Source organism: Chryseobacterium gossypii (assembly GCF_041361455.1).
Taxonomy (GTDB): Bacteria; Bacteroidota; Bacteroidia; order Flavobacteriales; family Weeksellaceae; genus Chryseobacterium; species Chryseobacterium gossypii.
Genome location: NZ_JBGCUR010000016.1, coordinates 1 through 57,671, shown reverse-complemented (window position 1 = coordinate 57,671; position 57,671 = coordinate 1). Strand labels below are relative to the sequence as shown.

Below are 57,671 nucleotides of genomic sequence, written 5' to 3'. Positions count from 1 at the left end.
TATGATGAATGCGATATTCAGGATGATGGCGATGAACAAAAGCTGTTTAATTTTCTTCCACATAACGTTCTAAAGGAAATGCAAAAATAAGTAAATACTATGATTTATTGTAATTCTTTCATATAAGTCAGCTGATAACCGGGTAACAGCTCCGGATGAAAAATTTTGATGTAGTCCTTCAGAACCAGGTCCGCTCTCACGATCCCGCTTTCAAAGAAATCATTTGCCTTTTGTTTTTCCCTGCCGCCTACGCCGTAGATCTTACCATTGTTGAAAACATCTAATTTGCTGTAAACCGGATTCATTCCCAGCATTTCTTTTTTAGAAACATGATTTCCTGCATTCACCCAGTATCGGGCTCCGGCTGATTTTGAAAAAACTTCTTCAAAATTCATCGTCACAGCTTTTTCATCATTGTTCTCCTTTAAAATATAGTTAGCGTTGGCATCTGCAATGAAGTTGGCAACAGAGGTCTTTCCCCCCGGAAGATACCATACGTCACCATACATTTCATTTGCCAGAACCATTGGCTTTTCCTTCGTCCCGGAGGCCAGCCGTTTCAGTTCATTATATTTTTTTTCGATTTCACTGTATTTTGCGTCAGCCTCCTTCCCTTTTCCCAAAAGCTTTCCGAAAAGCCTGATATAAGCGGCCTTTTCCAAAGGTTTCTGCTCCATATATTCGTCCAAAAATATTACCTGGATTCCATTTGTTTTTAAAAGCTGATAGGTATTATCAAAGCTGGCTATATGGTTGGTAAAGATAGCGTCAGGCTTCAGCGCAATTATCCTTTCCACATCGTATTTCTGCTCATTCCCTACATTCCGGATCTTCCCTTCTTTGATTAAGCTCTGAATTTTTTCGGAATAGATATACTCAGGACTTGAAACACCAACGATCATATTCTCAGCTCCCAACTCTGAAATATAGCCCGCCATACTGGCATTTAACAGAATAACCTTTTTGAAGGGGATCTTATCTGACTTGAAATCATAGGTGAAATTCCCCGATTTCAGATGCAAAACATGATCCTGCTCCCGATACTGCAACCTGCCGGAAACGGAGATCCAGTCCGGCGATGATATTTTTTGTTCTCTTTTACAGGAGGTTAGCGTACAAAGTATAAATAGCAGTAAAATTCTTAGTTTCATCTTTCAAAGAAAGCAAAAAAGTACTATATTTGCAAACCTAAACAGGACGCATAGCTCAATTGGATAGAGCGTCAGATTACGGCTCTGAAGGTTGGGGGTTCGACTCCTCCTGCGTTCACAACTAAGGAAACCTAATCCCAAAGGTTTCCTTAAGTTTTTAAGTCCTAAATTTTGATAGTTGTTTTGAAATCATCAAGTAACAGCAACTATGGAAAATAAAAACTTATCATACGGTGGGCGAAGCTCCTCCATCCACAGAAATATTAGCTCCTGTGATGTATCGAGCTTCAGAAGAAGCAAGAAAAGCAACAATGTTCGCTACTTCATCAGGTTCTGCCATCCTTCCCATCGGCACGCCGACAGTCTTAATGATATTTTGAAAGGATTCTTCAAAACTTGACCCTGACTGCCGGGCAACATTTTCAATAAATTCATTCATGAGCGGTGTTTTTACCGCGCCTGGAGAAACAGTATTCACTCTGACGCCTTTTGGTCCGACTTCATTCGCCAGCGCTTTGCTGTACGCATTCAATGCGGCCTTGGCCGATGAGTAAGACATCGTCATATCCCAGATTGGCTGCTTCGCAGCTCCTGTAGATATATTGATGATCACACCCTCTTTCTGCTGAAGCATAACAGGTAATAATGCTTTGTTGATTCTAACCACCGACATAAAATTAAGTTCCCAGTCTTTGAACCAATCTTCATCTTCTAATGTGCTAAAACCTCCTCCAGGACTTAAATTGGCACCCGCGTTATTAACGATAATGTCTATTTTCCCGTACTTTTCTACTATCTCTTTTGCAACTGTTCCCGCACTGTCTGCCCGAGTAAGGTCAGCACCTATAAAATGATGGTGGTTAGAGTTGTCTTTTGATTCACTGCGGGCTGTAATTATTACTATTGCTCCGTTTGCACTAAGCGTATCGGCAATAGACTTACCTATTCCTTTCGTACCGCCTGTTACCAAGGCCACTTTTCCTTTTAAAGAATCATACATAATGAATTTTATTTAAAATTAAGTCCCAAATCTATTTCCATTACTTTATATTTGCAAGTAGTTACACGAATGTATACTAATAACCTGAATGTATCTTTTATTGTCAACCAGATAGTTATGGATAAAGAAAAAACAGAAAAAATTGAAAATAAATGCGAACTTCAGAAAATACTGGATATTATTGGGGGAAAATGGTCCATGTCGATCATTTACGCGCTGATTGATGGAAAGAAACGCTTTAAGGAATTGGAAAGGATGATACCCGGAATCAGTACAAGAATGCTTGTCAAAGAATTAAAGAATATGGAAGAAAATGATATTGTAATTCGCAAAGCCTTTGCAACAGTACCGCCGACCGTTGAATATTCATTAACAGTAAAAGGCCGGAAATTAGAACCTATCATTATTGAGTTACAGAAGTGGGGGCTGGAATACGGAATCGCTGAAAATTGATAAAGCATAAAATACCTGCTTTATTGGGGAAGCATGCAACTTTAGAAGGAAGTATCGCAAAAATTCAGATAATATCCTAAAGTGCAGATTATCTATAGTGCCGGTCTGTCTACCTTATTGAACCATACAGACAAGTAAATTGGACCGTAGAAGAAAGCTGTTTAGTTAATAAAATAGAGATCTTTGTCCTATCACATAAAACAATCAAATGTCAGAAATTACTAAAATTCAATTGGGTCAAAACGGACCTATGGTTTCAAAGCTTGGTCTGGGATGTATGCGAATGTCATCAGTATGGGGCGGTCCGACACCGGATGAAACGGAAAGTATTGCTACCATTCACCAGTCTTTGGATAACGGAATCAACTTCCTGAATACCGGAGATTTTTATGGTGCAGGCCACAACGAAATGCTCATTGGGAGAGCCATTAAGGGAAGACGGGATGATGCCTTCATCAGTGTCAAATTTGGTGCTATTTTCCACAACGGTCAATGGATTGGTCTGGATCTTCGGCCTGCATCCATCAAAAACTTTGTCAATTACTCTCTAACCCGTTTGGGAATTGATACGATTGACCTTTACCAGCCGTGCAGAATAGATGGCAGTGTTCCGATTGAGGACATCATCGGAACAATCGCCGGACTTGTTGAGGAAGGCAAAGTTCGCCATATTGGCGCGTCAGAAATAACTGCTGATCAGCTTCGAGCGGCTAACAGTATTTACCCGATCAGTGCGCTGGAGATCGGTTATTCTTTGGCAGACCGTCAGATAGAAAGTGATCTGTTGCCCGCAGCTAAGGAATTGGGAATTGCTGTAGTAGCTTTTGCCAACACGGCTGAAGGTCTTTTAACGGGTGACCTGCATGCACCTCTCCCAGCCGGGGATTACCGAAATCACTTCTCGCGTTTTCAGGGTGACAATCTCATTCAAAATCTTGAAAAAGTCGACGTCCTGAAGAAGATGGCCCACAGCAAAGGGGTCACCCCTACACAGCTGGCGATAGCCTGGGTAAAACAACAGGGCGAAAATTTCATGCCATTGGTCAGCATGAGCCGAAGATCAAGGCTGCCTGAAAACATAGCTGCCATGGATATTGTTATTACAACGGAGGAAATGAACGTTTTAAACAGTACATTTGCACCAGGGGCCATCAAAGGCGGCACCTACCTACAAAGATAAATGGAAAGTCCAGCAGAAATTCTTCCCGGCGTTATATTTTATTCTTACCTTTCCTCACAACGGAAAGAAAAGGCATGCGTCTGGAATCACCATACTTTGGTCATGCAGGTCTCGGGTCAGATGATCCTTGAGACTTCGGAGCAGAATCTTGTCATTAGTGCCGGAGAAGTATTGCTGATCCACAAAAATCAGCTGGGAACGCTCACCAAAACACCTGAACCCGGTGGTCATTATGAAACGGTCGTCATATCGCTTCAGGAGGATCTGATGCGCAAGATCGCCCTTGAAGAAAAAATCGAAGCTGATGGTAAATACACAGGACTCCGGAATTTATTTCTTCCGAATAATGATTTCCTGAAAGGATACTTTCAATCCATCATACCCTACGCCCAAAGCTCTGGTGATAAAATGACCGATGAAATGGGACTTTTAAAAGTGAAGGAGGGAATCAAATTAATGCTGCTTGCTGTTCCGGCGCTCCGTAATTTTTTGTTCGATTTCTCTGAGCCTTATAAGATTGACCTGGAAAGATTTATGCTTAGCAATTATCATTTCAATGTTCCGGTCGAAAAGTTTGCACAGCTCACAGGGAGAAGTCTTTCCGGATTTAAAAGGGATTTTCAGAGGACCTTCGGTATGCCGCCACGGAAGTGGTTGCAGGATAAAAGATTGAATGAGGCGCGTCACTTAATTGAAAGTAAGAACAAAAGACCCTCGTCTATCTATCTCGATCTTGGGTTTGAGAGCCTGTCCCATTTCTCCAACGCCTTTAAGAAGAAATTTGGAAAAGCACCGACTGTAAGTTGATAAAAAGCCGATTAATAATAGAAAATGAAGGCCTGAGGAATTAAAATTTCCCAGGCCGTTTTAATGATGCTCTATATAAGTTTGGAACAAAACCATAACCTTGCACATCACCATACAATGCATATGATATAACATTAATCACTTGAAGCATTCAATTTATCAAAATACATTTTTTTAATTTCTTTTCTAGATGCTTCTGCGCCTATTTCCATACGCCGGTCATAAATGCCCTGTGAACTTTTACCTGCGAAATAACGTAGTTGGTCTTTGTTATCTGTGGCTGCCTCATAAATCACATCTGCAATTTCCTCGGGGGTAGAAACAGGTTTAACCATACTTAACATTTTCTTTTCAACAGCTTCATAATACGGAAGCGATTTTACATCTGAATTATGACTAAATAAGTTCGTATTTGTAGCACTCGGTGAAACCGTTTTAACGCCAACTCCAAACATGGATAATTCAATAGATAAACATTCGCTCCACCCTTCTACCGCCCATTTTGTGCCGTTATAAACGCTCGTGAAAGGGAAACCGGTATGTCCACCAATAGAAGTTACATTGATAAATAAGCCACTTTTCTTTTCCCGGAAATGAGGAATAAATGCCTGGGTAACACGCACCGTTCCCAAAAAATTGGTGTCCACCTGTTTCACTATGTTTTCATCAGTAAAGGCTTCCAATGAACTCATTAAACCATAGCCCGCATTGTTCAGCACAACGTCTATTTCGGATAACGAAATAGTTTTGGCTACGGTTGCTTTTATTTGTTCAACATGGGTAACATCCAAAGGCAAAACGGTTACATTCTCAAGTTTAGTCAATTCAGTTTCTTTTTCAGGATTTCGCATTGTAGCGATTACGTTCCAGCCTTTTGATTGAAAGAGTTTTGCGGCTGCTTTTCCAATTCCTGAAGAAGCACCTGTAATGAAGATAGTTTTCATTCGTTTAAATTTTTCTTTGTTATAATACAAAACTAACAACAACAAAGTATATATTTGATACCTGTATCCAAAAGGATACCTGGTTTTATAATGAAAGAAGAAAATCGATTTCAAGACAAAATAAAGGCCATACAAGACACTATGTTTGTCATTGGCGGGAAATGGAAAATACCGATTATCCTTTCTATTTACAGTGGAAACAAGCGGTTTAATGACATTTCAAATTCTATCCCTAAAATCACCAATCGTGTTTTGTCCAAAGAGTTGAAACACCTGGAAGAAAATTTATTGATTACAAGAAATGTAATTGACGACTATCCTGTTAGGATAGAATATTATGTTACTGCTTATGGTTTGGGTTTGGAAGAAATTTCCAAACCATTAGAAAGCTGGGGCAAAAAGCACAGGAAAAAAATTAGTGGGAAATAAACCCTCCCAATTTTAGGAATAATGGTATTTGCTTTATTTATTGTATTTATTTGCTTAAAATAAAAACCACATTCCGTAATTTGCATACGACAACCGTGGTTTTGCATACAGCCTCCTTTTAATTTTTGCTGAATTTTGTATCAATAAAATCAACAATATGAAATTGAATCAGATAAAATTAGGAGGTCAGGGACTAGTTGTTCCGAATATAGGTTTGGGATGTATGGGAATGACTGGTTTTGGTGATGCAGATATGTATGGCAAAGCCAATGAGAAAGAGGCAATCGCAACGATCCACCGTTCCCTGGAGCTGGGTGCAAATTTTCTGGATACGGCAGACCTTTACGGTCCTTTCAAAAATGAACAACTAATTGCGAAAGCTATTGGAAGTCATCGTGACCAGTATATTATTGCAACAAAATTCGGTTGGGAAATTGACGATAATGAGCAGGTAACCTGGAAAATCAACGGGACAAAAGAGTATGTAAAAAAATCTGTCGAACGCTCTCTGAAAAATCTAAAAACAGATTATATCGACCTTTATTATATGCACCGTCTTGATAAAAATACACCTATTGAAGAAACTGTGGGAGCGATGAGCGATTTGGTGAAAGAAGGAAAAATCGGTTATATCGGATTGTCAGAAGTATCTTCTGAAATAGTGAAAAGGGCCCATGCTGTTCATCCTGTTTCTGCAGTTCAAAGTGAATATTCTCTCTTTGAAAGAACCGTTGAAGAAAAAGGCGTTCTTAAAACTTTGGACGAGCTGGGAATTGGCTTTGTAGCATATTCTCCTTTGGGAAGAGGATTTTTATCCGGTCAGATCCGCACGATTGATGATTTGCCTGAAAATGATTTCAGAAGAGGAATCCCACGCTTTCAGGAGCAGCATTTTCATAAAAACATCGAACTGGTAGAAGCCATTGAAAGCCTGGCTAAAGAAAAAAACATCACTTCATCTCAACTGGCCCTGGCCTGGATCATTAGCAAAGGCATTATACCTATTCCGGGAACGAAACGTAGAAAGTATCTTGAACAGAATATTGAAGCTGCAGGCATTCAGCTAAGCGAAACCGAACTTCAAAAACTGGAAAGCATTGCCCCTTTGGGAACGGATACAGGTGCAACTTATGATGAATTTGGAATGGGACTTCTGGATTATTAATTCGTAACTTTAATAATTATTTAAAGCTATGAATACCATAAAATCTATTTCGGCATTTCACAAACTACTTTCTCTTCCTGAACCGAAGCATCCGATGGTAAGCGTGATCAATCTTTATAAAAGTGTTTTCATAGAAGATGACATCTGGAAAGGCTTTATAAGCAGATATTACTGTGTTGCCTTGAAACGGAATGCGAAAGGAAAAATAAAATATGGGCAGCAGCATTATGACTATGATAAAGGCGTATTGAGCTTTACAGCCCCGAATCAGGTTCAATATCTGGATCTGAAGACAATGGACTGTGAAAATACAGGATATCTCCTGATCTTTCATGAAGATTTTTTACTGAAACATCCTCTGGCAAAAACCATTTCGTCTTATGGATTTTTCTCATATGCTGTGAATGAAGCCTTGCATTTATCCGAAGAGGAAGAGAATGATTTGCTGGAAATCATGTTTAAAATTGATAAGGAGTGTCAGCATATCGATCGTCATACACAGGGAATTATCTTGTCACAGATTGAATTGTTATTGAATTATTCTAAGCGCTTTTATGAGAGACAGTTTATCACCCGAAAAAGTGGAAGTCATCAGCTTTTGACAAAATTTGAATCTTACCTGAATGATTATTTTAATCAGGATTATTTAGACAAGGGATTATTAACTGTCCATCAAATTGCTGAAGCCATGAATCTTTCGCCGAACTATTTGAGTGATCTTTTGAGAATTCATACCGGACAAAATACCCAGCAGCATATTCATGAAAAGCTGATCAATAAAGCAAAAGAGAAGCTTTCAACAACTGGCCTTTCAGTGAGTGAGATTGCTTACGAACTTGGATTTGAACATTCCCAGTCTTTCAGTACACTGTTCAAAAAGAAAACGAGTATGTCTCCGTTAGAATTCAGGCAGTCACTTAATTGATTTTTTCTTCAAATACTTTTTATTTTCCACAGATTTCTCAAATTTTCAACACGTTGAAAAAATCTGCGAGATAAAAAGGGCTGCACGCTAATCATAATGTTCATATCTGTAAGTTATAAAAATCGGGGTCCGAAAGGACTTCGCTTTTTTTATGATTAATTATCCTGGCTATGCCAAACATGAGTAATAGCTGGAATAATTCCTGTTACTGACCTATGAACAAAAAATTAAAACTTTTTTACAGACAGACTTTAAATCCAAAGAAAATATTAGGCATTCCCAAAAGGCGGTTCGCTCCAATGCTGTCCCCGGTCAACAATGGGGCGCAGTTTTGTAATACTGAAAGTGGCAGTCGCTACTAATTCATCGGCTTTTTCATCACCAAACTTTGCTCTAAGGTTTTCCCTGATATTTTCTAACTTTTCACCTTCCGTAAGTATTTCAATGGCTTCTGCATAAATCCTTACGCCTTTATAATCTCTTGCCCGCGCAGCGGGTTCATAAACCAGAAAAACTACTGCTTTATTTTCTAAGATATTGTTTAGTGAAACAGAGGGATTATCGCTTAATTCTAATTCAATATTTCCTTCGCAGTTTAATCGTGGCGTTCCCATCAAAGCGATGGACGGCTCACCCTTCTTATTTGCCGTACACAAGAGTTTGTCATGATGACTTTTAAAAAACGCTCTCAATTCGTCCGTACATAAAGTATTCTGTTGCTTTTCCTTACTCATTTTTAAAAAAATTAAGATTCAAATTGTACCTTAATACAAAGATAAAAAGAATATCCAAATAAGATACATATTGTTTCTAATATTTTTATCTTTGCAAAAAAACATGAGCCAGACCAAAAATAGCAGAAGACGTGGAGATGAACTATTGGAAAGTTTGTATGATGCAACGATGAGGTTAGCAGCAACGGTAAAGATTACTAACCTGACCTTTCAGCAAATAGCCGATGAAGCCAATACCAGCCGGACAGTTTTGTACAGAAGATGGGCGACAACTTTTGACCTGCTTCAAGAAATATACGCGTACAAGGCGAAAAAGCTGTTTGATGGATTATTTTTTAAGGAATTAAAAGACAATGGAAGTCTGCGAAAAGACTTTATACAACTACTAACCGTTTACCAAAAAGCTTATTCGGAGATTGGCGCCGAAATAATAAACAACTACTATTTTTTAAGATCGCAGGATAAAGACGATGCTAACGAACTTCCTGTACATCAACAAGCGATTGTAAAATACCTGAACGCTACGAAAGAAATTTTGACAAATGCGGAGAAAAGAGGAGAAAAAATCAAAAAAACAAGTCAAATAACTTTAATGTTGCCCTACGATCTTATACGCACAGAAAATCTAATCAGACCTAATGCCATTACAAAAAAAAGACTTGCAATGATGGTAGATGAAATCCTATTACCTGTATTTTTAAAATAATTTTCAGTAAAATACCTCAAAGAATAAAAACAGGTAAAACGTTACTTTAATACCCGCTAAAAACCGCTTTTTGTCAAATGGCAAATGGTTTTGTTTTTTATTGAGTCAACTTTGTACGATCAAATTTAAATCAAAAAAGATGAAATCAAGACAATTAGGAAATAGCGGATTAGAAGTTTCTGCATTAGGATTTGGTTGCATGGGATTAAGTTTTCCAAACGCCCCCGCGAAAGAAGAAAGCATAAAGTTAATCCGTTCGGCTGTTGAAAACGGTATTACGTTTTTTGATACTGCACAAGGGTATGGAGAAAACGAACTTTTGGTCGGCGAAGCACTTGAACCGCTACGTAAAGAAGTTGTAATTGCTACAAAATTCGGTTTTAAAGACGGCGATGGCAGATTGGGATTAGACAGTAGTCCCGGGAATATAAAAGCCACTGCAGAAGCTTCTTTAAAAAGATTGAGAACAGACGTAATTGATGTTTTTTATCAGCACAGATATGACCCGAATATTCCTATAGAAGACGTTGCAGGTACAGTAAAAGACTTGATACAAGAGGGGAAGGTAAAGCATTTTGGTTTGTGTGAGGTAAGCACCGACATCATTTTAAAGGCACACGCTGTTTTACCTGTAACGGCATTGCAAAGTGAATATTCAATGTTCTATCGTGAACCTGAAAGTGAAATTATTCCAATCTTGGAAGAATTGGGAATTGGCTTTGTTTCTTTCAGTCCGTTAGGAAAAGGATTTTTAACAGGAACAATAAACGCAGATGTAGAGTTGGATAAAACTGATGCAAGAAATATGTCGCCACGTTTTAGCAGGGAAAACAGGGAAGCCAACCAAGCACTGGTTGATTTGGTTCTTTCCGTTGCGACAGACAAAAACGCCACCCCCGCACAAATAGCATTAGGCTGGCTGTTAGCTCAAAAGCCTTTCATTGTCCCTATTCCGGGAACATCGAAATTGCATCGCTTACAAGAAAATATTGGGAGCGTAAACATTCCATTAAGTGATGATGAACTCCACAAAATCAATTCTGCATTAGCAAACATTAAAATTACAGGCGAACGTTATCCTGCACAAGTTCAACAAAAATTAGGTAAATAAATAATCTTATTTGTACAAATAACCGTATGGAAAGGAAACAATTCCTGAGATCGTCTATAATCAGGTGTATTTTTTCCTGCATTTTCCCGGTAACCATGATATTTTTTTTATTTCTCACAATAGCTTGAAAAAAAATGGTAACACCCTGATAATGATTAATACAGGACTTACTGGTTCAAATACCACTTGGGAAGGCACCATCATTAATAACACAGCAAATACCGTAACGGCAAGTAATGGTTTGAATATTTCCGGAAATGATGTAAAGCTTGGCGGAACACTTTCCCAAGCCACTACAATAACAAATAATGGAAATAATTTGAATATTGCAGGTTCAATTTTTGGAACCACGTTTACCTCAAGTGGTAATGTTGGAATAGGAACTACGGCACCCGTTAGTCGTTTTCATTTGTCAAGCCCTGATTTTGGTGTTTATAATGGCTTAAGAATAGAAGATACTGAAGGAGCGAATGCTTCGATTTTTACGATTACTCCAGGCTATTTGCATAATGTACCATGTGGAACATGTGTAACTTTTGATTATGCAGGTGAAGGCTATATTGGTTTTACAGATCATATCGTACCTTCAATTGATGGAATCTTTTCAGTTGGAGCTTCTACCAATCGTTGGAGTGCTGTGTATGCTGTAAACGGGACCATTCAAACCTCTGATCTCCGGCTTAAAAAAGACATTGAAAACACCCGTTACGGCCTTGCCTCCGTTATGAAGATGAGACCCGTAGAGTATAACTGGAAAGACGGCAAAGGAAAACACATGGTGGGATTTATTGCCCAGGAAATGGAGAAAATAGTTCCTGAAGCTGTTGAGACGCCAACATCAAAAGATGAATATTATGGAATGAATTATAATCAAATTATCCCGGTGCTTACCAAAGCTATTCAGGAGCAACAAGCTTTAATTGAAAAACAACAGGCTGAAAATGAAAATCTGAAAATGCAGATACAGGAAATCAAAAAACAGATTGATCTTCTTCAAAAGAAATAAATAACTTACGTATTGCTACCACATACGTAGAATATATTAATTGTTCAAAAAATGTAAGTGTCTCCTATGTTTGTTTAAGCAAATGTAGGAGACAGTCTTTTATAGATTACCGTAAGGCACTAATTAATAACACCTTTCAATTTTCATCGGAATTTCAACCTATAAATATGTCAAATGTCGACGTCTTTTAAAATATTTTCAAAGCTCACAGCATATGCAGCGATGAGTTCCGCCTTGTCCGTTCCATTGATGCACCTTCTTGCGTTCCTGTAGTCTTTTACGTCTCCATGGATGTAATCGCTGATTTTTTTCCCTGTAAACATTCCGTTCATAAAACCATCAACAAGTATTCTAAACGCATATTTCGGAACCATGACCAGGTCTGGATTTTTCACGAAGTCCTCACCAATATCCTTAGAGAATTTAGCGTAGTTATCCTTCCACGTGATCTGAACGTACCCGCGGCCGTAATAAGGGAAATATCTAAGATTCTTTTTTCTCCAATCCTCAGAAAGCCAATAAGCCTCCTTTACCGGTAAAAAAGTTGCGTTAGTCTCATGGAAAACCGTGGCAAAAACATATGCCCACTGAGGTACTGTAAACATTTTCCATGAAGCATCAACAAAGTCTAAGAACATCGTCAATGCATTTACTTCTTTCTGACTTAGTCTTTTATTCGGGTCCAGATTGGATCTGTAACCATCAAAAAACTTTCCTCTGTTTATCATTTAATGTTTTTTAAAATATAAATATAAATAAATTACCTGCAGCTATAATTAAAATGTTCCTAAAAATATATTTCCTGCAGGACTTTTCCACAAACCCGGAATTTATTTAAGGTTGGAGTCCTTTTTTCTGTTTCTTTTATAACTTTTTGAGATAAAAGCAAGTCCAGCCAACATACCTGTTATTTCTTTATCATCTACTTTAATACCATTGTTGCTAATTCATAACAACAAAAAATATAAATTTTGGTTCCTTTTTGATACAGGGCGTGACGGAGCGATGCTTATCGGTGAAGATTTTACATCCGGAAAAAATTACTGGAATGAACTGTCAGCCCTTACCACAGTTAATGGCCGTAAGATTATACGCTTAGATGCTCTGATAGGAGGTGTCCGATTTAAGATATTGTTACCAATGCAGCAAATCCTTCGAGCCCCAACGGTAGATCGAGCCTGTTCGGAAATCAGATTCTTAGCCATTTCAATTTTATCCTTGATAATGTGAATGGGATGCTCTATCTCATACCCAATACGAGAACACATGAACCCTATTATAATTATAACAGCTATCTGAAAGAAGTTTCGAATAAGAAATAAAGAATCGCCGCCTTTGTGTATTAGTACACTTTTTAGTTAAAGATCGGTTGAGCGAATACCACAATAACTACCGTCATTTTAGCCGCTTGTTACCTGGCTGAAAAACGTCACCATTTGTTTCAGCCCGGTTTTGGAGAACATCCGTTCCATATTTCTCAAGGTGTCTTCGGTAGCAGCTGCACCTCGGGCAACCATTTCTTTTTCAAAATGCGAAATAGCGGTTTCAATATCAGGAAATCTTCCGCTGGTCAACACTTCCGCCAGTTCAAAAGAATCCTGCATCGCCACATTAGCGCCTTCACCTGCAAACGGTGGCATTCTATGTGCCGCATCGCCAATCATAGTGAGGTTTCCCTGTGTCTTCCAGGCCTGGTCGAACGGAAAATAATATTGCGGACGCGGCGTAAATTGTACCGTTTCATTAGTAAATAATTCCTGCCAGTTTTCGTTCCACCCGGCAAATTCTTTTTTAAACCAGTTCAAAATTTCTTCTTTATTTCCGAAATCAATACTACTTTCGGCAAGCCAGTTCTCAGGACATTTGAACGCAAGGATAAACATTACAGATCCATCGCCTTTGGTGCCATAGCCGAGCATTTTCTCATCGTCAAAAGCCATTAATTTTCCAAAAGAAAAAAGTTTGGATCCGCTTCTTTCTACCTCATAAATATCGCCTTGAATTAAGGTAATGCCAGAATAGACTGGTTTTGTGTCAGAAAGATACGGGCGAATCTGTGAGTTCGCTCCGTCTGCTGCAATCACCAGATCAGCATACGCCGATGTACCGTTTTTAAAATGAATTTTCCAGCCAGAATTTTGTTTTTCCATTGAAACAAAATGGCTGTCCCATACAACCGTTGCGGGTTTCAAAGAATTGAGCAAAATATCACGTAAGGGCGCACGGTCAATTTCGGGACGTGTTTCCGCCACGAATTTTGCGAATGTATTTTCATTGAAGTGTACATGCAGCTGCTTGTCTACCAGCACCATTCTGCTGGCCTCCGGGCGATGATGCTTATAAAATTCATCCAGCAATCCGGCGCGTTTCATCGCCTCCAAACCTGTACCCTCATGCAAATCTAAAGTAGAACCCTGCACACGCACATTACGGTTAAGATCTCGTTCATAAACTTTTACATCAACATTTTCTTGTTGTAACAATCTGGCCAAAGTTAAGCCTGCCATGCCACCACCCACGATGGCGATTTGTTTATTGTATAATAGCATTTGCACCTGTTTTTTAATGGTGCCACAAAATTATTGCTTGCCGTACATCAAAAATTGTAAAAAACGGTCGTTTTCGTTTTTGTAAAGTTCTTTGGGCGAAACTCCCGAAAGCTTTTTGATTTCTTTAATGAAATGTGATTGGTCTGTAAAGTTGAGTTGCGGATAAAGCTCGCCTTCCTTAATATATGGAAGTGAAGCCTGAAAGCGAAGAATGCCACAGTAAGCCTTTAATGAAAGACCAAATTGCTGATTAAAATAACGGTTGATCTGCCGTTCGCTCCAATGCACTTTTTCGGAAAGTTCTTTTACAGAGATCTCGCCGTTGGCAGCAGAGATCAAATCAAACAATCTGCGTTTGCGTTCATCAATATTCCGGGGTAAAAGGGATTGAATTTTTTGGGCGGCTTTTTCGCAAAAGGCCTCAAAATCGTTTAAATCATCCGCAGTAAAACCCCAAAAATTATTGGGCAATTCTTTTCCGCTGTTCAGTATATCGGCAATGGAATCCTGAAAAACATACTCTACAGCAAGCGGATTAAAATTCACTGCAAAAAAAGCAGCGACCTTTATATTGACTGCTTTAGGCCTGGTTTCCAGCCCTAACAATCTGATACTTAATTGATGGCTGCCTGTGATTGAAAAAATTAAATCCACTTTTCCGTTTGGAATAATGATGCCTTCATCAATATGCGTTACATTCTGTAAAGCCGAATAACAATAAACAAAATCCGAAAGCGTTTCTTCCGGTTTAATGAGGCGGTATTTTACATCGGTATTGGGCACCTTTCAGGTATAAGTACATTACAAACTTAATGAATATTTCAATTCGGTGAGTTCCTGATCCAAAGGTGAGGTTTTTGTGCCGGTTTATTCCATTTACTGATGAATTGTGGTTTGGAGCCTGATTCATGAACCACCCCGATCTCCGGCATTTAGGTATGAGCAGAGGTATAAGTTCAGCGAAACTGCTTTATCGCCTGATTAAAGGTCTGAGCATTCTGAACTGAACCTCAAAAACCACAGATACAAATTGTCTGTGGTCTTCTGATAGGGAACAATGGCGTTTTAATTATTTCACGGCATAGTTTGTATGTCCGCCATCAACTAAAAACTCACTTCCGGTGATAAAAGCAGCATTATCTGAAGACAGGAACAATACGGTCTTTGCAATTTCTTCGGGCTGCCCCATTCTTTTTACGGCAGTGGACGCGATAATTTGTTCTGTAACCTGTTTTTCTACTTCTTCCGGCATTCCTACCCTGGACAAAACACCTGTGTCTGTTGGTCCGGGTGTAACGATATTCACACGGATTTTCCTGTCTGCCAATTCATTTGCGGCGATTTGGGCGATTTTGTTTACCGCAGCTTTTGTTGCGGAATAAATACTGACATTGATATTTGACAAATGTGCTGCGTTTGAGGAGGTGAGCACCACCGAAGCTCCGTCTTTCAGATGTGGCATTAATTTTTGCAGGGTAAAGAAATACCCTTTTACATTGGTATTGAACTGCGCGTCAAAATCTGCTTCCGTAGCCTGTTCGATTGGTGCAAACAAAGCGAATCCTGCATTCAGAAAAAGAACATCCAGTTTGATCCCGGTTTCCGCAATTGCCTGTTCCAAAACCGTGATTCCCGCTAAATCAGAGCTATCTGAAACAATTGTTTTTAAATTCGGGCTGTTGATTTCTTCCGATGCTTTTTGCAGATTGCCGGCTCCTCTTCCGGTGATCCAGACGTTTGCTCCCGCGCTAATAAATGCTTTTGCAGTAGCGAATCCAATTCCTGTGCTGCCACCTGTTATAACTACATTTTTGTTGGTAAAGTCCATTTTGAAATTATTTTAAATGATTATGGTTCAAAGGTAAACCATTAAAGTTATTTTTAGTAACTTTGTTCTCAAAAATAACTGTAACATCGATGTAACAAAGTAACAATGGGGTGTAAAATAACAGAGTTCCGACAGGAGCAACAGAAAAGAATGCGGGCCGTACAGGATGCAATGGACACCTTGAACGGGAAATGGAAAATCCCGATCATATCGTCTATCTGCTGTTACGGCACAAGGCGGTTTTCAGATATTTTGAATGATGTGGAAGGAATTTCCAACAGGATGCTGAGCAAGGAATTAAAGGAATTGGAAATAAACGAGTTGATAAAGCGCACCGTTCTGGATACGCAACCTGTAACGGTTCAATATGAATTAACCGAGCATGGCAATACGCTGCAAACCATAATCAGTCATCTGACAGATTGGGGAATTGTACACCGAAAGAAGATCGTCGGGAAATAACCTATCTTCCAAAACAAACGGGCAGCCAGGGTGATAACAGCTTATTTTCTCAGGTTCCGAACCAGCCCCTGCCAGCAACTCCCAATCCCGGGGAAGCAAGCATTCGGGTGGAATAATTCTATCCTATCGTTTTCTGAGTATCAGCTAATTCAATTTATCAGAACAGTCCGGATATCAGCTTGGTTTTTTAACATTTTTTAATTTTTTAGTATTTGCAATAATTTGAATATTAACTACCTTTGCTGCCAGGATGTCGAGAAGATTTCATCAATATTTATACAGCTTATTATTTGCGCTGCTTACCGTTTTAGGTTGGTATTACGGGCAGATTCAGCAGTATGTTTCCACGGATGTTCCTCCCGATTTCCAATTTACCGCTGATATCCGGACCCCACAGAAGAAAAACACTGAAAATTCATTTGTTTTTCTTCAAGGTCATGATACATTGGATTTCTACAGTATAGAACGCCCCCATTATTATAAAATCCGGGCGAACCTTTCCGAAAATGACACTGAGAATGATGATAATGTAGAAACTTCAGCACCTTCCGGGCTACTGATCCCCTTTAAAGATAGTTTCTGGCGCTCAACATCCAATCTCGTCACTACATTTCACAATAAGCAAATTTCTGTTTCCCTTGCCCGGCTGGGGCATTTAAAACCTTTACATGATGACCTTTATATTGAATACAGGGTCATCAGACTGTGATCTATAATAATTTCCCGGGAAAATTCAACGGCTTTCATATCTGTATTTGAAAGCCTGTAACTCTATTTTTCAAATATAAATTATTATAAACATTAATAAATATCATGGTCAAAAAAAGTCTCATGTATATAAGCCTGTGCCTGATTCTTCTGTGCATAGGCTGCCAGTCCGAAAAGAAAGAAGAAACACAAGCCGCATCTTTCAACGTTACAAGTCCTCTTGTAAAAGATACTCTAATCAATAAAGATTATGTCGCGCAAATCCGTTCTATCAACCATATTGTGCTGCGTGCCCAGGAAAAGGGATGTATTCAGGCTATTTACGTGGATGAAGGGCAATTTGTACAAAAGGGGCAACTGATGTTCAAAATCATGCCCAACCTCTACGAATCTGATGTAAACCGTGCCAGAGCCGAAGCCAAGTATGCCGAAATTGAATACCGGAATACCAAAAACCTTTCTGACAAAGACATTGTTGCACCTCAGGAAATGGCAATGGCCAAGGCGAAATACGAAAAGGCCAAAGCTGAGCTTTCTTCGATGAACACCCATTTGAAGTTCACGGAAATCCGGGCGCCTTTTTCCGGAATTGTGGGAAAACTACGTGTCCGAAAAGGAAGCCTTGTAGATGAAGGCGAGCTTGTTACGGAACTATCCGACAACAGCAAGATGTGGGTATATTTTAATGTCCCTGAAGCTGAATACCTGAACCAGATGAGCGACAGAAAGGATGCCAGCCCGATGCACGTCCGCCTGAAAATGGCTAACGGAAAAGAGTTTGCTCAGGAAGGAATAGTAGAAACCATAGAATCCGATTTCAATAATGAAACAGGAAATATTGAATACAGAGCTACTTTTCCGAATCCGAACGGACTGCTAAGATACGGGGAAACAGGGAATATTGTCATCACATCGCCGTATGCCAGTGCGCTGATGATCCCTCAGAAAGCTACTTTTGAAGAGCTGGAAAAGAAATATGTCTATGTTATTACAAAAGATAACAGAGTAAAAGCAAGAGAAATAAAAATTGCTGCTGAATTACCTCACATTTACGTGGTCGCCTCTGGGCTCGGAAAGGATGAAAGGATACTTCTTGACGGCCTCCGGATGGTTCAGGAAAACCAAAAGATCAGCTCAAAATATCAGGCCCCTGAAAAAGTAATGTCGAACCTCGATCTGTACGCAGAGTAATCAAAAAGCAGAATCATGTTTAAAAAAGTAATACACCGGCCGGTTTTCGCTATCGTTATATCGGTTGTTATCCTGTTTATAGGAGGTCTTGCCATAGAACAGCTTCCTACCGAGCAATTCCCCAAAATAGCACCTACCACCGTGGCGGTTTCCATAGCCTATCCCGGGGCAAGTGCTGACGTATTGGTAAAATCTTCATTAATTACGATTGAAAATGCAATCAATGGTGTCCAGGGAATGCGCTATATCACAACAGACGCTACCAGTGCAGGAGAAGCTACCGTAAATGTTGTCTTTGATCCCGGAACCGATCCGAATGAAGCCGTTGTTCTGGTTAAAACCAGAGTAGACCAGGTAATGCCGTTGTTACCCGAGCTGGTACAGAAAGAAGGGGTTGTAGTAAACCCAATCCAGCCAAGCATGCTGATGTATGTAAACCTTTACAGCACCAATAAAAGCATGGACGAGAAATTTCTGTACAACTATTCAATGGTAAATATCATCCCGGAAATCAACCGTATCCACGGTATTGCAAAATCACAGATTTTAGGAAGCCGGAGATATGCCATGCGTATCTGGCTAAATCCTGATCGCATGCGGGCTTATGCTATTTCCGTAGATGAAGTTATGAAAGCCATCGGCGAGCAAAGTATCATTGGACGTCCGGGAAGGATCGGGCAAAGCTCCGGAATTGCCGCACAATCCCTGGAATACGTACTCACCTATAAAGGCCAGTACAATAAACCCGAGGAATATGAGAATATCATAGTCCGCTCTAATTCTGACGGGGAAAATATTAAGCTGAAAGATATTGCAAAGGTGGAGCTGGGAAGCGAGTTCTTTGATATCTATTCCAATCTCGACGGGCATCCTTCGGCTTCTATTGTATTAAAGCAAAATTATGGCAGTAACGCGAACGATGTCATCAAGGACGTAAAGGCCAAGCTGGCGGAAATGAAAGAAAATTTCCCTCCGGGCATTGACTATAAGATCAGTTATGATGTCTCACAGTTTCTTGATGCGTCCATTGATCAGGTGATGCATACCCTTAGGGATGCCTTCATACTTGTTGCCATTGTGGTTTTCATTTTCCTAGGCGACTGGCGTTCCACGCTGATCCCGATCATTGCCGTACCGGTTTCCCTGATAGGGACTTTCTTTGTGATACAGCTTTTCGGGCTGTCGATCAACCTTGTGACGCTTTTCGCATTGGTGCTGGCCATCGGAATCGTTGTGGATAATGCCATCGTCGTTATAGAAGCTGTTCACGCCAAAATGGAAGAAAGCAATATTTCCCCTTATAAAGCTGTAAAAGAAGTAATGGCTGAGATTGCGGGAGCCATTATTGCAATTACTGCCGTTATGGTTGCTGTATTTGTCCCTATTTCATTTATGACCGGCCCGGTCGGAACATTTTACCGGCAGTTCTCCATTACCATGGCAAGCTCTATTGTCATTTCAGCGGTAGTGGCGCTTACCTTAACCCCCGTTTTGGCGGCAATGCTGTTGAAAAACAACCATGGAAAACCTAAAAAGGTAAATATTTTCACTAAATCCCTGGATGCATTTAATAAAAGTTTTGATCAGGTTACGGGTAAATATACTTCGTTCCTGAGAAAAATTGTGAACCGGAAAGCCATAACCTGGGGAATCCTGATAGCTTTCTGTATAGGAACTTTTGTGATTAACAAGACACTTCCGGGAGGATTTATCCCAAATGAGGATCAGGGTACCATCTATGCAATTATCCAGACCCCGCCCGGATCCACTCTGGAACAGACAAACAAGATCTCCCGGACCTTACAGAAAATCTGTATGGGGACGGAAGGAGTAGAATCCGTATCATCATTGGCGGGTTATGAGATCATGACCGAAGGACGGGGCTCCAATGCCGGAACATGCCTGATCAACCTTAAAAACTGGAACGATCGTGAGCATTCTGTAAAGGAAATTATGGAAGAGCTGGAAGAAAAATCAAAAGGTCTTGGCGCTACCATTGAATTTTTTGAGCCGCCTGCTGTTCCCGGATTCGGATCTTCTGGAGGTTTCTCCATGAGACTGCTTGATCTTAACAGAACAACCAATTACCAGGATTTCGATAAAGTGAACAAAGATTTTATCGCACAGCTGAAAAAACGCAAGGAGCTTACCGGCGTCTTTACATTCTTTGCCGCCAATTATCCGCAATATGAACTGGTATTTGATAATAATGCCGCTATGCAGAAAGGGGTTTCTATCGGTAAGGCCATGGATAATCTCAACATCCTGATCGGTAGTACCTACGAACAGGGATTCATCCGTTTCGGCCAGTTTTTTAAGGTGTATGTACAGTCGTCTCCGGAGTTCAGGAGACTTCCTTCAGACATCATGAATCTATATGTAAAAAATGACAGCGGTGAAATGGTTCCCTATTCAGCATTTATGACTTTGAAGAAAACACAGGGCCCTAATGAGATAACACGTTATAACATGTACAATTCTGCCGCTATCCGCGGGCTTCCGGCTGCAGGATATACTACGGCAGACGCTATTCAGGCCATTAACGAAACGGCAGCCAGAACACTGCCTCACGGATATAAGGTGGCCTGGGAAGGTTTATCTTATGATGAAGCAAAGCGGGGTAATGAAGCTGTCTATGTATTGCTGGTCGTACTCGTTTTCGTGTACCTGGTTCTGGCCGCACAGTACGAAAGCTTTATTATTCCGTTTGCCGTTCTGTTCTCGTTACCTGTAGGGGTATTCGGATCTTTTCTGTTATTAAAGGCAATGGGTCTTGAAAACGATATTTATGCACAGGTGGGTTTGATTATGATTATCGGATTATTGGGTAAAAATGCCGTACTTATTGTAGAGTTTGCCGTACAGAAAAGGCAGGCGGGGGATTCTATCCTGGATGCAGCCATTGAAGGCTCAAAAGCCCGTTTCAGGCCAATACTGATGACCTCATTTGCTTTTATAGCAGGACTGGTCCCGCTTGTTTTTGCAAGAGGCGCAGGAGCAGTGGGAAATCACACGATTGGAGCTTCCGCCCTGGGGGGAATGCTGGTGGGAACCCTGTTCGGAGTTATCATCATCCCCGGACTCTACTACATTTTTGCCAAATTATCTGACGGCAGAAAGATGATCAAAGACGAAGACGAATCACCATTAAGCGAAGACATGATCCATTATGAATAAAAATAAAATATATCAATATGCAGGTATTGCTTTTCTCTTATTAAGCCTGGCAGCCTGCAAACCTGTCGAAATAGAGCAACGTACCGAAAACAGGAATGTTCCTGAAAAATACGGATCAGCGGAAAATGATACCATTAATACCGGAAAGCTGAAATGGAATGAATATTTCAGTGATCCGAACCTTCGGAATCTGATCAACGAAGCTCTTCGGAATAATCAGGAGCTGAACATAGTCCTGCAGGAAATTGAAATTTCCAAGAATGAGATCAGGGCTAAAAAAGGGGAATATTTACCTTCCGTGGAATTGAAAGCGGGTGCAGGGGCAGACAAAGTAAGCCGCTATACCAACATCGGCGCAATGGAAGCGAATACGGAAATCGAGCCGGGAAGAGAAATGCCGGATCCTCTTTTCGATTTCGGAGTCGGGGTGCAGGCCAAATGGGAAACAGATATCTGGGGAAAGCTCCACAACGCAACAAAAGCCCAGATACAAAGGTATCTCGCCAGCATCGAAGGAAAAAACTTCATGGTAACCAATCTGGTGTCTGAAATTGCAGATTCTTATTATGAGCTGCTTGCCCTGGATAATGAGCTTATCATTTTAAATCAGAATATAAAAATCCAGAATGATGCACTGAATATTATAAAAGATTTAAAAAAGTTTGCAAGATCTAATGAGCTTGCCGTACAAAGATTTCAGGCCCAGGTTCTGAAAACGCAGGGAATGCAGTATGACATTCAGCAGAAAATCGTAGAAACGGAAAATAAGATCAATTATCTTGTCGGAAGATTTCCTCAACACGTGGAAAGAAGCCAGGATACCTTCGACCAGATTGTTCCTCAGGCTGTTTACGCAGGAATCCCGTCGGAACTTCTGGAAAATCGGGCAGATATCAAGCAGGCTGAATATGAATTGGCAGCTGCCAGACTTGATATTAAAGCTGCAAAAGCAAGGTTCTACCCTTCTCTTGATCTTTCCGCAGGCATCGGACTACAGGCGTTTAACCCTGCTTATATCGTTAAACCTGAATCATTCCTGTTTTCTCTTGCCGGAGAGCTCACCGCTCCACTCATTAACAGAAGAGCGATCAAGGCGGCCTACTATAATGCCAATGCGAAACAGATCCAGGCAGTATATCATTATGAACAGACCGTATTGGGAGCGTATATAGAAGTAGCTAATCTGCTATCCAGGATCCATAATCTTGAAAGCAGTGTGAATATAAAAACCAGGGAAGTCAATGCGTTAACGAAATCCATAGATATTTCCAATGATCTGTTCAAATATGCCCGTGCCGATTATATGGAAGTTTTGCTCACTCAACGTGATGCGCTGGAATCCAGATTTGAACTGGTTGAGAAAAGAGTTGATCAGCTTAAGGCCAGTGTTGCCGTATACAGGGCATTAGGCGGAGGCTGGGATCAGAATCCTCTGATACCTCCGGATCTTACGCAGCAATAAAAAGCAATAATGATTTAAGAAAGGCTGTCTCAGAGCGAGGCAGCCAATTTTCTTAAGCTTAAGCAGATTCGATAACACCAGACCATTGATCAGCAATAATTAACATTTATTTAAATTCCATTCGCTAATCCTTGATACAACCTGTATTTCAGACACTTACACACTTATTCTGACAACTTATGAGAAATGTAAGGCTATTACCTCAGATGGCATTTGATTTTATAACAGCCTATCTATAAAGCGTTTATACTGAAAAATGATCCGCCGGGCGATATAATATCAGCAAGCCATTAATAACCGATATTAAAAAAAAGTGTTACTTTTGCTCTAAGGAATAAAAACGGCTTTATGACGTTTAATTATTAATTCAGACACACCAATTTTATAAAACATTAAAATTCAATCACATGAGAAAAATAATTCTATTATTTGCTTGTATGTTCGGTATTTCGGTTTTTTCACAGATCAAAGTGTTAAAAAACGAAAGTTTAATAGAAATTGGTAAAGATAACTCTGTTGGTTTATATAAAAAAGAAGATAAGTATACAATCAATTATCAGGATCTAAATACAGCCAATCTTAACACTTTCAGGTCTTTTTCCTTCCAAAATGTAAACGGAGATGTATCAGGCCTGTATAAATTGATCACCGATGGTTTTATCCAGGAACCTGAAGGAAATATTGTACTGGAGCTTCCTCATGACATTATCGAGCTGCATTATGAAAAAAATTACGGTCAGGTCACTGTACAGTTCATTCAGTATATCAACAAAAACAGAAAATATGTTGGTAAATCCCAGTTCTTAACCAAAAAACAGGTGGATAAAATATTCGGAAGGTCAAACGGAAAATCCGCATTATATGAGAAGCCTGCCACCATGAATCATATCAATGCCTCAAAATCCGCCACCAACACGGCATCTACTGTAGCTCCGGGCTCCAACGGAAAAAATAAAAAATCCCGAAAATAATTTTAAATTTTAAATATCCTGAACTCATTCTGCCCGAATGAGTTTTTTTCTTTTATTTTTGCAAAAAGATCATTATCAATTATGTCTCTTCAAATACGCAATCTTACCAAAAAGTTTGGTGAACAAACCGCACTTAACAATATTAACATTTCTATCGAAAAAAATGAGATCATTGGTCTTCTTGGTCCCAACGGAGCCGGAAAATCCACTTTAATGAAATCTATTGTGGGTGCCTTGAAAATAGATGAAGGTGAAATAATTTTTAACGGCAAAGACATTTCGCAGTACGAAATCGAAAGCAAGAGGAACATCGGCTTCCTTCCTGAAAACAATCCTTTATATCTGGAGATGTATGTAAAGGAATATCTTCAGTTTGTAGCGGATATTCATAAAATCCCCGGCTCCAGAATTGATGAGGTAATAGAGTTGGTAGGCATTACCCCTGAAAGATCCAAGAAGATCGGGCAATTATCCAAAGGATACAAACAGCGGGTGGGGCTGGCCCAGGCCATCATTCATCAGCCTGATCTGCTGATTCTTGATGAACCTACCAACGGACTGGATCCCAATCAGATCATAGAAATCAGAAATGTAGTCAAAGAAATAGGAAAAGAAAAGACCGTATTGCTGTCCACCCATATTATGCAGGAGGTTGAAGCGCTTTGTTCCCGGGTCATTCTCATCCATAAGGGAGATATTCTTCAGGATTGCCCCATCAATGAGTTTAAGGGTAAATTCGGAAGCCTGGAAGAAGCTTTTGCCCATTACACGCAGACTGAAGTTACGGAAACTGAACATTAATCCATGACAGAACAGAAGTATCATTAAAAACGAATAAAAAAATCCTGCGTTAAGGCAGGATTTTTATTTTATGTCCCCGACTGTTTCAGTGCCGGATAGAAGTTGCTTTCATTATAGCTTTCCCTGGCAGCATTATATCCTATATTGAAGATCTGCTCCAGGCGGTCTTTCCTTCTCTCAAAGGTTCCGTAGGTAGATAATTCCTGGGAAGAAATAAACCAGTCACAATAATCGAACTTAATTTTTTCAATCCTGTAGGAAAGCAGATCGTAGGAACGGGAAACGATAGCTTTTATCGATTTTAAGTCATTGATCCTGATATCGTGAGGCGGGGAAACAAAAACCCCGATCAGCTTATCACAATCCCCCCTGATGATATCCGCCGGGAAATTATTCAGGACTCCCCCGTCGCAATACATCTCTTCCCCTATGATATAAGGCGTGGTAATCCCGGGTATGGAACATGAGGCAATGATGGCATCAACCACCTTAAAGTTCTTATCAAATATTTTTTCTGTCCCGCCAACCAATTCAGTAGCGACAATTTTCACTTCTTTATCCAGGTCACCTAATTTCATATCACCGAATATAGGGTTCAAATAATTCCTGAAAATTACGGAAGAAACCAGCCCGGGCTGATTGAATGTAAAGTGCTTCCAGTTAAAAAAATACACTGAATTGAAAAATTCCAGGATTTCTTCCGGAGTCTTGCCCATCACGTACAGGCACCCTACGATAGACCCTGCACTGCAACACGACAATACGTCTATATTGATGTTCTTTTCAATCAGGAATTTTAAAACTCCTGCATGGGCAATACCTTTGGTACCACCTCCTGATAAAACAAGCCCAACTTTTCCAAAATCCATACAATAAAATTAATAAAACAAGATGAAAGAATGGGATTAATTTTTATAAAACTGTTGTTTTTACCATTATTTAACAAAAAAAGCCACAGATGATCTCTGTGGCTTAGTTTATGATAATGGTATGTATTTATTAGATATGGATCACTTCACCGTACGCCGCTGCTGCTGCTTCCATTATAGCTTCAGATATGGTAGGGTGAGGGTGGATGGATTTGATGATCTCATGGCCGGTAGTCTCCAGCTTTCTGGCTACCACAGCCTCAGCAACCATATCCGTCACTCCTTCACCAATCATATGGCAGCCCAGCCATTCTCCATATTTGGCATCGAAAATAACTTTAACAAATCCGTCCGTATTTCCGTTGGCTGTTGCTTTGCCACTAGCAGAAAGAGGGAATTTACCTACTTTGATCTCGTATCCTTTTTCTTTCGCCTGTTTTTCCGTAAGACCTACAGAAGCTATTTCCGGATGGCAGTAAGTACATCCCGGAATATTTCCATAGTCTATTTTCTCCACATGCATCCCCTTAATTTTTTCCACACAGGTGATTCCTTCAGCTGAGGCAACGTGCGCCAGGGCCTGAGTCGGGATAATATCACCGATCGCATAGTAACCCGGTACTGAAGTTTCGTACCACTCGTTTACCAAAACTCTTCCTTTATCTGTCTGGATACCTACTTCCTCCAGGCCGATATTTTCAATATTAGCTGCAATACCTACGGCAGAAAGCAGGATGTCAGCTTCAAGGGTAACATTGCCGTTAGCTGTTTTCACGTTTGCCTTAACACCTTCTCCACTTGTATCAACGCTTTCTACGGAAGCATTGGTCATGATCTCGATTCCTGACTTTTTCAGTGATTTCTCCAGGTGCTTTGAAATTTCCTCATCTTCTACAGGAACGATATTCGGCATGAACTCAACGATGGTCACTTTAGTTCCCATAGTGTTATAGAAATCAGCAAATTCTACTCCGATAGCTCCTGAGCCTACTACAATCATAGATTTAGGCTGTTCAGGCAGAGATAATGCCTGTCTGTATCCGATCACTTTTTTACCATCCTGCGGAAGGTTCGGCAATTCTCTCGAACGGGCTCCTGTTGCAATGATGATATCGTTTGCGGAATATTCCGTTACTTTACCGTCTTTATCCGTAACAGAAACTTTTTTACCTTTCTGAACTTTTGCAGTACCAAGAATGACATCAATCTTGTTTTTCTTCATCAGGAATTCGATCCCTTTACTCATTTTACCGGCAACACCACGGCTTCTCTGGATCACATTAGGAAATTCAAAGCTGGCTTCCACTTTATTCAGACCATAATCTTCAGCATGATTGATATAATGGAAGACCTGAGCAGATTTCAGTAACGCCTTAGTAGGGATACATCCCCAGTTCAGACAGATACCTCCTAAACTTTCTTTTTCGATAATTGCAGTTTTGAAACCCAATTGTGATGCTCTGATCGCAGTAACATATCCACCAGGACCACTTCCGATGACAATAATATCGTAGTTCATTAGTTTAAAATTTTTATGCGAATTTAAGGAAAAATATTGGATGTATTCATCTTTCTTCATTACGATGCTTAATCCGGAAACAGATATCGGCATTATCAGAATATCTATAGAATTATACTGCTTTTCATCTTGTGAAACTTTAATTTATTAACAATAACCAATTATTTATAGAATTATATACGCTTTATTTCAATTAATTAAAATAATTCACCACAAAGTGAAAATAATTGTCTGATTACTGGTTTTTTTTAAAACTTTAAAATATTTTTGTTCTGAACCAAACATAAAAAAAATGAAAAACCATTATTTACTTATTTTATTCTGGGGTGTATTTACCTATGCTCAGATCGGTGTCAATACTCCAAACCCTACCAGTTCTTTAACTGTAAACGGATCATTTGAAGCTGATTACAAAGAAATTACCGCTAATTCGTATAATATAACGTCTACTGATTATTATCTAACCTATAGCGGTACAAGCAATACAACATTTACTCTTCCTCCTATCGGGGCCGGCACAAACAGTTTTACAGGAAGGATCTATAAAATAAAAAATGTATCTACATCAACCATTAACATTCAGGCTTCGGACAATAATACCATAAGAGTGGATAACACCCCCGTCGCTGTTTTTGCGATTCCCCCAAGCGCTTATGCAGAAGTTGTGAATAACAGCAATGCCACGGGCGGCACATGGGACCTGTCATTTGTAACCCTTCCGAGGCCCAGCAACGTTGAAATTTATGGGGCCCAATTAATGATCCCTCCACACGGCTTTGGCAATCCCGGGGTTGCAGACTGGTCTAACCACAGCAACACCGCTTACGACTCCGGTACCGGTACCAACACTTGGTGGATCATAAGCAAATCCTCAACTTCATATTCACACACATTAGCTTTCGCCAATTCAAGCAGAATGACAATAGTATATGAATATCAGGGACCTCCTTTTAACATTACCAATATGTATCCGATCTTAACAGCCGGAAATAACTCCAACTTCCCTGATGTATTTACAACATCCTTCGTAAGCCTCACCAATAACGGAACAGCGGGAAGGACCAGGCTCACCGTATCTGTTGCCCGGGTTGATTTTATAGGAAATAATACCTCCAATAACAGCAACAGTAACTGGACAGGTACATTTCTCCTCAACTTGTTGCTGACCAGAAAAGTCTTTTAAGGATTTTTTTTTACACAAATGAGAAAAAGAGGCTGTCTCAAAAGGACAGTCTTTTTTATTTTTATAGAATTATCCGCATGAAAATCAGGGAATAATGCTATTTAACTTCAATATTTTGCTTTAGAGGAAGATTTTTTGAAGAATTTCCCACCATAATTCTGTACACGCCTTTTTCCACTATCCAATTCATCTTTTCATCCAAAAACTGTAATTCTTTCACAGGTACTTCAATCGTTATCTGTTTTGATTCTCCCGGCCTCAAATAGACTTTTTGAAAACCCTTTAGTTCAATAACAGGCCTTGAAACAGATGCCAGCATATCTTTTACATATAGCTGCACCACTTCACTTCCTGCTCTTGAGCCCGTATTTTTCACATTGACTTTAGCAATGACTGTTTCATTCTCAGAAAAGGTTGTTTTATTCAATTGAAGGTCTGAAATCTCAAAGGTCGTATAGCTTAAGCCAAAGCCAAAAGGATATAAAGGCTCTCCGCTCAGGTCATAATAATCATTCCCTCTTCCTGTCGGATGATGATTATAGGTCAAAGGAAGCTGCCCTTCTTCCACGGGAAATGTGACAGGTAACTTTCCGGAAGGGTTTCTTGCCCCAAAGAGTACTTTTGCCACGGCATTTCCGCCTTCCTCCCCCGGATACCAAACATCCAGAATAGCTCCTACCTTATCTTTCCAATCAGTTGTTTTTATGGCAGAGCCTCCTACCAAAACAACCGTTACAGGCTTTCCCGACTTTGAAATTTCATGTATCAATTTCTCCTGGTTACCCGGAAGTCCTAAGGATGCACGATCCTGAAATTCTCCTTCATGGATTCCTGCCACAACTACAATATGGCCAACTTCCCGGGCCAGTTCCATAGCACTTTTAAAATTTTGCTCATAATTATCCAGCCCATAGTCCCAGATTAGTTCTATATTGGCTTCCCCTCTGTTTTCAAAGAACTCAACGGCAATATCATACTGCTTCCCTTTTACCAGATCCGCATCAATAGTTCTAGTTGAATAGCTTAATTTTTCCCACTGGTCAATCACCCGTTTCCCATTGAAATACAACCTGAACCCATCATTTCCCCGCAGGCCAAGCCGGTATTTTCCTGAAGCCGGAGCCGTTAGTCTTCCCGTCCAGCGGACGCTGTAATTATCAGGCTGTAATTTCCCTGGATCCGGAGAGTATAATGTCCACTTAAAATTCAGTTGCTTATCCGACCTTTCAAAAGCCGGGCTTCCCTTCAGACCACTGTTGGAAAAATAGCTTCCTTTCAGCCCTTTTTCATTGCCAGAAGATAAAAACTCTTCAGAAACCGTAACAAATGTTTTCAGATTCCAATCCATCCCTTTTGAATAGACAATCTCAATGTCCTTATTTTTAACAAAGTTTTTAATTCCGTCCAAAACACTCACTTTCTTGTTACCCGGTCCTGAATAGCCACCCAGCCTCGCATCAACAGCATCCGGCCCTATCACCAGGATCTTTTTAGCACTTTCAGGAATTGGAAGGGTCTGATTGTTATTTTGAAGCAGGACAAAAGATTCAATGGCTGCCTTTTCCGCTAATGGCTTATGATCCATTTTCTTTAATTCTGCAATATCTTTGGTGGAAACATAAGGGTTTTCAAACAGACCCAGCTGAAATTTTATTCTCAAAACCCTCGCCACCGCATCATCAATCCTTTCTTTTGAAATTCTTCCATCCAGGAAAGGAGGAATAAACAATTTATAATGGTCATATTCTGTCTGGAAAATCACATCGAGGCCTGCATTTATTGCCTGTGCAGAAGCATCATCATAATCTTTGGCTGTAAGATGCAGCACGTTCGCCCCACCTACCGCACTTGCATCACTGATCACGAAACCTTTGAAACTCCATTCTTTTTTCAGCTTTTCTGTCAGCAGCCAATGACTGGCTGTTGAGGGCCGCCCATCCAGCAGGTTATAGGAAGTCATCACCGATCTGCTTTTTCCTTTGGTAAAGGCTTTGTAAAAAGGAACCAGGTGGGTTTCTTCCAAATACCTTTTGCTCCAGTGAATGGGATATGAATCTCTTCCGCCCTCTCCTACATTGGCCAGAAAGTGCTTGGGAGTTGTAATAATTCCCAGGTCTTCGAAAGAGCTGACAAAATTCATTCCCATCACAGAGGTCAGAAACGGATCTTCTCCATACGTTTCTTCTGTTCTTCCCCACCGTACATCGCTTGCTAAATTCACAACCGGTGTAAGGATCTGGCGGATACCTCTCAATTTCGTCTCTTTGGCGATGGCGGTGGAAACCTCCTTCATCAATTCGGGGTTGAATGTTGCCGACAGGCCAATGGCCTGCGGAAAAGCGGTGGCCCCTTCTCTCATCAAACCATGTAAAGCTTCATCAAAAGGAATTATAGGAATGCCCAATCTGGATTCTTCCACAAAATATTTTTGGATCGCATTAATTTTTTTTGCCAATCTTTCCGCGTCTTCACTGGCATTGTATTTCAGCAGTTGTCCGGCAGCTCCGCCACCCTGGTTTCCTGCGCTTACCTGCAGCCCGAAAATCCCGTGAGCATAACGGCCTTTGGGAACATTATCCAAATCCCCCGGAATCATAAAGCACTGCCAGAATTTTTCTTCAGGGGTCATTCGTTTCAACAGATCCTGAACTCTGGCTTCAACAGGCTGTTTCGGATCTTTGTATAAAAATTTTTGTGCGGAAATGAAAACTGAACCCCAGAACGCAATTCCGCTTAATATAAAACGATACTTCATTACTGTGTTATTTGAATTACCGTTGAATATCTGAGTTGGGAACGTTCTTCAGGTAACCTGACCTCAATTGAATTACCCGATTTCTTCCATTGCGCCGTCGCCGAAATCCCTAAGATCTTCAATGATTTGGGTTTAAAATTTTCAGGAATTGAAAAACGGAGTGTTGATGGTGACTGATAATCTGCTTTTTCGTTGATATGGAAGATATTCAATGTTTTTCCGTCTTTACTTCGGGTATAATAAAAATTTCCTTCATGGTATGGCGCTACGCTTCTCGTTGCAAAGACCGCCGGTCCGTTCTTATCCATCCAGCCTGAAATTTCCTTTAATCTTTCATAAACAACCGGATCGTAATCACCGTTAGGTCCGGGGGCGATATTCATCAGGTAATTCCCACCTCTGGAAATGATTTTAATCAAAGTTTCGATAATTTTCTGGGAAGACTTGTAATGGTCATTGGGAACATAAGAAAATGAATCTCCCATGGTGATACAGCTTTCCCATGGTATTGAAAGCGTATGTTCCGGGATTGCCTGCTCGGGAGTTACGTAATTTTCCCATTTTCCGGGAACGGTACGGTCTACGATGATTATCCCCGGCTGATTTTTACGGGCCATTGTTCCGATCTTGTCCATATCAATATCCTGTTCAACCCGGATGGCTTTCTGCCATTCCACATTGGGATCAATGGTATTGAACGGCCGTACCCATCCCCCATCCAGCCAGAGGATATCAATCTTTCCATAATTTAAAGTGATCTCATTCAGCTGGTTAAAGGTATATTTTTTGAAGTTTTCCCATCTTTCCGGGTATTTTTCAGGATCATAATTGACGTTCCTGTCCTTAGGCGGAAAATAGGGCCACCAGTAATCTTCAGAATGCCAGTCAGGCTTTGAGAAGTAAGCGCCTATCCTGAAACCTTCCTGTCTGAAGGCATTAAAGATTTCCTTTGTGATATCCGCCTTTGGATTTCTGGAGAAAGGCGTTTTTGATGAAGTGATCTTATAATCGGATTGCCGGGTGTCAAACATTGCGAAACCATCATGATGCTTTGTGGTGAACACCACATATTTCATTCCTGCTTTTTTAGCTGCATCCGCCCATTTCTGCGGATTAAACTGAACCGGGTTGAAGGTGGTCTGCAGGTTTTCATAATTTTTCACATATTCATAATAGGATTTACCATGTTCCGGCTTACGCTGTGTCCACGATTCATCTTCGGGACAGATACTCCAGCTTTCAACAATCCCCCACTGGCTGTAAGTACCCCAATGCATGAACAATCCGAATTTCAGGTCCTGCCATTGATCAAGGTTTTGTATCACGAGCGGATCTTCAGGTTTTACATAGCCTTCTGAAACATTATGAGCCTGTGAAAAAATAAGGGAGCAGGTAAAGACTGATGAAAGTAAAAAGGTTTTAGTTTTTAACATATAGCTTACTTTCCGCTAATTTAATCATGATTTAATGAACTCACAACCCTGATCCGAATTGCTGTTTTTTCCTTAACAGATTCCGGAATGCTGAGTCAATATCCGGAAAGGAAAACCGAAAACCGCTTCTGATCAGCTTTTCCGGATAAACATTCCGGCTTTTCAACAATAATTCTGTTTCTGTTCCTAAAAGTATTGATGCAATTTCCAGCTGCCAGACAGGGGCATTCAAGCCGAACGGAATATGCAGCTTCTTCCTTAGTTTTCTCATAAAATCTTCATTAGATAACGGATCGGGTGCTGTAATATTGACCACACCTGATATCAGCTCATGATCAATAATCCATTCCACCGCTTTACAGAAATCGTCTATATGGATCCAGCTCACTTTCTGATTCCCATTTCCCTGCCTTCCTCCTAATCCCAGTTTTGTAATCATCCGGAGTTTTGGAAATGCACCGGCACTGTTTCCCAGAACAATTGAAGTACGGAGGGCTATTTTTCTTACCTCCTCGATACTGGTCTTAAAAAATTCTTCTTCCCAGCTTTTACAGATATTCATGGAAAAATCATCCCCGATGATCCCGTTTTCTTCGGTATTCTGATGTCTTTCCGAATGAATATAGATGGTAGCCGAGCTTGCATTCAGCCATATTTTAGGTTTACTGATGCAATGGCCAACAGCCTGCTGAAGAACACGGGTACTGTAAATTCTGGAGGAATAAATTTCTTTTTTATTTTGCTCCGTATACCGGCAATCGACAGATCTTCCCGCAAGATTGATCAGAACATCTGCATCTTCAAGCCAGGTTTTCCATTCTCCCAGGCTTTCAGCATCCCAATGAATTTCATTTTTACGTTTCGGATTCCGGGTTAAAATATAAACCTGATGCCCTTTTTCCCTAAAATATTTTTCTAAGTTTCTTCCCAGGAATCCTGTTCCGGCAGCAATTACGATTTTCATGATTTTGGTCTTATTGTTCATTGCATCAAATATTTTTTAGTTTTAACTATAATTTCAGAGCCCTCGGCAAGCATTACAGAGGCGGGACGCTGATGGTTTAAGCATTTGAAATCATTTCCGTAGATCTTTTCAAAATCAATCTGAAGCTTATGGTTTTTAACCCAATAGAAATTCCATTTCGGGTGGCAGACCTCGTATTCTGATGTTTTACTTCCCTTTTTGGTAAATCCATAATAATGTTCGGTGATAAATTCGAATTCGGATCCACTTATCATGGGTAGCTGCTTATTTTCTGCCAGGATTTCCAAAGAATACCAATTTTTATCTTTCCAGGAGTATTTTATCAGCAAGTCATCCTTTTTCTTTTGCATCACATTTTTCATTGACATTGTTGTATAGTGTTCTTTGTAAATAGAGTTGGCTACAATACTCAATGCAGGCTTAGGAACGATCTCCCTGATGAAGACCACTCCTCTCTTCCATTCGTTTCCCTCTTTTTTCTTTACATAAAACCTTAGATTCACTTCTTCAAAATTTCTGTGAAAAGGGACCGGTATTCCCAGCAGCTTAGTGTTTAAAAACATGAATCCCACCAGGCTTACATAACATTTCCCGTTGTAAAAGTCAAGTTCTGTCCCTGCGGGAAGATATTTGGATACAGTTTCCGGACTGATCTCGTAATTGATAATGGCCAATTTTCGCCATTCTGCTTTTAAGAAGTTCATTTGGCTAAGTTTAAGGTTTTATATTTTGTTCATGGTTCAACGATTTCCTTTAACACGAGGGGTACTGTCATTTCCTGCTTCATTATATCATTTGCAGTATCCCTGATCACTTTATTCCTTTCTAATAAGAAATTTCTGAGGTAGTTTTCAAGGAATATTTTATTGAATATCCTTCCGATGATCCCGAATGGGGATTCAAATTCCAGAATATCGATCATTAAGGTTCCCCCGTCCTTTTCTTTAAAGATATGCTGATGTTTCAATGATTTAAAGGTTCCTTTCAACATAATATCCGTAAACTGCCAGGGTTTCTGCATATCAATAATTTTCGAGGTATGCGTCTGGTAAATTCCCAGATGTTTTGCCCGCCAGGTTACCGTCTCACCGTTTTCAATCAATCCGGAAGTTCGTCCTGCGATTGCCCGCTCGTGAGTCCCAGAAGTCGATTTTTGGTGTAAATCAATATCTCTTGCCAGGTCAAAAACTGTTCGGACACCGGCATGTATTTGTGTTTCAAGATATATTACCGACATTTTCAGCTGTAATTATGTGTTGGCAGGTTTTATAATTGTCAAAAAGGTATAGACCCGCCATAACCGGGCTGTAGAATACCGATAACATGGGAATGATCAGGAAAAGAAATCCTATCTCCCAATTACCTAAAAAGTACAATGCAAGCAAAGAAGGAAAAATGGGTATGATTAAAAATCCGTATATCTTAAAAATCAGCGACTTTTCATACTTATATGATAATCTGATGCAATAGCTGATCAACTGAGAAAATCCTACTCCAAAATAGAATACCAGAATTAATCTTTCTTTACCGATCAATAAACCCGTAAGGGCAATACAACCTGCCGCTAAAAAAATACTTAACTGTATATAATGGTCATTTCTTAAAAAGGCTTTCATATGATCCGCTTTAAAGGTTTAAAAAATCTCCTCTTGTTCTCCGGGCATGTACTTTGAAAGTGAAATACATCCAAATCTTAAATATCAGTGTTTTCATGTTCTGTGATTTTGTCTTTGATTATCGCAGGTTTGCGACCTTTTAAGAAAAGCAGCAGGTTCAAAAGCATCATTACCCCAAGATAAATGGAAAATCCTCCGATTTTTTCACTTAACGAAACCACCAGCATTTCTACGGTATCGATTTGAAAGAATTCAATGATACAAAGAGCAAAGCCAATGTTCAAAAGGTAAAATCCGATCTTAAAAAGTGAATTTGTCGCCAACGCAATATCTTCCTTCTGATGAAAAATATCGATCATAAAAGCTTTTGAATTTTTGAACAAAAATTGCGTAACCAAAATCGTAAGTATGATTACGATAGGCAAATAGATCATATAAGCTGTAAAGTTATACGCAGTTGCAATGGTTAAAGTAGTAGCTGTCATAATATATTATTTGATTTTTAGATTTCTTCTCAAAAAGTAGAGCGCAAACAGATTCATATAGTGCAGAACACAAAGAATCAATGCGATCCGGCCTACACGGATCGCAGTTATTGTAAAAGCCTGTTCCATGTTATTCACTCCGTTCCAGGTTGTCAGGCTGATGGCGATATAGCCCAGGTTTATCAGATAATAACAACCTAAAAGTATTCTGTTGATCGTCAGACAGAGGTCTTTATCCCGGATAAGGTATTCCAGATAAATCTTTCCGGCATTGTAACATCTTCTTCCCACATCAACCGTGATATAAGAACTGATGGAAAGAAAAAACACATATGAAATAATATTGAACATTTTATACACATTATATTTTCAATAATTTTTGAAAATAAAGATGAAATAAAAAAAGGAATCCGTTCCTTTTTATTTTAACAGATTGGTTATTTTCCCAACCAGCCAGTGATCATCGCTCTTAATGGCAAGATCCATGATATTATTGATTTTTCCCGTCACAGAGCTAAAATCATCCATAAGTTTAATGAACTCTTTTGCTTCCTGCGAGTCTTTGTCTTCAATATTTTTCAATTCTTCGAGAAAGGAAATCACCGGTTCTATTTCTCTTTTCCTGCGCTCTTTTGTAATTTGCTTGAACAAAAACCAGACATCTTTTTCCGCCACGAAATATTCTTTACGGTCGCCCTTGATCAGTTCTTTTTTAATGATTCCCCAATCCATTAATCCCCGTAGATTCATATTGGCATTTCCCCTTGATATTTCAAGCTGTTCCATCACTTCATCGGTAGAAAGTGGTTTATCACTGGCCAGAAGTAAGGCATGGACCTGAGCCATAGTACGGTTGATCCCCCAGTTTGTTGCAAAAGTCCCCCAGGTTTGTATATATTTTTCTTTGGCTTCTGAAAGTTTCATCTCGGTTGGTATTTAATTCTGTTACAAATGTAATGATATTTATTGAATTTTCAATAATATTTGAAAATATTTTGTTAATTATTTTCTTTTTAACCTTTACTTTCTGTAACAATCTCAGTATAACAACGACTATTCAATAATAATCTTTTACAGTAATGAAAAATAGAAAAATTGCGTCATTACTTTTTGTTTTGTCTGCAGGAAGTATGATGTTTGCTCAGGATGACTTAATCAATAAGTTAAAAAACAATCAATCTCAAAATGCCAACTTTCAGTTTACCACATTAAAAGATGCGGGTGCCACATCGGTTAAAAACCAGGGATCATCCGGAACATGCTGGAGCTACTCCGGAAATTCCTTCCTTGAATCTGAAATGCAGCGTATGGGCAAAAAACCTGTTGATCTGGCGGAAATCTTTACCGCAAGAAATTCGTACCACGATAAAGCCAAATTATATGTTCTGAACAATGGAGCCATTAATTGGGGCGACGGTGGTGAGCTCCATGATGTGATCAATATGTATAAAAAATATGGAGCTGTGCCTCAGGAGGCTTATACAGGTCTGAAACCAGGCCAGACCATCAATAATTTCTCTGAAATGCAGGGTAAGCTTAAACCTGTTCTCGACAGTCTTGTTCAGGCATCTCAAAAAGGAAAGCTTACTGACAATTGGATGGATTCTGTAGATGCAATTTTAGATGAATATCTTGGAAAGGTTCCTTCCAGCTTTACTTATGAAGGAAAATCCTATACCCCGAAAACTTTTGCTAAAGACGTAGTGGGCATCAATCCTGAAGATTATGTGGAAATATCATCATATAAAGATTATCCGTATTACCAGAAATTCGTCGTTCCGATCCCGGATAACTGGAGCCATGATTCTGACTGGAATGTCCCAATGAAAGATCTAACGGCAATTATTGATAATGCTATCAGTAAAGGATATTCTGTAGGTTGGGCAACTGACGTTTCAGAGCCTTACTTTTCTTACAAGAACGGTGTAGCTTATGTTCCGGACATAGATCTGGATCAGACCATCTCTCCTGAAGTAAAGAAAGAACTGTTTGCAGAGCCTAAAAAGGATAAAGCAATTACAGAAGATATGCGTCAGAGAGCTCTTAACAATCTTTCAACCACAGATGACCACGGAATGCATATCGTAGGACTGGCCAAAGATCAGAAAGGAAAAGAATATTACATGGTAAAAAATTCATGGGGAGTCACTAATGACTTCAAGGGATATATTTATGTGACAAAGCCTTATGTAGAATACAAATCAACGGCAATTCTGGTCCATAAAAAAGCACTTCCTAAAAGTATCCTGAAGCAGCTGAAACCTACTAAAAATATCGGTTTATAAAAAATCACTTTGTCTCAATGACAATTTAGATATTTAAATCTGTTAAAAACCGCTTCCGGAAATCCGGAAGCGGTTTTATAAATAAATAGGTATTAAATATACGAACTGTTAATAGTTAACTGACCAAGCCCGTGAATAGTTGATAAAACAAAGTCAATTCCCTATGTCCATTCGGTTTTCTTAATAAAGCACACCCATGCTTTCTGCGGAAAAATCTGAAAGAGTTTCTGTTTTTCCTTCTTTTATTTTCTTTGCCCATTGGTAATCCTGTAAAAGAGCACGTCCCACCGCTACCAGGTCAAATTCTTCCCTTTCAAGTCTGCGGGTTATTTCTATTAAGTCTGTTTTCTCGGTTCCCTGTCCTGCAAAAGCTCCCATAACATCTCCTTTCAAACCCACTGAGCCTACCGTAATTGTCGGCTGTCCCGTAATTTTCTTTGCCCAGCCTGCAAAATTCAGATCAGACCCTTCAAACTCAGGTTCCCAGAAGCGGCGTTGCGAACAGTGAAAGATATCTACCCCCGCCTCTTTTAATGGCAGCAGCCAGTCTTCCATCTCACCCGGCGTTAAGGCCAGTTTAGTGGAATAATCCTGTTGCTTCCACTGTGAAAGACGGATAATGATAGTAAAATCTTCGCCAACCGCTTTTCTCATCGCTTTAACAACATCAACCGCAAACCGGCTTCTTTCTTTATTGTTTTTCCCCCATATTCATCCGTTCTGGTATTGGTTACATTCCAGAAAAACTGATCGATAAGATAACCGTGGGCCCCATGAATTTCGAGGCAATCAAAGCCCAGGTCTTTTGCTGATTTGGCTGAAGCTGCAAACTGCGCTATCGTATCCTGAATATCTTCGATGGTCATAGTGGATGCTTTTTCCATCGGAACCAACGGATAATCATCAGAATTTCTTGTATCTCCCACGTGCCAGATCTGTGGCCCCATCTTGCCACCGTTCTGATGGACGGCATCAATCACGTTCTTCCAGCCCTGAAGGGCTTCATTCCCATAAAAGTCCGGGATATTCTGCATATTTTTGGAAGCAGGTCTGTTGATCACAGTTCCTTCAGAGATAATCAGTCCAACCTCTGAGGCGGCTCTTCTTGCATAATAATCTGCTATTTTCTGTGTAGGAACTCCATTGTCAGACTGTGCTCTTGTCATCGGAGCCATGACGATTCTGTTTTTAAGGTGAAGATTTTTATACGTAAACGAATTAAATAATGCTTCTGTACTCATCTCTTAAAACTTGTATTTTATAATTGTTACACAAAGTAACTAATAATAGTTCGTTTTTGTATCTTATATCAAAAAAAACTGGTAACTTTGCTGTAACCAACAATAGTAACCTTTTTGTAACTATGAAAAAGCATCAGGAATTAATGCAATATAACTGCCCTCTGGGCAAGGCAATGTCTGCGCTGGGCAGCAAGTGGAAACCTATCATTGTAATGGTTATTAAAGAGCGAAAGCTACGCTTTGGCGAAATTGCCGTACGGATCAGTGTAATATCCAGAAAGGTGCTTACCGATCAGCTAAGGGAAATGGAACAAGACGGCTTAGTGATCCGCGAAGAGTTTAAGGAACTGCCTCCAAGGGTGGAATATTCCCTTACCGAGAAGGGACTGGCGCTTTTACCGATATTGCACCTGCTGGAAGAATGGGAAGCAAGATATCAGAATAAAGTATTGATTCCCGTGGAATAAGGTATTATTTTACAATCATACTTCCATAAGGTTTTACCACCATCAGGCATTTTATGCCTTAAAATTTTCACATTATTTCCATATCCGCTGCTTCCAACTAACTCGGAGATATACATTGTATAGTATTGACATTAATACGCAAGAAAATTACAAATTTATATTTTGATTCAATAAAATAATTCCCTTATTTTTGAAATATAAAATCACTTAATATTGATCAGCTTACAGTAGAAAATATGTCAATCAGTTCCATTCCGGACAATAAGCTTTATATAATCTATGAAAAAATATATTCCTCAAATTTCTGTATTCATTATGCTGATCAATTTAGCCATCTTGCTTTCATGCAGAACCAGAGAGCGGAATTATATTATTTATTATAATAAAGTAAATGAAATTGACAGCATTTACAGAATGGCTAATGAGCCTGAAAAAGCCATAAAGAAATACAGGAGACTGTTCAGGAAATACGATCCGAAAAATCAGGAGCGTATCAATGAATACGAGACCTATATTAAGCTTGCAGATCAATACCATAAGAATTTTGGAGGGCAAAAGAGTTTATATAAATTGATTCCTCTGGTAGCCCCTTACTGGAAATATAAAAAGGAAGATTTAAGCTTCATTAAACTTTACAAAAAATATGGAATCGACAGCCTTCGTCTGGAATCAGAAATTGTAAAATGGAACAAAAGCCTGAATAAAAAACTGGTAGATTCATTCACCATCGCTTTCCTCAGAGACCAGGCGGAAGGCCGGGCAAATGAGCAACTGATGATGAAAAATGATAAAAAAAATGATGAACTTTTTAAATGGACGTTCCAAAACTATGGCTATCCTTCCCTGCAAAAGATCGGATTAATGGGAAACAATGATGTTCCCCTGTATATGTCAGCCTTTCATAAGCACATGGCATTTTCAGAAGATTACCCTTATTTTAAAGCCAAGCTGTTAGAATATGTAAAATCAGGAGATTGCCTGCCCCGGGATTATGCAACAATGGTAGACAGGCACAACCTTCAGGTCAGCAGAGAAGAGGTACTGTATGGCTACTATATTGGCTATGATACGGTGCTGGATACCATAAAAGTTGACCGGAACCGGAAAAGTATCGGGCTCCCAGGTATGAAACATAGTGCAAAAATTGCTAAAGATTTTTTAAAAAAATGATACTGATCATATCCAATAATAATGAAATAACTATAACAGAAATCATTAAATGCTCCGAAGAGAAGGATTACAATTTAAACGCTTAAAATATGATGACCCTTTTATCAATGCCTATATGAATAAGGCCCAGCACTGGTTGGAGGATTATGTAATAAAAACATTAGAGGAAATTCTACCTGGAATGTGAAAAATATCAGATGACTATCATGTAAGATTAAAACTATATAAACCCCTTATAAAAATGCTATAAATGGTTAACATGAATAATAATCTATGAAAAAAAGCACCTCTCAAATTTCTGTATATATCATGCTGATCAATTTAGCCGTCTTATTTTCATGCAGGAGCAGAGAACAGAATTATATTGTTTACTATAACAAAGTAAATAAAATTGACAGTATTTATCGAATAGCAAATAAGCCTGTAAAAGCAATAAGGAGATATAAAAGGTTATTTAGGAATTATCAGCCAAAAAATCAGGAACGTATAGAAGAATATGCTACATATATAAAACTATCAGATAAAAATCATAAAAATTTCGGTGGACAAAAAAGTCTTTATAGATTGCTTCCCTTAATAGCCCCTTATAATAAAAAATATACAGACTTTTTTGATCTTTATCAGAAATATGGAATTGACAGCATAACAGTAAAAAATAAAATAAGTCATTGGAGAAAAAATCTTAATAAACAATTGATAGACTCTTTTACAATAGCTATGATCCGTGACCAAGAAGGAAGAAACAATCCCAGAGATCCAATCACGACGAAAATAAATGTTGAAAAAAATGCAAAACTTTTGCTATGGACATTTAAAAATTTCGGATATCCTTCAATGCAAAAAATAGGAAATATAGGCAACGATAATATATTTTTAGCAATGCACACATTCCTTACCCACATGAATGAATCCGAAGAATATCCTAAGATAAAATCAAAATTATTAGAATATGTAGAATCGGGTGATTGTCCCCCTATTAGCTATGCAATGATGATAGATAATTACAACTACATTCATCATGAAAATTCAGTTTATGGATTTAGTTTTAGTAGTTCTAAAGATTCTTTGCAAATCAATCGGAACCGCAAACTTATAGGACTTCCCAGTCTGAAACATTATGATAGGATAAGAAAGGATTTTTTTAAGAAAAAATAACAGAAGTATAATAATGGAACAAACCATAAGATTACTATTGCTCAATCCAGGTTTTCACATAAAATAATATAAGGAATTATTTGAAATTTATCATAAAATAGAAGCGTGCAAGAAAGTATGCTTAACTTGTTGCCCAATACAATTTGGATTTTAGAGGAAAACCAAAAATGCAAATTTGAATCTGGCATACTAAACTCAAAAGTTTTATTTTGGATAATATATAGAAATTGAAGTTTTAAATATCACTATTAAAATTTGCTAAAGATTATAAAAATGAATGATACTAATTATTTCCAATCATAATGAACAAACAACTACGAGGTAATAAGATGGCTTTTTTCAATGAAGAAAAAATTCCTGCTCATCCATGAGAACGAGATTTTTGAAATAAAACTAAGCAAAAAAGAATATTTCTAAAAAGCCAACGTAATTACTTTTTTCTTGATGAAATTACCAGTGTATGGTATAGAAGAGAAGGTTTAACTGCAATATGAACATCATTCCATTCATATCCACATGAATGAAACTCAACATTGGCTGGAAGATTATGTAATAAAAACATTAGAAACTAAAAAGCATATCAATAAACAAAGTAATACACATGTAAACAAAATCATAGTTTTGAAAGGTCAATGGTGTCGGATTAAATGGTATGAAACATAGTGTAATTGCTAAAGATTTTTTTAATAAGAACAAGACCCGATAACAGTATAATTACAATAGGTTATTAAATGGCTATGGGAATAGTCCGATATAATTTAAGCACTTAGATATAAACCCTTATCAATGTTTATACAAAAGGATACTGTCAGTATTCCCATACCTTATAATTTCATGCAATCTATTTTTGCTCCAACGCGTTCCATAAGATGATACAAATTGTACATATTGTACATAAAAATTCGCAAAAAAATTACAAATCCATTTCTCGATTTAACAATATAATTCACTTAGTTTTGAATTATAAAAGCGCTTTAAATATTTATTCTTGTAAGTGTACAGTACAAAAATAAATGTCAAAACTGATCAGTTCCATTCCGGAACAAATTATTGTTAAACTAAAAAACTCAGAAAAAATGAAAAAATTAACAGGTATGAAGAGTAATTTCTCTTCTTTAGAAAACAAGAAAATGAAAAATTTACAATTTATTCAGGGTGGTGATCAAACAAGTCAGTGCCAAGAATCAACAGTTTGTGGTTCAAGCTGTGCTGACACCGCATACTATACTGATGGTGTTAAAACAAAGACCTTATATGTAGGAGAACCATCTTAAGAATAAGGAAACTGGGGCTGTTCAAATAAAATATAACAGCCCTTAATCCTGTAATTTCAAATTAACGATGCTTTTGATTTTCTGAACAATATCAATGATGAAGCCAAACCGAAAGATTGCACGTATATACGTACTTTATCTGATTATCAACATTCTTTTTCTTTCCTGCCATAGCCGTAAACCCAATTACATAAGTTACTATAATAAAGTAAATGAAATAGACAGCATTTACAGAATGGCTAAACAGCCTGAAAAGGCCAGGATACTATATCGGAAACTTTTTAGAAAATACCCTCCCAAAAACCAGGAACGAATCGAAGAACTGGAAACCTATATAAGGCTTTCCGACAGGTATGGAAAAAACTCTCATACAAAAAAAGACCTTTATACCCTTATCCCATTGATGGCGCCTTATTGGAAGGACAAAAAAAATGATCCTGAATTTCTTAGTCTTTATAAAAAATATGGAATAGATAACATAGAAATAGAGCAGAAAATAACAAAATGGAAGAAAAGTCTGAACAAACAGCTGATAGATTCTTTTACAGTGGCTTTTATCCGAGACAAAGCTGAAAACCGCCTCAATGATCAGCTCAGGGAGATAAACGACAGAAAAAATGCCAAACTTCTGAAATGGACTTTCGAAAATTACGGCTTCCCGTCCTTGCAGAAGATTGGACTATGGGGAAATAATAACGTTTTCATGCCTATGGAAGTATTGTTATTACATATGGCAGATGTTGCAGAATATCGTACCTATTTTAAAACCAAAATGATAGAATACGTAAAATCCGGAGACTGTTTTCCCAGAGATTATGCAGGCATGCTGGACAGACAGAATATGCATCTCCGTCTCCCCCGTAATTATGCCGTATATCAAGGATATGAAGATATAGAAGATTCTGCCCAGATCGATAGAAACAGAAAGAACTTAGGAGTTCCCAGCATCCGGCATAGGGCTAAAATAGCCAGAGATTTTTATGATAGCTTAAAATTAAAGCAAAAATGATACTGATCTTTTCTGATGATAATGACAGAACAACAATAGAGGTCATTCGATGGATAGTTTCAATGGATAAAAAGTTTATTCATGTTCACGAAAATGAAGCTTTTGAAATAAAAGTCTACAATAAAAAATTTTTTTTAGAAAGCCATAGAACAAAGTTTTTTTTAGACGATATTTCCAGCGTATGGTACCGACGAGGCGGACTTAAATTCAGACGTCTGCAGTACAACAACCCATCCATTAACATCCATATGAATGAAGCTCAACATTGGCTCGAAGATTATGTGATAAAAACAATAGAATCCAAAAAGCATATTAATAAACAAAGTAATTGTCACGTTAATAAGCTTCTTGTATTGGAACAAGCAAAAAAAATAGGTTTGGATGTCCCTACATATTTTTTAGCCGAAAATACAGATGATGTCCCTTTGGGAAAAACCATTATAAAATCCATAACTGGAAATGTAATACTAGATGATATAGATGAAGACACAGATGGGATCATGTATACTACGATAGTAGAGAAAAAGGAAAAGGATAGCTTTTATATTACTTTTTTCCAGGAAAAAATTGAAAAGGATTTTGAAATCAGAGTTTTTTATTTAAATGGTAAATGCTTGTCAATGGCTATCTTTTCTCAAAATGATAAACAAACCCAAACCGATTTCAGGAAATATAATCATGAAAAGCCTAACCGCAATGTCCGTTATAATCTTCCTGCTGATCTCGAAGAAAAAATACATCTGTTAATGAAAGACTTAGATCTTAATTGTGGTTCTCTGGACTTTATTAAAAATGAAAATACATATTATTTTCTTGAAGTGAATCCCGTAGGACAATTTGCTAATGTATCTTACAATTGCAATTATTCAATATTTAAAAAAATTGCCCATTATCTATAAAAAGAAAAATATGGAAAAACACAAGTTACCTCTTACATTTAAATATATGGAATTGTTCAGGCATAAACGACCTAACAAATTTAACAGTAGAACAACAAAATATGTACTGCAAATTCCAAAGTTCCAAACTAATTCTTATATCAGGCAAATTCCATATAAACCCCTCATCAGGATACTATGAGATATTTTAATCTTTTTAGCAACATATTGATAACAAAAGGAGTAACGAGGATCCTTATCTCTGATTTACAACGGAACATATCGGAACTATATCCTTTGGAGCTGTACAGCATCATTGCAGAATTAAAAACAAATTCAATTGAGGATATTGTATCAATTTATGATCATGAATCCAAAAAAATATTTCAAAAGTATCTCGACATATTGCTGGAAAAGGAATATGGCTTTATATCTAAAAATGACTGGGACAAAAATTTTCCTCCGTTATCCTATGATCATCACGATTATAGTGTACTTACCAATATTTTTATAGAACTTGAAGAAATAGCTGTCTTACATAAGGTAAAACATTCAATAGAAACATTAGGAATCCGGCATTTGGTGATATATTCCGGAAGAGGTCTTTCACTTGACCAATTGCTGGAGATAGATGAAATATTTAAAAATTCTTCCTTGGAAGGTATTGAGATTTATTCCCTTTTTCATAATTCGATTGATAAGAATTTCATCCATACGCTTAATAAAAACACAACAAGAATATATAATCTGGTATTCCATCATTGTGATAAAACACCTTTCAAAGTAAAAGACGAATACCGGTTTGCCCTGACCTTTACCAATCAGGAGATAAAGCTTTCCTCCTGTGGAAAAGTAAGCATTGAATATTTCAATACCCATCTTACGAAAGTGCTGGAAGCTGTAAATTACAATTCATGTCTGTACAAAAAAATAGGCATTGACAGGGAAGGAAATATAAAGAATTGTCCATGCATGCCACAAAGCTTCGGAAATATCAGAAATACGACATTAGAAGAAGTGTTAAATCACCAGGATTTCAAAAAATACTGGAACCTTACGAAGGACCATATTGAAACATGTAAAGACTGTGAATTCCGATATATCTGCACAGATTGCAGGGCGTTTACAGAACGGTCCCATATAAGCCGGGAAGGATTGGATATTTCCAGACCATTGAAATGCGGCTATGATCCTTACACCGGAAAATGGGAAGAATGGAGCACCCACCCCTTAAAGCAAAAAGCCATGCAATATTACAAAACATTATCTTAAACGTTTCCGGCTGCCTCGTTGAGGCAGCCGGAAACGTTATCTTATATACACACTAAAATATCGCAGGATATTTCTGAGGATTCACTTCGTTAAACATGGAATAGATCTTTTCTACCATATCATCTGAAGACGGCTTACTGAAATAATCTCCGTCACTTGCGTAAGCCGGACGGTGATCATTTGCGGAAATCGTTACCGGATCAGAATCCAGATATCTGAATGCTTTTTGTTTTTCTAAAATCTGTTGTAAAATAAATGCTGAAGTACCACCTTCCACATCTTCGTCAATCACAACCAGCCTGTTCGTTTTCTTAACGCTTTCTGCTATTTCGTGTGACAAATCGAAAGGAATGAGTGACTGCACATCAATAACTTCCGCAGAAATGCCCAGCTTTTCCAGTTCGTTTGCGGCTTCCATTACTATTCTCCATGTAGAACCGTAAGTTACCAGTGTTACATCCTTACCTTCTTTGGTAACTTCTATTTTTCCTACAGGAACTGTGAACTCTCCCAGATTGTCAGGCTGTTTTTCTTTTAGCCTGTACCCGTTCAGACATTCAACAATTACGGCTGGTTCATCAGACTGGAGCATCGTATTGTAGAAACCTGCCGCCTTTGTCAGGTTTCTCGGAACCAGAACCAGGATTCCTTTGGAAAGGTTCAGGATTCCGGCCATCGGTGAACCTGAATGCCAGATTCCTTCAAGCCTGTGGCCCCTTGTTCTTATAATTACCGGCGCCTTCTGTCCTCCTTTAGTTCTGTACTGAACCGTGGCCAGGTCATCACTCATACCTTGTAAACAGTATAAAATATAATCAAGATACTGGATTTCAGCAATAGGTCTTAACCCTCTCATGGCCATCCCGATGCCCTGTCCCAAAATGGTAGCTTCTCTGATCCCGGTATCGGCTACGCGAAGCTCACCGTATTTTTCCTGCATTCCTTCAAGCCCCTGGTTCACGTCCCCGATATTTCCGGCATCCTCACCAAATACCAAGGTCTGAGGATATTTTTCAAAAATTTTATCAAAATTATTTCTTACGATCACTCTTCCGTCCACTTCTTCCGAGCTGTCAGAATAAGCCGGCTTCACTTCTTTGACGTTGGTAGCCTTCCATTGAGACTGGGAATACAGATGGGAAGAATAATTATCTTTTTCAATTCCGGATACTTCATTATATTTCTGCATCAGCTGGTTTCTTTCCGCAGAATTTGTCCCTCTTGTAGCCAGCAACGCTTTTCTTGCCAGGTGGAAGACATCTTTTTTAGCCTTTGAAACTAATTTATTAAACTGATTGATATAGGTTTCAATTCCGGCATTCTGTCCTTTCAGGTTTTCAACCAAAGGTAAAATTTCCCCGGCTAAATCTGTGATAGTTTTCTGATAGCTTTCCCAGGCCGCTTTCTGACCGGCTTTTACAATTCTTTTGGCCTCTTCATCAATGGCATCCAGCTCTTCGGCCGTAGCCAGAATCTCTTCCTTCCCTTCGATCTCTATTGAATAATTGTATATCCATTCTTTAAACTTGACCAATCCGTCAAAAGAAGCTTCCCATGCGAGACGCTCTTCATTTTTATACCTTTCATGAGACCCTGAAGTTGAATGCCCCTGAGGCTGGGTAACATCTATCACATGCACCACTACAGGAACACTTTCCATTCTTGCAAAATGTTCGGCCCTGGCATAAGCATCCAATAGTGCAGGATAATCCCAGGCTTTTACCTGGATGATCTCACATCCCTGGGCTTCCCCTTCTTTTCTCTGGAAACCGCTCAACATTTCGGAAATATCTGCCTTAGCCCTCTGGTTTTTGGTAGGTACGGAGATTCCGTAGCCGTCATCCCAGATTGAAACAATCATGGGTACCTGAAGTGCGCAGGCTGCATTCAGAGTCTCCCAGAAGTGACCTTCTGCCGTAGAAGCATCACCTATTGTACCGAAAGCAACTTCATTACCCTCTTTTGAAAATTTTTCAGACCCTTCGAATTTTACACTTTTATAGATTTTGGAAGCCTGAGCCAATCCTAATAATCTCGGCATCTGACCTGCAGTAGGAGAAATATCCGACGAAATGTTTTTTTGTGCCGTTAAATCTTTCCAGCTTCCGTCTTCATTCAGGCTCCTTGTTGCGAAATGCCCGTTCATCTGTCTTCCCGCCGATGCCGGCTCTCTTTCCACACTGGTATCTGCGTATAGCTGTGCGAAAAAGCTTTCAACGGTTAAAGCTCCTATAGCTAATGCAAAAGTCTGATCCCTGTAATATCCTGAACGGAAGTCTCCATTTCTGAAAACCTTCGCCATTGCCAGCTGAGGAAGCTCTTTACCATCCCCAAAAATCCCAAATTTAGCTTTTCCTGTAAGTACTTCCCTTCTTCCCAGATAAGACATTTCACGAGAAATTCTCCCCAGTTTATAGTCTTCAAGTATCTGATTTTTAAAGTCTTGAAAAGAAATCTGCTGTATTTCAATATAGGTTGTCTGCATAGCCAAAATATAAAATTTTTAATTCTCGAAGTATTTTGCTAATATACACTTTTTAAATTAATTTTAATTTTTAATAATCTTTTTTAAAAATTTGATAATAAAGAAAATTGTGTTTTATTTTGAATAAAATTGTAAAGGATGGAGAAGAAATCCCCCCACATACTGAATGCTTCGAGTAATCTTTTAGGATTTTCGCTTATTATAATCACTTCACTGAAGATTTCAAAAATAAGCCACAGCACCTATTTGGATGAGTTTGCCGGAGTCGCGTGCCTTCTTTTCGCATGCAGCTGTTTCTTTTCCTTTCTGGCTATCAGAACAAAAAAGGAAAATAGAGAACATAAATTCGAGGCCATTGCGGATTATTTATTTTTAATCGCTTTATTTTGCATTGTTTTAGCTGTTGTAATTGTAACGATGAAAATTATTTAGTTTAAAATTTTCTTTCAATTACATAATCCAGCATAAGATGTAATGATTTCCGGGCTTCGGAATCCGGAAACTCATGAAGAATATCTTTGGCTTTCTGTTGGAAGTCTTTCATAACCCCTATGGCATAATCCAGACCGCCTGAGCTTTTGACAAAGGCAATAAGCTCTTTTACCCTTTTCTGATCATTATTGTGCCGCCTGATGGTATTGAAAAAATATTTTCTGTCTTTCTCATCCGCGGTTTTCAAAGTATGGATCAAAGGCAGCGTCATTTTCTGCTCTTTGATATCAATTCCCACAGGCTTTCCTATGACGTTTGAACTTAAGTAGTCGAAAAGATCATCCTTGATCTGGAATGCCATGCCCGTATAGGTCCCGAAATCCTGCATTTTCCTGGCAAGCTCTCTATCAGCATCGTTGGACAATACCCCGATTTCACAGCAGGCAGCAATTAAAGTTGCCGTTTTCTGACGGATGATCTCATAATAAACATCCTCCGTAATATCCAGCTTCCTGGCTTTCTCCAGCTGCAGAAGCTCTCCCTCGGACATCTCACGGATAGTTCTCGAAATTACCCCTAACAAGTCGTAATCTTTATGGTCTGTAGATAACAAAACGGATTTAGACAGAAGGTAATCCCCCACCAGCACGGCAATCTTATTCTTCCATAAAGCATTAATTGAAAAGAAGTTACGCCTTTTAAAACTTTCATCCACCACATCATCATGAACCAGTGTAGCGGTATGAATAAGCTCTATCATAGAGGCTCCACGGTATGTCTTCTCGTTCACCTTTCCTATCAGCTTTGCGCAAAGAAATACAAACATAGGACGCATCTGTTTTCCCTTTGTCGTAACAATAAAACGGGTTACCTTATCTAGCAAAGGGACTTTACTCTGCATTGATTCATAAAACTTCTGTTCAAAAAGTTTTATTTCCTCATTAATCGGTCGCTTGATTTCTTCTACGATATTCGCCACAATCTGTGATGGATAAATAATTATTAAATTCTCACAAAGATAATTTTTTTCAGGCAATTAAAAGAAAATTAATCTTTGAGCTTTTCTTTTGGTATAAAATATAAGCTTTGCCTGGTACCGCCCAAAGGGGAATTGAATTTTTCACCTGAAAGGTAGATGCCTGTTTCATCCACGGCAATACCTTCAATCTGCCCTACCGATAAGGCACTCCCTAAATAATAATGCTTCGGTGTGGCCGTAAAAAATATTCCGGGGCTTGTTTCGTTAAAAACATCCATGAAAACTTCCGTTTTTTTGGTATATCCTACAAGATAAAGCTTTTTATCAAAATAAGCGGCATCCGTTACTACAAAACCCGTCTTATAAGCTTCGGTTTTCTCCGCCTTTTGCTTTTCCTGTATCTCAGGATCTATCGTATAATGGGAAGTGGATTTTGACGCCCATTCCTTAGTAAAAATATGAAGCTTGCCATTCAGGAATACCATAGCTTCAGCATCAAAGTCCGTATTCAGGTTCTTAGAGCCAAAATCACTTTGTTCAGGATAGTAAAATGAAATTACCTTTACGGAATCACTTTCCGGATGATCATCCCGAACAGAGACTTTATAAATTTTCAGGTCTTTTCTGGAACCGGCATTATTTCCGAAATCTCCTATATAGAAATTTTTTCCGTCACTGGTTAAAGCTTCCCAGTCTTTGTTCTCTGCATTTATCTTTAAGGTATTGACAATACTTCCTGAAGCCTTATCAAGTTCGAAAAGTTCCGGGCCATTTCCACTGTCATTAAAGGTGAATAGTTTTCCATTGAAGAAGCTCAGCCCTGATGTTTCCTCTACCTTATGATCCAAATAGGTGATCCGGTATTTTCTGATTTTAAAGAAGTCAGTTCTCTGGCTGAACGAGCATTGAAAAACGATAAGGATGAGAAGCAGGAAAATCTTTTTCATCGGTAGATATTGTTCTGGTTAGGTCTGTGCTAAGTTCAATAAATGAAATACAAACAGATGATATACATTCCTGATCCTAGGCTGTTTTTTTTTGTCTGTTTTCCTGTCTCCTCGCTTTCCTTTCAAAATATTCCCTTTGATATTGCCTTACGGTCTTTCCCGTTCCATCATGCCTCCAGCCCGGGGAATTGAAGATATAATTGATTCTGTCCGACAATTTCAAATCCGGCTGCCGGATGTCTTTCCAGATCTTTCTCCATTCATAAAAAAGAACGGTATCCGGTTTGTTATCCGGCATTTTGGGATAGATTCCATATTTCACCGGCACATCAGGATCTTCTTTTTCAAAGGTACCGAAGAGCTTATCCCAGATGATCAGGCACATGCCCATATTCCTGTCCAGATACTTAATATTGCAGGCATGGTGAACACGGTGATGGGAAGGGGTAACCAGGAAATGCTCCAATATTCCCATGCTTTTTACCGTCTGGGTATGCACCCAGGTCCCATATACCTGTCCTATGGCGTACACTACCATTATATGCCATGGATTGAATCCCAGGAAAGCCAGCGGAGAAAAGTACAAATACCGGTAAAGAGGTTGCAAAACAGGACTTCTGAAACCGGTCGTCAAATTAAAGTATTCGGAATTGTGATGGGTGATATGAACCGCCCAGAATGCTCTGGAATGATGATCTACATAATGCAGCACGTAATAGGCAAAATCTGTAATTACAAAACAGATCAGCCAATACCAGACGGTAAAGTCCCATGAAAAAAGCCTGTGATTGTAAAAGAAAAACATCACTCCCATTGCAAAAGCTTTCATCACGAGATCCAGTCCGAAATTCAGCAATGCAAGATAAACGCTCGTAGCCACATCTTTACCATTATAAAGTTTAGCTTCAGAAACGTGGCTGTATATCATTTCCGCTAGAATAACGGCAGCATGGACGGGAACTGCCCAGGAATAGACATTTTCCAATCCGTCTTCACCCAAAAAATAATCCATTATCTTTACCCATTTAATACAAAGTTAGGGTTTTAAGAAATCTTTAAGAATATTTTTTGTTTTTTTTAATAAAATTTTAATCTGCTGTCTTATTGGCCAGCTGACCACACGCCGCATCAATATCCCCACCCCGGCTTCTTCTTACCACTACCGTGATACCGGCATTTTCAAGCTGGTGGATGTAGTTCTCTTCTGCCTGCTTGTTGCATTGGTCATACTTACCATCCCCGATAGGGTTATATTGGATCAGATTCACTTTGGAAGGTACCTGCCTGCAATATTTAATGAGGGCCCTGATGTCTTCATCCTTATCATTAATATCTTTCCATACACAGTATTCAAAAGTGATCACGGAGCCTGTCTTTTTATACCAGTATTGGAGCGCTTCCATAATCTCCGTTAAAGGAAACTTATCCGAAAACGGCATGATCTCATTACGTTTGGATTCTATCGCAGAATGGAGCGATAATGCCAGTTTCACCCGCAGATCTTCATCAGCAAGCATTTTGATCATCTTCGGGATTCCGGAAGTGGAAACGGTAATTCTTCGGGGAGACATTCCCAGACCTTCAGGCTGAGTGATTTTACGGATGGCCTCCACCACATTCTTGTAATTCATCATCGGCTCCCCCATTCCCATAAAAACGATATTGGAAAGTGGCCTGTCAAAATACATCCTGCTCTGGCTGTCGATCAGGGCAACCTGGTCTACGATCTCCGCTACTTCCAGATTTCTCATCCTTTTCAGTCTTGCAGTAGCACAGAATTCGCAGTTCAGTGAGCATCCTACCTGTGAGGATACGCAGGCTGTGGTTCTTGTTTCCGTAGGAATCAGGACAGATTCCACCATTAAACCATCATGAAGCTTCACACCGTTTTTTATGGTTCCGTCTGCACTTTTCTGAAGCTGATCTACAGAAACAGGATTAATCACATATTCTTCAGAGATTTTTTCACGAAGCTGTTTTGAAAGATTTGTCATTTCATCAATCGAATGGAGATTTTTACTCCACAGCCAGTCATATACCTGTTTTGCACGAAACGGTTTTTCCCCTAAAGACACGAAATAATCTTTAAGCTGGTCCAATGATAAAGTGCGGATATCCTTCAAAACAAATGATACTGATTTAAATTATAAATTTTAGATTAAAAATCCTTATAAAAGTTAGGACCTAATCTAAAATTTATAATCTATATTTAAAAAATTAATTACAAAATAAGCATAGCATCGCCGTAAGAATAGAATTTATACTTCTCCTTTACGGCTTCCTCATAGGCGTGCATTACGAAATCTCTTCCTGCAAACGCCGCGATCATCATGATTAATGTAGATTTCGGTGTGTGGAAGTTGGTGATCATTGAATTGGCTACACCAAATTCATGTGGCGGATAAATAAATTTATTCGTCCATCCATGGAATGCAGAAATCTTTTTATTGGAAGAAACAGAGGTTTCCAATGCCCTCATGGTAGTGGTACCTACTGCGCATACTCTTCTGTTCGCTTCTACGGCCTTATTGATGATCCCGGCATTTTTCTCATCAATGATAACCTCTTCAGACTCCATTTTATGCTTGGAAAGATCTTCCACTTCGATAGGGTTAAAAGTTCCCAGACCAACGTGAAGGGTGATTTCAGCAAAATCAATTCCTTTGATTTCCAGCCTTTTCATCAAATGTTTGGAGAAGTGAAGCCCTGCAGTAGGAGCTGCCACAGCACCTTCTACCTTGGCATATATGGTCTGATATCTTTCTGCATCTTCAGGCTCTACAGCTCTTTTAATATATTTCGGAAGCGGAGTTTCCCCCAATTCTTTTAGTTTGGCTCTGAACTCTTCATAAGACCCGTCGAACAGGAATCTTAAAGTTCTGCCTCTGGAGGTGGTATTATCAATCACTTCCGCTACCAGAGATTCATCCTCGGTAAAGAATAATTTATTACCGATCCTGATTTTTCTCGCCGGATCTACCAGTACATCCCAGACACGTGTATCCTTATCAAGCTCTCTTAAAAGGAATACTTCAATTTTAGCTCCTGTTTTTTCCTTATTTCCGTAAAGACGTGCCGGGAAAACCTTAGTATTGTTGAAGATAAATAAATCTCCCTCGTCGAAATAGTCTACCACATCCTTGAACAGCCTGTGCTCGATAGTTTCTGTTTTTCTGTTAAGAACCATCAATCTGGCTTCATCTCTGTGCTCCGATGGGTGTTCTGCCAATAATTCCGCAGGAAGATTAAAATTAAAATCTGATGTTTTCATTTTTTAAATTACGGTTTAAAAATTATTGAAATTACTTGCTGTAATTTTCGGAGTGCAAATATACGACTTTGGATACCCCTTTGTCAAGTTTTATTTTGAATCATTATAAAAAACCGTAATTCCACGGTAAATTCAAAACTGGAAAAAGCTTAACTTTAAGGGATAAAAATTAAGCTATGAGTAAGTATTCATTAGAAGCGTTTATAAACGAAACCCGGGAAAACCCGCAGGAAAGGGATTATTTTGAACTTGAAAAGCCACAGCTTCTGGAAATCAACCTGAATAACCAATCGGTATGGACGAAAGCCGGAAGCATGGTAGGCTATACCGGGGACATCAGTTTTGAAAGACAGGGAATGTTTTCCGGAGGATTGGGAAACCTGTTAAAAAAAGCGATTAGCGGTGAAGGAGCCAGATTAATGAAAGCTGAAGGAACAGGAAAGCTATACGTGGCCGATTCCGGAAAGAAAGTCCGTATTCTTTACCTGAATAACGAATCCGTATGTGTGAACGGGAATGATATTCTGGCCCATGAACAAAGCATTAAAAGCAATATTACCATGCTGAAAAGCATTGCAGGGGTAATGTCCGGAGGGTTGTTCCAGGTAAAGCTTCTGGGAACCGGCCATATCGCCATTACCACACACGGAGACCCGCTGACATTAATGGTAACCCCGGATAACCCTGTTTTTACGGATCCTAATGCCACCGTAGCCTGGTCCGGCAACCTCAGCCCGGAACTGAAAACAAATGTTTCCTTGAAAAGCCTTATAGGAAGAGGCAGCGGTGAGGAGTTTCAGATGAAATTTTCAGGAAACGGGTGGGTATTGATCCAGCCCTATGAAGAAGTTTATTTTACAGAAAAATAAAACCTCTTTCTTTAATGGGCAATTTTTGTATTTTTCGTGCTAATTAAAACGAAACACAATGAATAACTTTATAAAGTTGCTTTTTGTACTGGCCATCTTTCCTAATACAATAATTGCCCAATCTTTAAAGAAAAATTATGAATATACCTTAGACCTTCTTCATATGTCCAATGATGAAGTTACGGTTTCTTTTACCCCACCCAGGAATAATCTCAGACAAGGCAAGTTTATTATTCCCAAGCTGGTTCCCGGATTTTATCAGGCTATGAATTTCGGACAGTATATTTCCAATTTTAAGGCTACAGATAAAAACGGAAAAAATATATTGACGGAACGTCTGGATAAAAACAGCTGGCTGGTACATGACCTGAAACACGTAGACAAAATATCTTATCAGGTAGCTGATGGATGGGATTCTTTGGAAAAGGATACCCATGAGGCCAGATCTGCAGGCAGTATGTTTATAAAAGACAGTGTTTTTGTTATTAATTATAATTCTCTGGTGGGCTATTTTGAAGAAATGAAAGAGATTCCTTACCAGATTCATATTAAAAAGAATAAAGACTTTTACGCTTCATCTGCTTTAGATTACAAAAAGAAAAACGAGATTACAGATATAGTCTGGGCTAAAGATTACAGGCAACTGGTGGATTCTCCGGTGTTATATTGTATTCCTGATACTACATGGCTCAAAATAGGTCATACCGAAGTACTTGTATCGTTTTATAACAAAAAGGAACGACATTATTCCAAGAAAATAGCAGATGAAATAGAGACTATTCTGAAAAATCAGCAGGCTTATCTGGGAGGAAAATTGCCGGTAGACAAATATGCCTTTCTGATTTATTATGAATCTTCAAATGAAAGGGGATATTTGGGAGATGGCCTGGAACATTCTAAATCCACAGTATGTCTTTATCGTTCCGGAAATATAAATTTTCTTCCTGACGCATTGCGCAGAGTGGCTTCCCACGAATTTTTTCATATTATTACCCCCCTCAATATTCATTCGGGAGAGATTCAACATTATGATTTTCTGAATCCTACCCTATCAAAACATCTATGGTTATATGAAGGCATGACAGAATATGCAACCATCCATATGCCAATACAACAAAAAATGATCAGTCTGGATGATTTTAAAAGAAATTTAGAAGAAAAGATACAGGGAATGAAAGGGTTTGACAACAAACTATCTTTTACAGAACTGAGTAAAAATGCAATGGAAAGACAGGATCAGTATATGAATTTCTACCAAAAAGGAGCGTTACTCGGATTATGCTTAGATATCAGGTTACGGGAACTTTCCGGAGGAAAAACAGGGACTCAGAATCTGATGCTGAAGCTAATGCAGAAATATGGAGAAGGTAAGTATTTTAATGATGATGATCTGTTTGATGAAATTACAAAAATGACTTTCCCGGAAATATGTTCATTTTTCAGAGATTTTATAGAAGGTACGCAACCCATTCCTTTAAAAGAATACCTGACAAAAGTAGGTTTTATGTATGATGAAAACACCGGAAAAGTAAGCCTTTCACCCAATTCTACCTCAAAACAACTGGCTTTAAGGAAAGCATGGATTGATCAGTAAGCATTAAGCGTAAGAGTTTAAATTGCAAAAGGCAAAAAAGCAAAATCGCAAAGTGGAGAATTTGCGAATCAGCTTATTTGACAGGGCTTCAGGCACACATACCCTAAACTCTTCACTTTCAAACTCTCTGACCTCTCACCCAAATTTCAGGAAGTCTAAGATTTTTTTCCATTCTTCCAGCTTATTTTCAAAAGAAACGGTATGAAGCGGACTTGTTGAAGGCAATAAGAAAACAGGCAGATGGTAGTTCTTTCCTAATAGTTTCTGTAAACTTTTATAGGATTTTCCGCCATTACAAAAAATAGCTTTAATATGAGGATGCTCTTCCAGCAGTTCAGCGATCCGGTTTGCCTCTTCATTCCTGATTTCGGAATCAAGGCTTCCTTTTCTTTCACAGGAATCGATGACATCCCACAAGGCAATATGATGCTTTTTTAAAATACGGATTCTTTCCGGATAATCTTCAGTAAACTCTTCATCAAGCAGTGTAAAGATAATTTTCCAGAACTTATTCTGCGGATGAGCATAATATTGCTGTTTTTCCAGAGACCTCACGCCCGGAATAGATCCCAGGATTAAAATTTCAGACTCTGCATCAATAAGCGGCGGAAATGAGGAAATACGGTTTTGCATCTTCAAATATATACATTTTGACTAAAAGCCGCTGGAATGTTTTGTCATAAAAAAAGAGGCTGTCTCAAAAGTAAGATAGCCTTTTTTATATTTTACAAAAAAAGG

Annotated in this window: 54 protein-coding genes, 1 tRNA gene and 1 pseudogene (1 of these 56 running past the window's edge); 29 read left to right on the top strand and 27 right to left on the bottom strand. The window is 38.9% G+C overall.

Annotated elements, in window-relative coordinates:
* On the bottom strand, positions 1-63 hold the 5' end (the start) of the coding sequence (gene mtgA, locus ABMQ40_RS10320) for a monofunctional biosynthetic peptidoglycan transglycosylase (protein ID WP_370899248.1). It extends 582 nt beyond the left edge of the window; only the first 63 of its 645 coding nucleotides appear in the window; it begins with the start codon at positions 61-63; its stop codon lies beyond the left edge, outside the window.
* A 41-nt stretch (positions 64-104) separates the two neighbouring features.
* Entirely contained in the window at positions 105-1,151 is a 1,047-nt protein-coding gene (locus ABMQ40_RS10315; RefSeq protein WP_370899246.1) for an ABC transporter substrate-binding protein, read from the bottom strand.
* A gap of 44 nt (positions 1,152-1,195) precedes the next feature.
* Between ABMQ40_RS10315 and ABMQ40_RS10310 the strand changes: the two genes are divergently transcribed.
* A tRNA-Arg gene (locus ABMQ40_RS10310) sits at positions 1,196-1,269 on the top strand.
* 108 nt (positions 1,270-1,377) lie between these two features.
* On the opposite strand, the gene ABMQ40_RS10305 is transcribed toward ABMQ40_RS10310, so the two are convergent.
* Positions 1,378-2,151, bottom strand: a complete 774-nt coding sequence (locus ABMQ40_RS10305; protein WP_370899244.1) for an SDR family oxidoreductase — start codon at positions 2,149-2,151, stop codon at positions 1,378-1,380.
* 69 nt (positions 2,152-2,220) lie between these two features.
* Between ABMQ40_RS10305 and ABMQ40_RS10300 the strand changes: the two genes are divergently transcribed.
* The 3 genes from ABMQ40_RS10300 to ABMQ40_RS10290 all read left to right on the top strand — a co-directional run bounded on the left by ABMQ40_RS10300 (position 2,221) and on the right by ABMQ40_RS10290 (position 4,591).
* Positions 2,221-2,604 (top strand): winged helix-turn-helix transcriptional regulator, encoded by a 384-nt coding sequence (locus tag ABMQ40_RS10300; RefSeq protein ID WP_370899242.1) that lies wholly within the window; start codon positions 2,221-2,223, stop codon positions 2,602-2,604.
* A 232-nt stretch (positions 2,605-2,836) separates the two neighbouring features.
* Complete coding sequence (locus ABMQ40_RS10295) at positions 2,837-3,784, top strand: aldo/keto reductase (protein ID WP_370899240.1); 948 nt, start codon at positions 2,837-2,839, stop codon at positions 3,782-3,784.
* Complete coding sequence (locus ABMQ40_RS10290) at positions 3,785-4,591, top strand: helix-turn-helix domain-containing protein (protein WP_370899238.1); 807 nt, start codon at positions 3,785-3,787, stop codon at positions 4,589-4,591.
* 134 nt (positions 4,592-4,725) lie between these two features.
* On the opposite strand, the gene ABMQ40_RS10285 is transcribed toward ABMQ40_RS10290, so the two are convergent.
* Complete coding sequence (locus tag ABMQ40_RS10285; RefSeq protein WP_370899236.1) at positions 4,726-5,535, bottom strand: SDR family oxidoreductase; 810 nt, start codon at positions 5,533-5,535, stop codon at positions 4,726-4,728.
* Between the two features lie 90 nt (positions 5,536-5,625).
* Between ABMQ40_RS10285 and ABMQ40_RS10280 the strand changes: the two genes are divergently transcribed.
* The 3 genes from ABMQ40_RS10280 to ABMQ40_RS10270 all read left to right on the top strand — a co-directional run bounded on the left by ABMQ40_RS10280 (position 5,626) and on the right by ABMQ40_RS10270 (position 8,054).
* Complete coding sequence (locus ABMQ40_RS10280) at positions 5,626-5,964, top strand: winged helix-turn-helix transcriptional regulator (RefSeq protein WP_370899234.1); 339 nt, start codon at positions 5,626-5,628, stop codon at positions 5,962-5,964.
* Between the two features lie 157 nt (positions 5,965-6,121).
* Positions 6,122-7,129, top strand: coding sequence for an aldo/keto reductase (locus tag ABMQ40_RS10275; RefSeq protein WP_370899232.1), 1,008 nt, complete (start codon positions 6,122-6,124; stop codon positions 7,127-7,129).
* 28 nt (positions 7,130-7,157) lie between these two features.
* Entirely contained in the window at positions 7,158-8,054 is an 897-nt protein-coding gene (locus tag ABMQ40_RS10270) for a helix-turn-helix domain-containing protein (RefSeq protein WP_370899230.1), read from the top strand.
* Between the two features lie 269 nt (positions 8,055-8,323).
* Here the strand turns inward: ABMQ40_RS10270 and ABMQ40_RS10265 are convergent, their stop codons facing one another.
* Positions 8,324-8,788, bottom strand: a complete 465-nt coding sequence (locus tag ABMQ40_RS10265) for a pyridoxamine 5'-phosphate oxidase family protein (protein WP_370899228.1) — start codon at positions 8,786-8,788, stop codon at positions 8,324-8,326.
* A gap of 103 nt (positions 8,789-8,891) precedes the next feature.
* Between ABMQ40_RS10265 and ABMQ40_RS10260 the strand changes: the two genes are divergently transcribed.
* The 3 genes from ABMQ40_RS10260 (at position 8,892) to ABMQ40_RS10250 (ending at position 11,611) form a co-directional block, all read left to right on the top strand.
* The gene (locus ABMQ40_RS10260; protein WP_370899226.1) at positions 8,892-9,494 is read left to right on the top strand and encodes a TetR/AcrR family transcriptional regulator; all 603 of its coding nucleotides are present in this window, start codon (positions 8,892-8,894) and stop codon (positions 9,492-9,494) included.
* A 139-nt stretch (positions 9,495-9,633) separates the two neighbouring features.
* A complete protein-coding gene (locus ABMQ40_RS10255) occupies positions 9,634-10,605 on the top strand; it encodes an aldo/keto reductase (protein WP_370899224.1) in 972 nt (323 codons plus the stop codon).
* Positions 10,606-10,756: 151 nt separating this feature from the next.
* Entirely contained in the window at positions 10,757-11,611 is an 855-nt protein-coding gene (locus ABMQ40_RS10250; protein WP_370899222.1) for a tail fiber domain-containing protein, read from the top strand.
* A gap of 170 nt (positions 11,612-11,781) precedes the next feature.
* Here ABMQ40_RS10250 and ABMQ40_RS10245 read toward each other — a convergent pair whose 3' ends face one another.
* The 4 genes from ABMQ40_RS10245 to ABMQ40_RS10230 form a co-directional block, all read right to left on the bottom strand.
* Positions 11,782-12,339 carry a glycoside hydrolase family 19 protein gene (locus tag ABMQ40_RS10245; RefSeq protein WP_370899220.1) on the bottom strand — a complete coding sequence of 186 codons (558 nt, stop codon included), beginning with the start codon at positions 12,337-12,339 and terminating at the stop codon, positions 11,782-11,784.
* Positions 12,340-13,011: 672 nt separating this feature from the next.
* Positions 13,012-14,160, bottom strand: a complete 1,149-nt coding sequence (locus ABMQ40_RS10240) for an FAD-dependent oxidoreductase (RefSeq protein ID WP_370899218.1) — start codon at positions 14,158-14,160, stop codon at positions 13,012-13,014.
* 30 nt (positions 14,161-14,190) lie between these two features.
* Complete coding sequence (locus ABMQ40_RS10235) at positions 14,191-14,943, bottom strand: DUF6597 domain-containing transcriptional factor (RefSeq protein ID WP_370899216.1); 753 nt, start codon at positions 14,941-14,943, stop codon at positions 14,191-14,193.
* Between the two features lie 286 nt (positions 14,944-15,229).
* Positions 15,230-15,988, bottom strand: coding sequence for an SDR family oxidoreductase (locus ABMQ40_RS10230; protein WP_370899214.1), 759 nt, complete (start codon positions 15,986-15,988; stop codon positions 15,230-15,232).
* A gap of 105 nt (positions 15,989-16,093) precedes the next feature.
* Between ABMQ40_RS10230 and ABMQ40_RS10225 the strand changes: the two genes are divergently transcribed.
* From ABMQ40_RS10225 to ABMQ40_RS10195, 7 genes are all read left to right on the top strand, one after another.
* Positions 16,094-16,450 (top strand): winged helix-turn-helix transcriptional regulator, encoded by a 357-nt coding sequence (locus tag ABMQ40_RS10225; protein ID WP_370899212.1) that lies wholly within the window; start codon positions 16,094-16,096, stop codon positions 16,448-16,450.
* Between the two features lie 250 nt (positions 16,451-16,700).
* Complete coding sequence (locus ABMQ40_RS10220; RefSeq protein WP_370899210.1) at positions 16,701-17,159, top strand: hypothetical protein; 459 nt, start codon at positions 16,701-16,703, stop codon at positions 17,157-17,159.
* A 104-nt stretch (positions 17,160-17,263) separates the two neighbouring features.
* Entirely contained in the window at positions 17,264-18,349 is a 1,086-nt protein-coding gene (locus ABMQ40_RS10215; protein WP_370899207.1) for an efflux RND transporter periplasmic adaptor subunit, read from the top strand.
* 15 nt (positions 18,350-18,364) lie between these two features.
* Positions 18,365-21,526 (top strand): efflux RND transporter permease subunit, encoded by a 3,162-nt coding sequence (locus ABMQ40_RS10210; protein WP_370899205.1) that lies wholly within the window; start codon positions 18,365-18,367, stop codon positions 21,524-21,526.
* Positions 21,519-22,988 carry a TolC family protein gene (locus tag ABMQ40_RS10205; RefSeq protein WP_370899203.1) on the top strand — a complete coding sequence of 490 codons (1,470 nt, stop codon included), beginning with the start codon at positions 21,519-21,521 and terminating at the stop codon, positions 22,986-22,988. The genes ABMQ40_RS10210 and ABMQ40_RS10205 overlap by 8 nt, the downstream gene beginning before the upstream one ends.
* A 407-nt stretch (positions 22,989-23,395) precedes the next feature.
* Entirely contained in the window at positions 23,396-23,959 is a 564-nt protein-coding gene (locus tag ABMQ40_RS10200) for a hypothetical protein (RefSeq protein WP_370899201.1), read from the top strand.
* A gap of 81 nt (positions 23,960-24,040) precedes the next feature.
* On the top strand, positions 24,041-24,760 hold the full coding sequence (locus tag ABMQ40_RS10195; RefSeq protein WP_370899199.1) for an ABC transporter ATP-binding protein: 720 nt from the start codon (positions 24,041-24,043) through the stop codon (positions 24,758-24,760).
* 68 nt (positions 24,761-24,828) lie between these two features.
* Here the strand turns inward: ABMQ40_RS10195 and ABMQ40_RS10190 are convergent, their stop codons facing one another.
* A complete protein-coding gene (locus tag ABMQ40_RS10190; protein ID WP_370899197.1) occupies positions 24,829-25,629 on the bottom strand; it encodes a patatin-like phospholipase family protein in 801 nt (266 codons plus the stop codon).
* 130 nt (positions 25,630-25,759) lie between these two features.
* Positions 25,760-27,148: a dihydrolipoyl dehydrogenase gene (gene lpdA / locus ABMQ40_RS10185; protein WP_370899195.1), complete on the bottom strand. Its 1,389-nt coding sequence runs from the start codon at positions 27,146-27,148 to the stop codon at positions 25,760-25,762.
* Positions 27,149-27,440: 292 nt separating this feature from the next.
* Here lpdA and ABMQ40_RS10180 point away from each other — a divergent pair, with 292 nt between their 5' ends.
* On the top strand, positions 27,441-28,331 hold the full coding sequence (locus ABMQ40_RS10180) for a hypothetical protein (RefSeq protein WP_370899193.1): 891 nt from the start codon (positions 27,441-27,443) through the stop codon (positions 28,329-28,331).
* A gap of 97 nt (positions 28,332-28,428) precedes the next feature.
* Here the strand turns inward: ABMQ40_RS10180 and ABMQ40_RS10175 are convergent, their stop codons facing one another.
* From ABMQ40_RS10175 to ABMQ40_RS10140, 8 genes are all read right to left on the bottom strand, one after another.
* Positions 28,429-31,086 carry a beta-glucosidase gene (locus tag ABMQ40_RS10175; RefSeq protein WP_370899191.1) on the bottom strand — a complete coding sequence of 886 codons (2,658 nt, stop codon included), beginning with the start codon at positions 31,084-31,086 and terminating at the stop codon, positions 28,429-28,431.
* Positions 31,086-32,519: an alpha-L-fucosidase gene (locus ABMQ40_RS10170; RefSeq protein WP_370899189.1), complete on the bottom strand. Its 1,434-nt coding sequence runs from the start codon at positions 32,517-32,519 to the stop codon at positions 31,086-31,088. Before ABMQ40_RS10170 ends, ABMQ40_RS10175 begins: the two co-directional genes overlap by 1 nt.
* Before the next feature lie 40 nt (positions 32,520-32,559).
* A complete protein-coding gene (locus ABMQ40_RS10165) occupies positions 32,560-33,483 on the bottom strand; it encodes a TIGR01777 family oxidoreductase (protein ID WP_370899187.1) in 924 nt (307 codons plus the stop codon).
* Positions 33,484-33,500: 17 nt separating this feature from the next.
* Positions 33,501-34,208, bottom strand: a complete 708-nt coding sequence (locus ABMQ40_RS10160; RefSeq protein WP_370899185.1) for a YqjF family protein — start codon at positions 34,206-34,208, stop codon at positions 33,501-33,503.
* 29 nt (positions 34,209-34,237) lie between these two features.
* Positions 34,238-34,741: an SRPBCC family protein gene (locus ABMQ40_RS10155; protein WP_370899183.1), complete on the bottom strand. Its 504-nt coding sequence runs from the start codon at positions 34,739-34,741 to the stop codon at positions 34,238-34,240.
* A gap of 456 nt (positions 34,742-35,197) precedes the next feature.
* Positions 35,198-35,605, bottom strand: a complete 408-nt coding sequence (locus tag ABMQ40_RS10150; protein ID WP_370899181.1) for a hypothetical protein — start codon at positions 35,603-35,605, stop codon at positions 35,198-35,200.
* A 6-nt stretch (positions 35,606-35,611) separates the two neighbouring features.
* Positions 35,612-35,956, bottom strand: a complete 345-nt coding sequence (locus ABMQ40_RS10145) for a hypothetical protein (RefSeq protein ID WP_370899179.1) — start codon at positions 35,954-35,956, stop codon at positions 35,612-35,614.
* A 69-nt stretch (positions 35,957-36,025) separates the two neighbouring features.
* Positions 36,026-36,529: a GbsR/MarR family transcriptional regulator gene (locus ABMQ40_RS10140; RefSeq protein ID WP_370899177.1), complete on the bottom strand. Its 504-nt coding sequence runs from the start codon at positions 36,527-36,529 to the stop codon at positions 36,026-36,028.
* Positions 36,530-36,684: 155 nt separating this feature from the next.
* Here ABMQ40_RS10140 and ABMQ40_RS10135 point away from each other — a divergent pair, with 155 nt between their 5' ends.
* A complete protein-coding gene (locus ABMQ40_RS10135) occupies positions 36,685-37,890 on the top strand; it encodes a C1 family peptidase (RefSeq protein WP_370899175.1) in 1,206 nt (401 codons plus the stop codon).
* Positions 37,891-38,070: 180 nt separating this feature from the next.
* Here ABMQ40_RS10135 and ABMQ40_RS10130 read toward each other — a convergent pair.
* Positions 38,071-39,131 (bottom strand): annotated as a pseudogene (locus ABMQ40_RS10130) (NADH:flavin oxidoreductase).
* A 122-nt stretch (positions 39,132-39,253) separates the two neighbouring features.
* Between ABMQ40_RS10130 and ABMQ40_RS10125 the strand changes: the two are divergent.
* The 7 genes from ABMQ40_RS10125 to gwsS all read left to right on the top strand — a co-directional run bounded on the left by ABMQ40_RS10125 (position 39,254) and on the right by gwsS (position 46,356).
* Positions 39,254-39,598 carry a winged helix-turn-helix transcriptional regulator gene (locus tag ABMQ40_RS10125; RefSeq protein ID WP_370899173.1) on the top strand — a complete coding sequence of 115 codons (345 nt, stop codon included), beginning with the start codon at positions 39,254-39,256 and terminating at the stop codon, positions 39,596-39,598.
* 279 nt (positions 39,599-39,877) lie between these two features.
* Entirely contained in the window at positions 39,878-40,768 is an 891-nt protein-coding gene (locus ABMQ40_RS10120) for a hypothetical protein (RefSeq protein WP_370899171.1), read from the top strand.
* A gap of 273 nt (positions 40,769-41,041) precedes the next feature.
* Positions 41,042-41,923, top strand: coding sequence for a hypothetical protein (locus ABMQ40_RS10115; protein WP_370899169.1), 882 nt, complete (start codon positions 41,042-41,044; stop codon positions 41,921-41,923).
* Positions 41,924-42,936: 1,013 nt separating this feature from the next.
* A complete protein-coding gene (locus ABMQ40_RS10110; RefSeq protein ID WP_370899167.1) occupies positions 42,937-43,197 on the top strand; it encodes a TIGR04139 family peptide modification target in 261 nt (86 codons plus the stop codon).
* Between the two features lie 94 nt (positions 43,198-43,291).
* On the top strand, positions 43,292-44,206 hold the full coding sequence (locus tag ABMQ40_RS10105; protein ID WP_370899165.1) for a hypothetical protein: 915 nt from the start codon (positions 43,292-43,294) through the stop codon (positions 44,204-44,206).
* Positions 44,203-45,105, top strand: coding sequence for a grasp-with-spasm system ATP-grasp peptide maturase (gene gwsG, locus ABMQ40_RS10100; protein ID WP_370899163.1), 903 nt, complete (start codon positions 44,203-44,205; stop codon positions 45,103-45,105). The genes ABMQ40_RS10105 and gwsG overlap by 4 nt, the downstream gene beginning before the upstream one ends.
* A 177-nt stretch (positions 45,106-45,282) precedes the next feature.
* Positions 45,283-46,356, top strand: a complete 1,074-nt coding sequence (gene gwsS, locus ABMQ40_RS10095) for a grasp-with-spasm system SPASM domain peptide maturase (RefSeq protein ID WP_370899161.1) — start codon at positions 45,283-45,285, stop codon at positions 46,354-46,356.
* Between the two features lie 52 nt (positions 46,357-46,408).
* Here gwsS and ABMQ40_RS10090 read toward each other — a convergent pair whose 3' ends face one another.
* The gene (locus ABMQ40_RS10090; protein WP_370899159.1) at positions 46,409-48,841 is read right to left on the bottom strand and encodes an alpha-ketoacid dehydrogenase subunit alpha/beta; all 2,433 of its coding nucleotides are present in this window, start codon (positions 48,839-48,841) and stop codon (positions 46,409-46,411) included.
* 138 nt (positions 48,842-48,979) lie between these two features.
* Here ABMQ40_RS10090 and ABMQ40_RS10085 point away from each other — a divergent pair, with 138 nt between their 5' ends.
* Entirely contained in the window at positions 48,980-49,273 is a 294-nt protein-coding gene (locus tag ABMQ40_RS10085) for a hypothetical protein (RefSeq protein ID WP_370899157.1), read from the top strand.
* Position 49,274: 1 nt separating this feature from the next.
* Here ABMQ40_RS10085 and ABMQ40_RS10080 read toward each other — a convergent pair whose 3' ends face one another.
* The 5 genes from ABMQ40_RS10080 to queA form a co-directional block, all read right to left on the bottom strand.
* On the bottom strand, positions 49,275-50,252 hold the full coding sequence (locus tag ABMQ40_RS10080; protein ID WP_370899155.1) for a polyprenyl synthetase family protein: 978 nt from the start codon (positions 50,250-50,252) through the stop codon (positions 49,275-49,277).
* Positions 50,253-50,320: 68 nt separating this feature from the next.
* Positions 50,321-51,199: a hypothetical protein gene (locus ABMQ40_RS10075; RefSeq protein WP_370899153.1), complete on the bottom strand. Its 879-nt coding sequence runs from the start codon at positions 51,197-51,199 to the stop codon at positions 50,321-50,323.
* A 76-nt stretch (positions 51,200-51,275) separates the two neighbouring features.
* The gene (locus ABMQ40_RS10070) at positions 51,276-52,211 is read right to left on the bottom strand and encodes a sterol desaturase family protein (RefSeq protein ID WP_370899151.1); all 936 of its coding nucleotides are present in this window, start codon (positions 52,209-52,211) and stop codon (positions 51,276-51,278) included.
* A gap of 76 nt (positions 52,212-52,287) precedes the next feature.
* Positions 52,288-53,322 (bottom strand): dual-specificity RNA methyltransferase RlmN, encoded by a 1,035-nt coding sequence (gene rlmN / locus ABMQ40_RS10065; protein WP_370899149.1) that lies wholly within the window; start codon positions 53,320-53,322, stop codon positions 52,288-52,290.
* Between the two features lie 98 nt (positions 53,323-53,420).
* Positions 53,421-54,470 carry a tRNA preQ1(34) S-adenosylmethionine ribosyltransferase-isomerase QueA gene (gene queA, locus ABMQ40_RS10060; protein ID WP_370899147.1) on the bottom strand — a complete coding sequence of 350 codons (1,050 nt, stop codon included), beginning with the start codon at positions 54,468-54,470 and terminating at the stop codon, positions 53,421-53,423.
* Positions 54,471-54,646: 176 nt separating this feature from the next.
* Between queA and ABMQ40_RS10055 the strand changes: the two genes are divergently transcribed.
* Together ABMQ40_RS10055 and ABMQ40_RS10050 are read left to right on the top strand one after the other, a co-directional pair.
* Positions 54,647-55,339 carry an AIM24 family protein gene (locus tag ABMQ40_RS10055; RefSeq protein ID WP_370899145.1) on the top strand — a complete coding sequence of 231 codons (693 nt, stop codon included), beginning with the start codon at positions 54,647-54,649 and terminating at the stop codon, positions 55,337-55,339.
* A 58-nt stretch (positions 55,340-55,397) separates the two neighbouring features.
* The gene (locus tag ABMQ40_RS10050; RefSeq protein WP_370899143.1) at positions 55,398-56,933 is read left to right on the top strand and encodes a M61 family metallopeptidase; all 1,536 of its coding nucleotides are present in this window, start codon (positions 55,398-55,400) and stop codon (positions 56,931-56,933) included.
* Positions 56,934-57,068: 135 nt separating this feature from the next.
* On the opposite strand, the gene ABMQ40_RS10045 is transcribed toward ABMQ40_RS10050, so the two are convergent.
* A complete protein-coding gene (locus ABMQ40_RS10045) occupies positions 57,069-57,566 on the bottom strand; it encodes a DNA-deoxyinosine glycosylase (RefSeq protein ID WP_370899141.1) in 498 nt (165 codons plus the stop codon).
* Positions 57,567-57,671 lie beyond the last annotated feature (105 nt).

Excerpts from the sequence above, each read along its gene's own strand:
- ABMQ40_RS10315 (WP_370899246.1), bottom strand. The coding sequence starts at position 1,151 with ATGAAACTAAGAATTTTACTGCTATTTATACTTTGTACGCTAACCTCC.
- ABMQ40_RS10305 (WP_370899244.1), bottom strand. The coding sequence starts at position 2,151 with ATGTATGATTCTTTAAAAGGAAAAGTGGCCTTGGTAACAGGCGGTACG.
- ABMQ40_RS10300 (WP_370899242.1), top strand. The coding sequence starts at position 2,221 with ATGTATACTAATAACCTGAATGTATCTTTTATTGTCAACCAGATAGTT.
- ABMQ40_RS10290 (WP_370899238.1), top strand. The coding sequence starts at position 3,785 with ATGGAAAGTCCAGCAGAAATTCTTCCCGGCGTTATATTTTATTCTTAC.
- ABMQ40_RS10285 (WP_370899236.1), bottom strand. The coding sequence starts at position 5,535 with ATGAAAACTATCTTCATTACAGGTGCTTCTTCAGGAATTGGAAAAGCA.
- ABMQ40_RS10280 (WP_370899234.1), top strand. The coding sequence starts at position 5,626 with ATGAAAGAAGAAAATCGATTTCAAGACAAAATAAAGGCCATACAAGAC.
- ABMQ40_RS10275 (WP_370899232.1), top strand. The coding sequence starts at position 6,122 with ATGAAATTGAATCAGATAAAATTAGGAGGTCAGGGACTAGTTGTTCCG.
- ABMQ40_RS10270 (WP_370899230.1), top strand. The coding sequence starts at position 7,158 with ATGAATACCATAAAATCTATTTCGGCATTTCACAAACTACTTTCTCTT.
- ABMQ40_RS10265 (WP_370899228.1), bottom strand. The coding sequence starts at position 8,788 with ATGAGTAAGGAAAAGCAACAGAATACTTTATGTACGGACGAATTGAGA.
- ABMQ40_RS10260 (WP_370899226.1), top strand. The coding sequence starts at position 8,892 with ATGAGCCAGACCAAAAATAGCAGAAGACGTGGAGATGAACTATTGGAA.
- ABMQ40_RS10255 (WP_370899224.1), top strand. The coding sequence starts at position 9,634 with ATGAAATCAAGACAATTAGGAAATAGCGGATTAGAAGTTTCTGCATTA.
- ABMQ40_RS10250 (WP_370899222.1), top strand. The coding sequence starts at position 10,757 with ATGATTAATACAGGACTTACTGGTTCAAATACCACTTGGGAAGGCACC.
- ABMQ40_RS10245 (WP_370899220.1), bottom strand. The coding sequence starts at position 12,339 with ATGATAAACAGAGGAAAGTTTTTTGATGGTTACAGATCCAATCTGGAC.
- ABMQ40_RS10240 (WP_370899218.1), bottom strand. The coding sequence starts at position 14,160 with ATGCTATTATACAATAAACAAATCGCCATCGTGGGTGGTGGCATGGCA.
- ABMQ40_RS10230 (WP_370899214.1), bottom strand. The coding sequence starts at position 15,988 with ATGGACTTTACCAACAAAAATGTAGTTATAACAGGTGGCAGCACAGGA.
- ABMQ40_RS10225 (WP_370899212.1), top strand. The coding sequence starts at position 16,094 with ATGGGGTGTAAAATAACAGAGTTCCGACAGGAGCAACAGAAAAGAATG.
- ABMQ40_RS10220 (WP_370899210.1), top strand. The coding sequence starts at position 16,701 with ATGTCGAGAAGATTTCATCAATATTTATACAGCTTATTATTTGCGCTG.
- ABMQ40_RS10215 (WP_370899207.1), top strand. The coding sequence starts at position 17,264 with ATGGTCAAAAAAAGTCTCATGTATATAAGCCTGTGCCTGATTCTTCTG.
- ABMQ40_RS10210 (WP_370899205.1), top strand. The coding sequence starts at position 18,365 with ATGTTTAAAAAAGTAATACACCGGCCGGTTTTCGCTATCGTTATATCG.
- ABMQ40_RS10205 (WP_370899203.1), top strand. The coding sequence starts at position 21,519 with ATGAATAAAAATAAAATATATCAATATGCAGGTATTGCTTTTCTCTTA.
- ABMQ40_RS10200 (WP_370899201.1), top strand. The coding sequence starts at position 23,396 with ATGAGAAAAATAATTCTATTATTTGCTTGTATGTTCGGTATTTCGGTT.
- ABMQ40_RS10195 (WP_370899199.1), top strand. The coding sequence starts at position 24,041 with ATGTCTCTTCAAATACGCAATCTTACCAAAAAGTTTGGTGAACAAACC.
- ABMQ40_RS10190 (WP_370899197.1), bottom strand. The coding sequence starts at position 25,629 with ATGGATTTTGGAAAAGTTGGGCTTGTTTTATCAGGAGGTGGTACCAAA.
- lpdA (WP_370899195.1), bottom strand. The coding sequence starts at position 27,148 with ATGAACTACGATATTATTGTCATCGGAAGTGGTCCTGGTGGATATGTT.
- ABMQ40_RS10180 (WP_370899193.1), top strand. The coding sequence starts at position 27,441 with ATGAAAAACCATTATTTACTTATTTTATTCTGGGGTGTATTTACCTAT.
- ABMQ40_RS10175 (WP_370899191.1), bottom strand. The coding sequence starts at position 31,086 with ATGAAGTATCGTTTTATATTAAGCGGAATTGCGTTCTGGGGTTCAGTT.
- ABMQ40_RS10170 (WP_370899189.1), bottom strand. The coding sequence starts at position 32,519 with ATGTTAAAAACTAAAACCTTTTTACTTTCATCAGTCTTTACCTGCTCC.
- ABMQ40_RS10165 (WP_370899187.1), bottom strand. The coding sequence starts at position 33,483 with ATGAAAATCGTAATTGCTGCCGGAACAGGATTCCTGGGAAGAAACTTA.
- ABMQ40_RS10160 (WP_370899185.1), bottom strand. The coding sequence starts at position 34,208 with ATGAACTTCTTAAAAGCAGAATGGCGAAAATTGGCCATTATCAATTAC.
- ABMQ40_RS10155 (WP_370899183.1), bottom strand. The coding sequence starts at position 34,741 with ATGTCGGTAATATATCTTGAAACACAAATACATGCCGGTGTCCGAACA.
- ABMQ40_RS10150 (WP_370899181.1), bottom strand. The coding sequence starts at position 35,605 with ATGACAGCTACTACTTTAACCATTGCAACTGCGTATAACTTTACAGCT.
- ABMQ40_RS10145 (WP_370899179.1), bottom strand. The coding sequence starts at position 35,956 with ATGTTCAATATTATTTCATATGTGTTTTTTCTTTCCATCAGTTCTTAT.
- ABMQ40_RS10140 (WP_370899177.1), bottom strand. The coding sequence starts at position 36,529 with ATGAAACTTTCAGAAGCCAAAGAAAAATATATACAAACCTGGGGGACT.
- ABMQ40_RS10135 (WP_370899175.1), top strand. The coding sequence starts at position 36,685 with ATGAAAAATAGAAAAATTGCGTCATTACTTTTTGTTTTGTCTGCAGGA.
- ABMQ40_RS10125 (WP_370899173.1), top strand. The coding sequence starts at position 39,254 with ATGAAAAAGCATCAGGAATTAATGCAATATAACTGCCCTCTGGGCAAG.
- ABMQ40_RS10120 (WP_370899171.1), top strand. The coding sequence starts at position 39,878 with ATGAAAAAATATATTCCTCAAATTTCTGTATTCATTATGCTGATCAAT.
- ABMQ40_RS10115 (WP_370899169.1), top strand. The coding sequence starts at position 41,042 with ATGAAAAAAAGCACCTCTCAAATTTCTGTATATATCATGCTGATCAAT.
- ABMQ40_RS10110 (WP_370899167.1), top strand. The coding sequence starts at position 42,937 with ATGTCAAAACTGATCAGTTCCATTCCGGAACAAATTATTGTTAAACTA.
- ABMQ40_RS10105 (WP_370899165.1), top strand. The coding sequence starts at position 43,292 with ATGATGAAGCCAAACCGAAAGATTGCACGTATATACGTACTTTATCTG.
- gwsG (WP_370899163.1), top strand. The coding sequence starts at position 44,203 with ATGATACTGATCTTTTCTGATGATAATGACAGAACAACAATAGAGGTC.
- gwsS (WP_370899161.1), top strand. The coding sequence starts at position 45,283 with ATGAGATATTTTAATCTTTTTAGCAACATATTGATAACAAAAGGAGTA.
- ABMQ40_RS10090 (WP_370899159.1), bottom strand. The coding sequence starts at position 48,841 with ATGCAGACAACCTATATTGAAATACAGCAGATTTCTTTTCAAGACTTT.
- ABMQ40_RS10085 (WP_370899157.1), top strand. The coding sequence starts at position 48,980 with ATGGAGAAGAAATCCCCCCACATACTGAATGCTTCGAGTAATCTTTTA.
- ABMQ40_RS10075 (WP_370899153.1), bottom strand. The coding sequence starts at position 51,199 with ATGAAAAAGATTTTCCTGCTTCTCATCCTTATCGTTTTTCAATGCTCG.
- ABMQ40_RS10070 (WP_370899151.1), bottom strand. The coding sequence starts at position 52,211 with ATGGATTATTTTTTGGGTGAAGACGGATTGGAAAATGTCTATTCCTGG.
- queA (WP_370899147.1), bottom strand. The coding sequence starts at position 54,470 with ATGAAAACATCAGATTTTAATTTTAATCTTCCTGCGGAATTATTGGCA.
- ABMQ40_RS10055 (WP_370899145.1), top strand. The coding sequence starts at position 54,647 with ATGAGTAAGTATTCATTAGAAGCGTTTATAAACGAAACCCGGGAAAAC.
- ABMQ40_RS10050 (WP_370899143.1), top strand. The coding sequence starts at position 55,398 with ATGAATAACTTTATAAAGTTGCTTTTTGTACTGGCCATCTTTCCTAAT.
- ABMQ40_RS10045 (WP_370899141.1), bottom strand. The coding sequence starts at position 57,566 with ATGCAAAACCGTATTTCCTCATTTCCGCCGCTTATTGATGCAGAGTCT.